The 57,671-nt window shown below is 59.6% G+C and carries 48 protein-coding genes and 1 pseudogene (2 of these 49 only partly in view); 25 read left to right on the forward strand and 24 right to left on the reverse strand.

What is annotated here, in order from left to right:
- From K6N12_RS21470 to K6N12_RS21490, 5 genes and pseudogenes are all read right to left on the reverse strand, one after another.
- Positions 1 to 610: the 5' portion of an ABC transporter permease gene (locus tag K6N12_RS21470; RefSeq protein WP_097627820.1), read on the reverse strand. The gene continues 395 nt to the left of window position 1, outside the view; the window shows 610 of its 1,005 coding nt (coding positions 1-610); the start codon lies at positions 608 to 610; its stop codon lies off the left edge, out of view.
- 2 nt (positions 611 to 612) lie between these two features.
- Positions 613 to 1,632 (reverse strand): ABC transporter permease, encoded by a 1,020-nt coding sequence (locus K6N12_RS21475; RefSeq protein WP_097627819.1) that lies wholly within the window; start codon positions 1,630 to 1,632, stop codon positions 613 to 615.
- Positions 1,622 to 3,172, reverse strand: a complete 1,551-nt coding sequence (locus K6N12_RS21480; protein ID WP_097627818.1) for a sugar ABC transporter ATP-binding protein — start codon at positions 3,170 to 3,172, stop codon at positions 1,622 to 1,624. The genes K6N12_RS21475 and K6N12_RS21480 overlap by 11 nt, the downstream gene beginning before the upstream one ends.
- Positions 3,173 to 3,234: 62 nt before the next feature.
- Positions 3,235 to 4,248 carry a sugar ABC transporter substrate-binding protein gene (locus tag K6N12_RS21485; protein WP_097627817.1) on the reverse strand — a complete coding sequence of 338 codons (1,014 nt, stop codon included), beginning with the start codon at positions 4,246 to 4,248 and terminating at the stop codon, positions 3,235 to 3,237.
- Positions 4,249 to 4,491: 243 nt separating this feature from the next.
- Positions 4,492 to 5,416 (reverse strand): annotated as a pseudogene (locus K6N12_RS21490) (alanine--tRNA ligase-related protein).
- A gap of 49 nt (positions 5,417 to 5,465) precedes the next feature.
- Between K6N12_RS21490 and K6N12_RS21495 the strand changes: the two are divergent.
- Both K6N12_RS21495 and K6N12_RS21500 read left to right on the forward strand, forming a co-directional pair.
- The gene (locus K6N12_RS21495; protein WP_097627816.1) at positions 5,466 to 5,897 is read left to right on the forward strand and encodes an antitoxin Xre-like helix-turn-helix domain-containing protein; all 432 of its coding nucleotides are present in this window, start codon (positions 5,466 to 5,468) and stop codon (positions 5,895 to 5,897) included.
- Complete coding sequence (locus K6N12_RS21500; protein WP_097627815.1) at positions 5,894 to 6,376, forward strand: RES family NAD+ phosphorylase; 483 nt, start codon at positions 5,894 to 5,896, stop codon at positions 6,374 to 6,376. Before K6N12_RS21495 ends, K6N12_RS21500 begins: the two co-directional genes overlap by 4 nt.
- A gap of 56 nt (positions 6,377 to 6,432) precedes the next feature.
- On the opposite strand, the gene pdxA is transcribed toward K6N12_RS21500, so the two are convergent.
- From pdxA to K6N12_RS21520, 4 genes are all read right to left on the reverse strand, one after another.
- The gene (pdxA, locus tag K6N12_RS21505) at positions 6,433 to 7,419 is read right to left on the reverse strand and encodes a 4-hydroxythreonine-4-phosphate dehydrogenase PdxA (protein WP_097627814.1); all 987 of its coding nucleotides are present in this window, start codon (positions 7,417 to 7,419) and stop codon (positions 6,433 to 6,435) included.
- A 14-nt stretch (positions 7,420 to 7,433) separates the two neighbouring features.
- On the reverse strand, positions 7,434 to 8,567 hold the full coding sequence (locus K6N12_RS21510) for an iron-containing alcohol dehydrogenase (protein ID WP_097627813.1): 1,134 nt from the start codon (positions 8,565 to 8,567) through the stop codon (positions 7,434 to 7,436).
- Between the two features lie 352 nt (positions 8,568 to 8,919).
- Positions 8,920 to 10,104, reverse strand: coding sequence for a sialidase family protein (locus tag K6N12_RS21515; protein WP_097627812.1), 1,185 nt, complete (start codon positions 10,102 to 10,104; stop codon positions 8,920 to 8,922).
- The gene (locus K6N12_RS21520; RefSeq protein ID WP_097627811.1) at positions 10,101 to 11,021 is read right to left on the reverse strand and encodes a dihydrodipicolinate synthase family protein; all 921 of its coding nucleotides are present in this window, start codon (positions 11,019 to 11,021) and stop codon (positions 10,101 to 10,103) included. Before K6N12_RS21520 ends, K6N12_RS21515 begins: the two co-directional genes overlap by 4 nt.
- Positions 11,022 to 11,345: 324 nt before the next feature.
- On the opposite strand from K6N12_RS21520, the gene K6N12_RS21525 reads away from it, so the two are divergent.
- From K6N12_RS21525 to K6N12_RS21555, 7 genes are all read left to right on the forward strand, one after another.
- Positions 11,346 to 12,983: an ABC transporter substrate-binding protein gene (locus K6N12_RS21525; RefSeq protein WP_097627810.1), complete on the forward strand. Its 1,638-nt coding sequence runs from the start codon at positions 11,346 to 11,348 to the stop codon at positions 12,981 to 12,983.
- A gap of 131 nt (positions 12,984 to 13,114) precedes the next feature.
- Positions 13,115 to 14,071 carry an ABC transporter permease gene (locus tag K6N12_RS21530; protein ID WP_097627809.1) on the forward strand — a complete coding sequence of 319 codons (957 nt, stop codon included), beginning with the start codon at positions 13,115 to 13,117 and terminating at the stop codon, positions 14,069 to 14,071.
- Between the two features lie 2 nt (positions 14,072 to 14,073).
- Entirely contained in the window at positions 14,074 to 15,033 is a 960-nt protein-coding gene (locus K6N12_RS21535) for an ABC transporter permease (RefSeq protein WP_054184967.1), read from the forward strand.
- Positions 15,030 to 16,037, forward strand: coding sequence for an ABC transporter ATP-binding protein (locus tag K6N12_RS21540; protein WP_097627808.1), 1,008 nt, complete (start codon positions 15,030 to 15,032; stop codon positions 16,035 to 16,037). The genes K6N12_RS21535 and K6N12_RS21540 overlap by 4 nt, the downstream gene beginning before the upstream one ends.
- Positions 16,037 to 17,029, forward strand: a complete 993-nt coding sequence (locus K6N12_RS21545; RefSeq protein WP_097627807.1) for an ABC transporter ATP-binding protein — start codon at positions 16,037 to 16,039, stop codon at positions 17,027 to 17,029. The genes K6N12_RS21540 and K6N12_RS21545 overlap by 1 nt, the downstream gene beginning before the upstream one ends.
- Positions 17,026 to 18,087, forward strand: coding sequence for a four-carbon acid sugar kinase family protein (locus K6N12_RS21550; RefSeq protein ID WP_222148968.1), 1,062 nt, complete (start codon positions 17,026 to 17,028; stop codon positions 18,085 to 18,087). The genes K6N12_RS21545 and K6N12_RS21550 overlap by 4 nt, the downstream gene beginning before the upstream one ends.
- A 21-nt stretch (positions 18,088 to 18,108) precedes the next feature.
- Positions 18,109 to 18,873: a FadR/GntR family transcriptional regulator gene (locus K6N12_RS21555; RefSeq protein WP_097627805.1), complete on the forward strand. Its 765-nt coding sequence runs from the start codon at positions 18,109 to 18,111 to the stop codon at positions 18,871 to 18,873.
- Between the two features lie 97 nt (positions 18,874 to 18,970).
- On the opposite strand, the gene K6N12_RS21560 is transcribed toward K6N12_RS21555, so the two are convergent.
- The 4 genes from K6N12_RS21560 to K6N12_RS21575 all read right to left on the reverse strand — a co-directional run bounded on the left by K6N12_RS21560 (position 18,971) and on the right by K6N12_RS21575 (position 22,760).
- Positions 18,971 to 20,098 (reverse strand): PAS domain-containing sensor histidine kinase, encoded by a 1,128-nt coding sequence (locus K6N12_RS21560; RefSeq protein ID WP_097627804.1) that lies wholly within the window; start codon positions 20,096 to 20,098, stop codon positions 18,971 to 18,973.
- Position 20,099: 1 nt separating this feature from the next.
- Positions 20,100 to 20,900 (reverse strand): alpha/beta fold hydrolase, encoded by an 801-nt coding sequence (locus K6N12_RS21565; RefSeq protein WP_097627957.1) that lies wholly within the window; start codon positions 20,898 to 20,900, stop codon positions 20,100 to 20,102.
- A gap of 167 nt (positions 20,901 to 21,067) precedes the next feature.
- Entirely contained in the window at positions 21,068 to 21,520 is a 453-nt protein-coding gene (locus K6N12_RS21570; RefSeq protein WP_097627803.1) for a DUF421 domain-containing protein, read from the reverse strand.
- A gap of 10 nt (positions 21,521 to 21,530) precedes the next feature.
- Entirely contained in the window at positions 21,531 to 22,760 is a 1,230-nt protein-coding gene (locus K6N12_RS21575) for a protein-L-isoaspartate(D-aspartate) O-methyltransferase (RefSeq protein ID WP_097627802.1), read from the reverse strand.
- A 266-nt stretch (positions 22,761 to 23,026) separates the two neighbouring features.
- Here K6N12_RS21575 and K6N12_RS21580 point away from each other — a divergent pair, with 266 nt between their 5' ends.
- Positions 23,027 to 23,293, forward strand: coding sequence for a DUF2277 domain-containing protein (locus K6N12_RS21580; RefSeq protein WP_012560057.1), 267 nt, complete (start codon positions 23,027 to 23,029; stop codon positions 23,291 to 23,293).
- A gap of 428 nt (positions 23,294 to 23,721) precedes the next feature.
- On the forward strand, positions 23,722 to 24,114 hold the full coding sequence (locus tag K6N12_RS21585; protein WP_097627956.1) for an SMI1/KNR4 family protein: 393 nt from the start codon (positions 23,722 to 23,724) through the stop codon (positions 24,112 to 24,114).
- A gap of 39 nt (positions 24,115 to 24,153) precedes the next feature.
- Here K6N12_RS21585 and K6N12_RS21590 read toward each other — a convergent pair whose 3' ends face one another.
- The 8 genes from K6N12_RS21590 to K6N12_RS21625 form a co-directional block, all read right to left on the reverse strand.
- The gene (locus K6N12_RS21590; RefSeq protein WP_097627800.1) at positions 24,154 to 25,452 is read right to left on the reverse strand and encodes a mechanosensitive ion channel family protein; all 1,299 of its coding nucleotides are present in this window, start codon (positions 25,450 to 25,452) and stop codon (positions 24,154 to 24,156) included.
- Between the two features lie 140 nt (positions 25,453 to 25,592).
- The gene (locus K6N12_RS21595; RefSeq protein WP_097627799.1) at positions 25,593 to 26,081 is read right to left on the reverse strand and encodes a cupin; all 489 of its coding nucleotides are present in this window, start codon (positions 26,079 to 26,081) and stop codon (positions 25,593 to 25,595) included.
- 434 nt (positions 26,082 to 26,515) lie between these two features.
- A complete protein-coding gene (gene fcl, locus K6N12_RS21600) occupies positions 26,516 to 27,553 on the reverse strand; it encodes a GDP-L-fucose synthase (RefSeq protein WP_097627797.1) in 1,038 nt (345 codons plus the stop codon).
- Positions 27,546 to 28,649 (reverse strand): GDP-mannose 4,6-dehydratase, encoded by a 1,104-nt coding sequence (gmd, locus tag K6N12_RS21605; RefSeq protein ID WP_097627796.1) that lies wholly within the window; start codon positions 28,647 to 28,649, stop codon positions 27,546 to 27,548. The genes fcl and gmd overlap by 8 nt, the downstream gene beginning before the upstream one ends.
- A 64-nt stretch (positions 28,650 to 28,713) precedes the next feature.
- On the reverse strand, positions 28,714 to 30,918 hold the full coding sequence (locus K6N12_RS21610) for a GumC family protein (RefSeq protein ID WP_097627795.1): 2,205 nt from the start codon (positions 30,916 to 30,918) through the stop codon (positions 28,714 to 28,716).
- Positions 30,915 to 32,057 (reverse strand): glycosyltransferase family 4 protein, encoded by a 1,143-nt coding sequence (locus K6N12_RS21615; RefSeq protein WP_097627794.1) that lies wholly within the window; start codon positions 32,055 to 32,057, stop codon positions 30,915 to 30,917. Before K6N12_RS21615 ends, K6N12_RS21610 begins: the two co-directional genes overlap by 4 nt.
- Complete coding sequence (locus tag K6N12_RS21620; RefSeq protein WP_097627793.1) at positions 32,051 to 33,151, reverse strand: glycosyltransferase family 4 protein; 1,101 nt, start codon at positions 33,149 to 33,151, stop codon at positions 32,051 to 32,053. The genes K6N12_RS21615 and K6N12_RS21620 overlap by 7 nt, the downstream gene beginning before the upstream one ends.
- Positions 33,148 to 34,098 (reverse strand): glycosyltransferase family 2 protein, encoded by a 951-nt coding sequence (locus K6N12_RS21625; protein WP_097627792.1) that lies wholly within the window; start codon positions 34,096 to 34,098, stop codon positions 33,148 to 33,150. The genes K6N12_RS21620 and K6N12_RS21625 overlap by 4 nt, the downstream gene beginning before the upstream one ends.
- A gap of 618 nt (positions 34,099 to 34,716) precedes the next feature.
- On the opposite strand from K6N12_RS21625, the gene K6N12_RS21630 reads away from it, so the two are divergent.
- From K6N12_RS21630 to K6N12_RS21660, 7 genes are all read left to right on the forward strand, one after another.
- Positions 34,717 to 36,036: an O-antigen ligase family protein gene (locus K6N12_RS21630; protein ID WP_097627790.1), complete on the forward strand. Its 1,320-nt coding sequence runs from the start codon at positions 34,717 to 34,719 to the stop codon at positions 36,034 to 36,036.
- Positions 36,033 to 38,159, forward strand: coding sequence for a right-handed parallel beta-helix repeat-containing protein (locus tag K6N12_RS21635; protein ID WP_097627789.1), 2,127 nt, complete (start codon positions 36,033 to 36,035; stop codon positions 38,157 to 38,159). The genes K6N12_RS21630 and K6N12_RS21635 overlap by 4 nt, the downstream gene beginning before the upstream one ends.
- Positions 38,160 to 38,700: 541 nt before the next feature.
- Positions 38,701 to 39,558, forward strand: a complete 858-nt coding sequence (locus K6N12_RS21640) for a WecB/TagA/CpsF family glycosyltransferase (RefSeq protein WP_097627955.1) — start codon at positions 38,701 to 38,703, stop codon at positions 39,556 to 39,558.
- Positions 39,559 to 39,571: 13 nt separating this feature from the next.
- Positions 39,572 to 41,065 carry a sugar transferase gene (locus tag K6N12_RS21645; RefSeq protein ID WP_097627787.1) on the forward strand — a complete coding sequence of 498 codons (1,494 nt, stop codon included), beginning with the start codon at positions 39,572 to 39,574 and terminating at the stop codon, positions 41,063 to 41,065.
- 39 nt (positions 41,066 to 41,104) lie between these two features.
- Positions 41,105 to 42,157, forward strand: coding sequence for a UDP-glucuronic acid decarboxylase family protein (locus K6N12_RS21650; protein ID WP_097627786.1), 1,053 nt, complete (start codon positions 41,105 to 41,107; stop codon positions 42,155 to 42,157).
- Between the two features lie 126 nt (positions 42,158 to 42,283).
- Entirely contained in the window at positions 42,284 to 43,099 is an 816-nt protein-coding gene (locus K6N12_RS21655; protein WP_097627785.1) for a glycosyltransferase, read from the forward strand.
- 207 nt (positions 43,100 to 43,306) lie between these two features.
- Entirely contained in the window at positions 43,307 to 44,299 is a 993-nt protein-coding gene (locus K6N12_RS21660) for a glycosyltransferase family 2 protein (RefSeq protein ID WP_097627784.1), read from the forward strand.
- Between the two features lie 200 nt (positions 44,300 to 44,499).
- On the opposite strand, the gene K6N12_RS21665 is transcribed toward K6N12_RS21660, so the two are convergent.
- Complete coding sequence (locus K6N12_RS21665; protein ID WP_097627783.1) at positions 44,500 to 45,255, reverse strand: response regulator transcription factor; 756 nt, start codon at positions 45,253 to 45,255, stop codon at positions 44,500 to 44,502.
- A 564-nt stretch (positions 45,256 to 45,819) separates the two neighbouring features.
- On the opposite strand from K6N12_RS21665, the gene K6N12_RS21670 reads away from it, so the two are divergent.
- From K6N12_RS21670 to K6N12_RS21695, 6 genes are read left to right on the forward strand one after another with little or no spacing between them, the layout of a single operon-like run.
- Positions 45,820 to 46,326: an acyltransferase gene (locus K6N12_RS21670; protein ID WP_097627782.1), complete on the forward strand. Its 507-nt coding sequence runs from the start codon at positions 45,820 to 45,822 to the stop codon at positions 46,324 to 46,326.
- On the forward strand, positions 46,323 to 47,360 hold the full coding sequence (locus tag K6N12_RS21675) for a Gfo/Idh/MocA family protein (RefSeq protein WP_097627781.1): 1,038 nt from the start codon (positions 46,323 to 46,325) through the stop codon (positions 47,358 to 47,360). Before K6N12_RS21670 ends, K6N12_RS21675 begins: the two co-directional genes overlap by 4 nt.
- Positions 47,357 to 48,460, forward strand: coding sequence for a DegT/DnrJ/EryC1/StrS family aminotransferase (locus K6N12_RS21680; RefSeq protein WP_097627780.1), 1,104 nt, complete (start codon positions 47,357 to 47,359; stop codon positions 48,458 to 48,460). Before K6N12_RS21675 ends, K6N12_RS21680 begins: the two co-directional genes overlap by 4 nt.
- Positions 48,450 to 49,169: an acyltransferase gene (locus K6N12_RS21685; RefSeq protein WP_097627779.1), complete on the forward strand. Its 720-nt coding sequence runs from the start codon at positions 48,450 to 48,452 to the stop codon at positions 49,167 to 49,169. The genes K6N12_RS21680 and K6N12_RS21685 overlap by 11 nt, the downstream gene beginning before the upstream one ends.
- Positions 49,166 to 50,137: an NAD-dependent epimerase/dehydratase family protein gene (locus K6N12_RS21690; protein WP_097627778.1), complete on the forward strand. Its 972-nt coding sequence runs from the start codon at positions 49,166 to 49,168 to the stop codon at positions 50,135 to 50,137. The genes K6N12_RS21685 and K6N12_RS21690 overlap by 4 nt, the downstream gene beginning before the upstream one ends.
- Complete coding sequence (locus tag K6N12_RS21695) at positions 50,134 to 51,363, forward strand: DegT/DnrJ/EryC1/StrS family aminotransferase (RefSeq protein WP_097627777.1); 1,230 nt, start codon at positions 50,134 to 50,136, stop codon at positions 51,361 to 51,363. The genes K6N12_RS21690 and K6N12_RS21695 overlap by 4 nt, the downstream gene beginning before the upstream one ends.
- Positions 51,364 to 51,414: 51 nt before the next feature.
- Here K6N12_RS21695 and K6N12_RS21700 read toward each other — a convergent pair whose 3' ends face one another.
- On the reverse strand, positions 51,415 to 52,923 hold the full coding sequence (locus K6N12_RS21700) for an O-antigen translocase (protein WP_097627776.1): 1,509 nt from the start codon (positions 52,921 to 52,923) through the stop codon (positions 51,415 to 51,417).
- A 79-nt stretch (positions 52,924 to 53,002) separates the two neighbouring features.
- Complete coding sequence (locus tag K6N12_RS21705; protein ID WP_179867145.1) at positions 53,003 to 54,316, reverse strand: polysaccharide biosynthesis/export family protein; 1,314 nt, start codon at positions 54,314 to 54,316, stop codon at positions 53,003 to 53,005.
- A 571-nt stretch (positions 54,317 to 54,887) separates the two neighbouring features.
- On the opposite strand from K6N12_RS21705, the gene K6N12_RS21710 reads away from it, so the two are divergent.
- Positions 54,888 to 57,671, forward strand: part of the annotated coding region (locus K6N12_RS21710) for a N,N-dimethylformamidase beta subunit family domain-containing protein (protein ID WP_222148969.1) (this coding region is incomplete at its 3' end). The annotated region continues 662 nt past the right edge of the window; 2,784 of its 3,446 annotated nt are in view.

Genomic DNA, 57,671 nt, shown 5'->3' on the forward strand with positions numbered 1-57,671 from the left:
GGCCAAACCGTGTACGGGCAAAAACGACCGCGACGGCCGCGATGACGACAATGGCAATGGCAAGCGGCGTGGGAAAGCCGCCGATCGCACCGTGGCCGAGGAAGCGGAAGGCTTCCGGCACGCCGTTCGGCGGCAGATAGACCGGATTGCCGCCATTGGTCAGCAATTGCTGGACGCTGCGGCCGATGAACAATGTGCCGAGCGTTGCCAGGAACGGCGACACGCCGATCCCGGAGATCAGAAATGCGTTGAAGGCGCCGACGAACGCTCCGGCCGCCAGCCCCGCGATCGCGGCGATCGCCACCGGCTGTCCGGCAAGCACGAGTGAGACGAAGGCGAAGCTCGCAAAATCCATCGCCGTGCCCACCGAAAGATCGATGCCGCCCGACGCGACCGCGAAGGTCATGGCAATCGAGACGATGACAAGCAGCGTAAAGTTATTGACCAGGATGCTTTGCAGGTTCGCAAGCGTCAGGAATGTCGGCGTTGCCGCGGAAAAGGCGGCAAAGACCGCAATCAGCGCGAGGATCAGCCCATAGCGCAACAGGCCGCCGGTGATAAGGCGCCGCAGGCCTGTCGTTGTGGCGGGGGTAGGGGTCTGGAGCGACATGGTCAGGTCTCCTGCCGGCGCAGCAGCGTGGTCGCGGAAACGACGATGAGAATGAGTACGCCCTGGACGCCGCTGACGAGCGTGCTCGATATGTTCAGCAGCTGGAAGCCGTTGGTGAGGAAGCCGACAAGCAACGCCGAAAGCAGCGTTCCTGTGACCGTCGGAACCAGTCGGCGCGAAAAAACCGCGCCGAGCAGGGCCGTCACGACGACAGGCAGCAGCATCTCGCCGGCACCGGTCGTGCTGCCGCTCAGATAGGCAGCGGACAGGATGCCGGCGATGCCGCCGCAAAGGCCGCTGGCGACGAAGGCGCCGGCGAGCAGGCGGCGAAGCGGCAGGCCGGCGGCACGCGCCGCATCAGGAAATTCACCGACGGCATAAAGATGCAGGCCAAGCGGCGTATATTGCACGATCGCCGCCGCAATGGCCGTGAAGCCGAGGAGCACATAGGCAAGAACCGGTATGCCGAAAGGATCCGAAGCCGAAAGCGCCGATAGGAAGGGCGTCGAGGCCGGCAGGACGGTATTGCCGGTCAGCACCAGTTCCAGGCCGGCGACGATATTCATGACGGCAAGCGTTGCGAGGAGCGGCACAATGCCAGCATAGACGACGGCAATGGCATTGACCGAGCCGATCAGCGCGCCGGTAAGGAGCGATGCCGCGATCGCTGTCGCATCGCCATAGCCAAGTTGCGTCAGGCTGGCATAAACGGCGGCGCTGAGGCCCATATTGGCCGCCAGCGACAGGTCGATGCCGCCGGTGACGACATTGGAGCCGCCGGCGATCAGCACGACCGTCAGTCCGATGGCAAGCACGCCCGAGATGGCCGACTGGCCAAGCACGTTGCCGATATTGCCGATGCTGAGGAAATAGGGCGCGGTCAACGAGAAGATCGCCAGGATGGCGGCAAAAGCGATGAGCGATCCGAAGCGCAAAGTCGCAGCCGCAAGATTGCCGGCCGGCCGGGCCGGCGGCTCAGCAGCGGCAAAACCGGAAGGCGCGAATTCAATTTCAGCCGACATGGCGCTGTCCCTTAGATGATCCGGTCGATTGCGCCAACACGGCATCCGCGCTGGTTTCCGACGAGATGAATTCGCGCGCCACGCGGCCGCGGAAGAGCACGAGGATGCGATCGGTGATGCCGACGAGTTCCGGCAGATCCGAAGACAGCACGATAACGCCGGCGCCGCGCGCCGCGAGTTCGCCAATCAGCCTGTAGATCTCGACCTTGGAGCCGATATCGACTCCAACAGTCGGCTCGTCGAGGAGATAGACCTCGGAGCGGCGGCTCAGCCATTTGGCGATGGCGATCTTCTGCTGGTTGCCGCCCGAGAGCGTTCGCAGCAAAGCATCGCGGCCATTGGTTTTCACCTGGAGCCGCCCAATCAGCGCCTCGACCTCGCTTTGCTCGCGTCTGCGATCGAGAAAGCCGAAACGCGTGAAGCGGGCAAGGCTGGAGAGGCTGATATTTTCCGCGACGCTGAGGTCGAGCGCGACGCCGTGGCGGCGGCGATCTTCCGGTACCAGCGCGATTTCGCGACCGGCTGCCTGCGTTGGATTGGCGAAACGGGCAGGCTTGCCGTTGATTTCGATGCGGCCGGAAACGGGTGTCTCCAGCCCGAAGAGGGTGCGAACCAGCTCCTTTGCGCCGGAGCCGAGCAGGCCGGTGAGGCCGAGCACCTCGCCGCGGCGAAGCGTGAAGCTTATGTCGCTGTATTTTCCCCGCGCCGACAGCTGCTCGACCTTGAGGATCTCCTCACCCGGCGTCACCTCAGGCTTCGGAAACATCTCCTCGATGTCGCGCTCGACCATAAGCCGGGCAATCGCTGCGGCCGACGTGTCCCTGATCGGCAAGGAGGCGACATCAAGCCCGTTGCGCAGCACGGTGACCTGGTCGCAGAGTTCTTCGATTTCGTTCAGATAGTGCGAGATATAGATGATGGTGACGCCTTCGTCGCGCAGCCGGCGGATCAGCCGGAAGAGGATATCGGCCTCGCGGGCCACCAAGGCGGCCGTCGGCTCGTCGAAGATCAGCACCTTCGGCTGATTGAGGAGAGCGCGGGTGATTTGCACGATCTGCTTTTCGGCGGTCGACAATTCGCCGATCAGGGTGCCGTTCGGCAGACGGAGACCGAAATATTCGTTGAGAATATCGGATGCGCGTCGTTGCATCAGACGCCGGTCGAGGAAGGGCGTGCCTGATATCCGCGGTTCCCGGCCGAGGAAGAGGGTTTCGCCGACGGTGAATGTCGGCACCAGCAGCCGGTCCTGGTGAATGAAGTGGATGCCGAGTTCTTCGGCAAGATGCGGCGTCAGCCTGTCGAATATCTGTCCTTCGATTTCGATCCGGCCGTCATCGGGCTGGTGAAGGCCGGCCAGCAGCTTGATCAGCGTCGATTTGCCGGCGCCGTTCTGGCCGACGAGACCGTGAATGGTGCCGCGCCTGACGATCAGCGACGCACCGGCCAGCGCCTGCGCGCCCCCGAATCGTTTGACGATGCCTTCGAAGCGGATGATGTCGTCGCTCGCCGTCACCGGCTGCTTCAAGGAAATGGCCGTCATACGATTTCTCCGGTCATCCTGCCGGGGCGATCCAGCGAGGCTGGATCGCCCATCAGACAAGCTCAGCCGATGCCGAGTTTCTTGGTGACTTCGCCGACATTGGCCTTGTTGGCGATGAGCGCCGGAACATAGGTCTCGCGCGGCAGGGTCTGGCCGGCGAGCAGCTTGGCGATGTTGCGGATGGCGGTGCGGCCGATTTCCGCCGGCTGCTGGGCGACATCGGCGCCGGCCGGCGAATTCGGATCGGCGACAAGCTGCAGAACCTCGGGGCTGCCATCGACGCCGTAGGTACGAATCTCGGTCCGCCCGGCCGCCGCCAAAGCCTGGGTTGCGCCAAGCTGCGGAATATCCCAGGCCGACCAAATCGCCTTGATCGAACCTTTTTCCGGATATTTGTTAAGGATTGCGGTGATCTGGGTGAAGGCGTCCTGCACGGTGTTCGGGATGACGTCGCGCAGTTCCGGCTGGAGGATTTTCACCTTCGGGAAATATTTGACGACATTGACCAGCTGGTCATAGCGGATCGCGCAGGGAGTGACGCCGTAGAAACCGTTGAAGACGACGATATTGCCTTCGCCGCCGATATCGGAGACGAGCTGCAGCGCCAGGTCCTTGCCGATGCCCCAGTTGTCGGAGGTGGTATTGTTGATCGAGTTGGTCGAGCCGACGTCGACGGTCAGAACCGGGATACCGGCGTCACGCGCCTTCTTCAGCCAGGGGTCGATAACGCTGAGCGTGCCGAGGATTTGAACGATCGCATCCGGCTTCTGGGCGATCAGCGTCTGCAACTGCGACACCAGCTTGCCGTCATTGCGCCCGGCATCGACGGCGATCGGCTCGCCGCCGAGGCGTTTTACCTCTTCGATCTGGGCATTATAGGCCTGCAGGTCGAAGAAATGATCGGTGCCGGTCGCGCTGATGGCGATGCGCTTGCCTTTCAGCGACAGCTCTTCGTCTGCTGCCAAAACCGCCTTCTGCCCGACCAGCGAAGCGCCGGCGACGGCGACCCCGGCCGCCGCGGACAGTTTCAACAGGTCTCGTCTTCCGAATCGGCTTCCGGACTTTTCAATGCTCATGACCACTCTCTCCGATTAAATAATTTCTATAAATTAAGTAGACTAATGGAAATGAGGAGAAAGGAATTTCCAAAAAGTCGCTCTCTAAGAAAAAGAGTGAGCGGACGGCATACTTTTCCTGGCCGGGTTTGCCGCAACGATTGATGGTGCGGGACATGGGATAATGGCGGCGACGAACGTCGCCGGAAAATGGACGCTTTCGCGTGAGGGAAGGCCTCCCGTGCCCGGACGGCCTTGTTCAAGCTATTCGTCAAGCGTCTCGCCGAGTTCGGAAAAGTCGATGCCGTGGGTGTCGAACCACCAGTCGGGACTCATCTCGGCGTGACGGTCACGCAGGCGCAGATATTTTGCGCGTAGCCGCTTCTGGCGTTCGACCTCTTCGGTGAGCGTGCCGCCGATCTTGTGGATGCGGCGGAGCAGCTTTCGCAGGACGTATCCCTGCTCCTTGTTGCCCGGCCGGTAGCCGCGTTGCACGATCGTGCATCGTCTTGCTGCGTCCCGTTGACGATCAAGTTGAGACGTTCGGCGCCAAAGCCGACGTCGATGCAGGTTCCGAGCGGATTGACGATGTCCGGTCTCGACGCCATGCTTGTAGAACTCGGTGCAGTATCCGCTGATGCTGCCATCGCTCCAGGTGCATTCCGGATCTGCAACTATGGCCACACCTCCGCGATAGAGCGGCGTCCATTCCATCAGGCGATCGGGATGGATCGTGACATGATCCGGCACGAGCCCCAGCGTTCCCAGAAATTCGAGCCAGAAATCGATGGCGTTGCCGACGGTCATTTCCCTGAAGGAGAAAAAGGCCGAGCATGGTGAAGTGCAGAAGATGCGTTCCATCGCCGATCTCGTCGAGGTCGCCCATGCGCAGGCAGGCCTGGCTGTTTGCGACAGTTCCAATGTAGGAAGGATCGGAGAAGAGGGGTTTATATTGCTGCATGCCGGCGCTGCAGAAGAGCGTGGTGTTACCATGCGGCCGTACGGATGCGATGCGTGTGAAATCGATGCCCTTGAAAAGGCAGAAGTCTCCATAGTGCTGGATCAGGCGTCCCGCGGTGACATAGGCAGCCTCCTTCGTCTTTCGTGTGCCTTCCGGGAAGATAGCGATCTCCCGCACGCGCGGCAATCCGTCTCCATCGGCAACTCGGCAAATCACGGTCTTGATCATTGGGCCACTTGAGACTAAATATAACCTCAAGTGAAAAGGAGCCATTGTCATGATGGGATTTGCTGCCGTTGCCGATGTTCTCGGGCTACCCTCCAGGGAGCCGGCGTCGCGCTCGGCCTTCGGCCTGCTCTCCAGCATCGAGGCGGGATTGCCGGTCAAGGCGCTAGACCGCATGGCGCTGCTTCTGGCGCCTGATGACACCCAGTTCAAATACAAGCTCGTTCCCAAGGCCACTTATGAGCGGCGCAAGTCCAAGCATCGGCTCTCCTCCGACGAGGGCATAAGGCTCGCCCGTCTCGCGCGGGTCTGGGGGCTGGCGCTCGATGTCTGGCAGACCGAGGCGGAGGCGCGGGATTTCCTGTTTCGCCCGCATGCGATGCTGGAGGACAGGCGGCCGATCGATGTCGTCATCCAGAGCGAGATCGGCGGCGAGCTCGTGCTCGATATCCTTGGAAGCCTGAAATACGGCAGCGCTGCGTGAGCGCACAGCTTCTTGACCGAACGCTGACATCCGTCCGCATCGGCGATCCCAACGGAACCTACCCTATCTTCGATGCCACCGGCTCGACTATCGCGCCGGGACGGTGGAACACCTCGGGCAGCCCGATCATCTATACGAGCGAGCACTATTCGACGGCGCTGCTCGAAAAGCTCGTCCATGGCAGCGGTAGGCTGCCGCCCAACCAGCACTATGTCACGATCACCATGCCGCGCGGGCTCAGCTACGAGGTCTTGTCAGAGCCGGCGCTGCCTGGCTGGGACAGTATGCCGGCTTCTGTCAGCAAGGCTTTCGGCGAAAAGTGGTGCCAGGAGAAGCGCAGCGCCATCCTGCTGGTGCCAAGCGTCGTCGCCCGCGTCGACCGGAACGTGCTGATCAATCCGGCCCACCCGGAATTCCGATCGATCACGGTCAGCCTCCACCAACCCGTTTTCTGGGATCGCCGTCTGTTCGGCATGTGATGGGGTGTCGGTCGCAATCGCGCCCTTCCGCGCCGTCACCCTTTACAATGTTGGGATCACACCGTCTGCCGCGGAGCGCGCGCCATTAGTCGGGCATAGGCGATGGCCGAGAGCATGTTGACGTGGTTGGCTTTTCCCGTGCCGGCGATGTCGAAGGCGGTGCCGTGATCGACCGAGACGCGATCGATTGGCAGGCCGAGCGAGACGTTGACCGCCGTCTCGAAGGCCACGAGCTTGATCGGGATGTGGCCCTGATCGTGATATTGGGCAATGACGAGATCGAAGGCGCCGTTATAGGCGCGGGCGAACACCGTATCGGCGGAGATCGGGCCGACGACGTCAATGCCTTTAGCCTGCGCCTGCTCGACGGCGGGTGCCAGGAATTCCATGTCTTCGGTGCCGAAGAGGCCGTTTTCGCCGCAATGCGGATTAAGGCCGGCAACGGCGATGCGCGCCTTCCTGCCGAGACGAAGGAAATGCCCGTGGCCGGCTTCGATGGTGGCGAGAACCCGTTCGGTCTTGGCGCGTTCAATTGCGCCTTTCAGCGAGATATGGGTCGACACATGGATGGTGTTCAGCCGTTCGGAGGCAAGCAGCATGAAGGAGCTCTTCGAACCGGTGAGATGGGCGAGAAGCCCGGTGTGGCCGTCATGGTGGTGGCCGGCCAGATTCATCGCCTCCTTGTTGATCGGGGCGGTGACGATGACATCGGCCTGACCTGACATGGCGAGATCGACGGCGCGGGTGATATAGCGCACCGAGGCGTCGCCGGCGACGGGGCTCACCTTGCCGATCTCCGGCAGGGCCGCGCCGAGCGCAACTTCATCGACGGCAATCCTGTCATTGCCGCCGGCATCTGCAGGCCGGAATGTCAGCCCGGTGCCGCTGACGCGGTTGGCGCGCTCCAGCGCTTCGACATTGCCGACGATGACGAAATCGCGGCGCTCTTGGCTCGGAAGGGCCGCCAAGGCCTTGACGATCACCTCGGGACCGACGCCGGCGGGATCGCCGAGCGTCACTGCGACTTTCGCATTCCTGTCCATCGTCAAAACCCCTTCTAGAACGCGGCTGTGTAAATCGAGCGAATGTCGGCGCGCGTGAGATCGCGCGGATTGTTGTCGAGCAGGCGGCGGATGGCAAAGGCATCGTCGGCCATGGCGTCGAGGTCGCTTTCCGGAACGCCGAGGGCGGAAAGTTTCATCTCGATGCCGAGCTCGGCGCAGAAAGCGTAGGCCGCATCGAAGACGGATGCGATGTTGTCAGAGGTCTGGCACCCAAGCGCCTCCATCACCGCTTTCGTCTTCTCAGGCGCAGACGGCGTGTTGAAGGCAAGCACATGCGGGAAGATCAGCGCATTCGCCGCGCCATGCGCCACATGCCAACGCGTGCCGAGTGGATAGGCGAGCGCATGGCCGCCGGCGGTGTTGACCGGGCCGAGACAGAAGCCGCCGTAAAGCGAGGCAAGCGACAAGCCGGCGCGCGCTTCGGCGTCGTTGCCATCCTTGACGGCGCGGGCGAGATATTTGCCGACCAGTCGCGTTCCCTCGATCGCATAGATATCGACCATCGGGTGGGCCTTGCGGTTGGTGAAGGCCTCGACGCAGTGAGCCATGGCATCGACGCCGGTGGCAGCCGTGGTGCGCGCCGGCACGGTAAAGGTCAAGGCGGGATCGATGACGGCGATGTCGGCCAGCATGTGCAGGCTTTCGACGGCAAGCTTCGCCATCGTCCTGGGATCGGTGACCAGCGCGCGGATGCCGGCCTCGCTGCCGGTGCCCGAAGTCGTCGGCACCTGGGCGAGCGCTACCTTTCGCGGCCCATGCACCTTGTTCGGGCCGACGACATCATGCAGCGTCTGCGCGGAGCCGGCAAGAACGGCGGCAAGTTTTGCCAGGTCCATGGCGCTGCCGCCGCCGAAGCCGACGATCAGCTCGGCATCGGCGCCGTTCGCCGCCGCGAGCACCTTTTCGAGATTGGCCGTATCCGGCTCGGGTGTCACTTCAGAGAAGACGGCGACTTGGCCCGTGAGTTCCAGCACGTCGATGCGTGAGGCGTTGAAAGCGTCGGAGATGACAAGCGTGCGCCTATAGCCTTTTTCGGCAGCCCATTTGCCGAGCTTGCCCGCCGTGCCGATGCCGAATTCGATCAGATGCGGCCGAACGATCGTGATCGGCGAATCCAAGCTGGCCATGAACCAGTCCTCCCTGCAAGATCTAGCGGCAACAATGTCGTCGCCCTCTTTATTGTAAAGTTGTAAGATCAATGTCAAGCTGGCATTCCAAGACGCGGAAATTTTTATCGTTAGGCATATGGTCGGCAAACGTTTTCAAGCGGCGTTACTGCGTCATAATATACAGTAATATCAGTTTGTTAAGTATGTCAGGCGATGGAAATACCTTTTTGAGCACGAAGGGCCGGACGGCCATTCGCGGGCGCACCTCTCTTGTCAATTTCCTGGCGCTGAGCCAGTCTCACGCCGGCGGCCCCGCATCCTTTCGCACGCGATCGGATGCAGGTTTACAATCTTCCCGCTGCCACGTGGTTCAGGGCAGCGATTGCGGAGCGAGACGCACATATTTGATGGCGCGCCGGTAGTAGGTGTAGGCGATATGCAGCGCGCCGTCGCTGCCTTGGATGACCGAGGGATAGGAGAATTCGCGGTTCAGCGAATCCTTCGAATTGTTGCTGAGGCAGAAACCGTCGCCGGTATCGAGATCGACGCGATGCGGAAAACTCTTGCCGCCATCCCTGGAGATCGCAAGGCTGAGCGGCGCCCGCGGAACGCCCCAGACCGCTTTGCGGCCTATATCGGCGACAACAGTGGCCTCTCCTGTCTCGCCGCCCTCGATTTCGTCATAGAGAGACTGGCGCCGAGCATCCGATGTGCTTGCATTCGAATGGTTATAAACCATTGCAATCGCTCCATCATTTAGGACCGTGGCCTGAATCGAGGAGTTGTTGTTCGGCAGTTCGGTCGGCTCGGGCGCGCTCCACGTTTCGCCGCCATCGGACGATCGGCTGGAAAGAATGCTCTCGGCGAAACGATTGCGGTAGAAGGCGATCATGTCGTCGCCGTCGAGCGGCAGAATGTTCATGTGCACGGCGCCAATGCTGTCTGCAATATCGCGCATCTGCCAACTCGCGCCGCCGTCCCGCGAGATCAGCACCGCTGCGGTGTCGGCATCGCCGCTCCAGCGCTGGCCGCTAAGGCCGACGCAGCGAAAGACCGGAAGCAGCCAGTCGCCCTTGCCATTGACGACGATCTGCTGGCGAACGAATGTGCCGGGGCTGTCGCAGAGGATCTTGACCGGGCCGAAGCTTTTGCCGCCGTCATCCGATAGGCGGCATTTGACAACGGAACCGTCCTGATTGCCCGAGGTTTGCGAGGTATAGAGCAGCCAAGTCTTGCCGTCCGGAGCATTGAAAATCAATGGGTTCTGCTCGGATTTCTCCGGATCGTCGCTCATCTTCTCAGGCTCCGACCAGCGCTCGGAGCCCGGGGCCAGCCGCGACATGTAAATCGAAATATCGCCCATGCCCTCCATCGTCCCGCCGAACCAGACGCAGCTCAGCGTGCCGTCGCGCAGAAAGGCGAGATTTGCCGCGTGGTTCTGGATGCAGGGCGAGGGCAGATAGGCATCGGCACGGCCCGCGACAGAGGGATGAGCGGTGATGACCCCGGTCATCAAATCGGGCACGGCTTCGGAAGGCAGGCCGGTAAAATTCATCGCGGATCTCCCCAAGGCAGCTTGGCATAGCTTTCGGCGAGTGCGGCGTAATCCGCCTCGCTCAGCGGCATCAGCGGCGCGCGGGTGCGCTTCCAGGCGGGATTGCCGGTCTTCAGCCCCACCATTGCCTTGATGGTCGGGATCTGGACGTAGGAATTAGAAAGCGTGCGATAGGCGTTGATGCGCGCCTGCGCCGCCTCGACATCGGCGGCGCGCGCCTCGTCACGGACATGGTCATAGACGGTGCGCAGCGAATCCGCCACCAGATTGGAGGTGGCGGTGATGCAGCCGGCGCCGCCGGCCTTCATCAGCGGCAGCAGCAGCGGATCGGCGCCCGCCAGCACCGAAAAGCTGGGATAGGCGGCGATAATGGCCTGCATGTTATTGAAATCGCCGGCAGATTCCTTGATGCCGACGACCGTTTCCGGAAAGGCCGCAATCAGCCGGCCGATCAGCGGAATGGTGAGCGGAACACCCGAAACCTGCGGGATATGATAGAGAATGACCTGCAGACGCGTGTCGGCGACTTTTTCCAGAACCTGTGAGTAGGCAGCGAAGAGGCCGTCGTCGGAGATGCCCTTGTAATAAAAGGGCGGCAGCATCACCACTTTGGTGACACCGAGCGACAACGCGTGCCGGGTCAGTTCCACGGTTTCCGGAATGGCGACGACGCCGGTGCCGGGCAAAAGCCTGTCTGCTGGAATGCCCGCCTTCACAGCCGCCTCCAATATGGCGCGGCGCTCCGCTCCGGAAAAGGAATTGGCCTCGCCCGTCGTGCCGAGCAGGGCCACGCCGTGACATCCCTCGGCCAGCAGTTGCCTGCAATGGTCGATGAAAAGCGCGAGATCCGGCGTATTGTCAGCCGTCAGCGGCGTTGCGGCCGCGCTGAATACGCCTGTGATCCTGTGATGGCTCATTTTCCCCTCCTTCGGCGTGTTCTATCTCGCCGATCCGTGTTCAACCCGTCCGGCTGCGCATCCGATTGTCATGCATCTGCGATGGAGTGCTAAGAACTTTTCCATTGCAGCACTTTTGTCAAGAAGACAAAATGCATTCATGCCGAATGCAAAAATTATCTCGCTGATATTGCAGTGATATTTTTCGAGTTAAATTTTATTGCAGCAAAAAATGCGATTTTTTGTTGACATATTTACAATAACGAGAGAACGATATGAGACGGATTGTGCTGCGCCTGGCAGGTGCAGGGAGAGCGCTGCCGAATTCACCTGGGAGGGAATGCCATGTCTTTTGATCCATCTGATAATACCAATCTATCGCGTCGCAACGCACTGAAGCTCGGTCTGGCGGCCGGCGTCGGCCTCACCGTATTCGGGATGAATGCGCGCATCGTGATGGCCGATGAAGGCCAGGTCCTGAAGGTCGCACATCCGGCCTTCGATCAGGACTGGTCGCCGCTGCGCGGCGGCGGCAGAACCTTCCGCTGGAATTCGATCTGGTGGGCGGCGCCGATGTATTTCGACAGCCAGGGCAATATAAAGCCTTACGTCTTCACCAGCTGGGAATCGGCCGACAATACGGTCTGGACCTTCAAAATCGACCCCAAGGCCGTCTTCTCCGACGGCAGCAAGATCACCGCGGCCGATGTCAAGGGATCGTGGGAAGTTGCCTCGATGCCGAACACCAAGAGCCAGCGCGCCGACCAGGTGCTGAGCAAGGTCAAGGGCTACGCTGAAATCGCCGCCGGCTCCGGCAAGGAGCTGACCGGTGTCGCAACACCTGACGAGGGAACGGTCGTCGTGACGCTGGCTGCGGCCGACCCGATCTTCTTCATGCGTCTGGCAAACCATATCGCGCCGATCACCAAGGCCTCGCAGTCGCGCGGCAGTGACGGCGAGGAGATCATCGACTGGTACAAGCCCGACAGCAAGCCGGTCTTCTCCGGCCCCTTCAAGCTGACGAGCATCGATATCGACGCCGGCAAATTGACCTTCGAGCCGAACGAGAATTTCTTCGGGCCGAAGCCGAAGCTTGCCCGTATCGAGGTCACCTCGATCGAAGACAATGTGACGGCGACATCGCTGATCAAATCCGGCGAGTTCAACGCCCATACCGAACTCGTCACCTCGACGATCATCCAGGATCTTGGCCCGGAATTCTCGGCCGGTCCGCTGATCCCGACCAGCCAGCACTTCTGGTTTAATATCTCGCGCGCACCGATGGACGATCCGAAGGTCCGCCAGGCACTGATCATGGCCGTCGACCGCGACGGCCTGTTCAAGGCGTCCTATCCGGATGGACCGCACAAGAAGGCCGACCAGATCCTCAACTCGGTCCCGGGCGCCGAAAATTCCGGCTTCGAGCCCTTTCCATACGATCCGGCAGCCGCCAAGAAACTGCTTGCCGAATCGAGCTATGGCGGGCCTGAGCGCCTGCCGAAGATCATGTTCGTCGGCGTCTCGGCGCCGGCCATTCAGGCCGCCGCCCAGTTCATCGCCGAGCAGTGGCGCCAGAACCTCGGTATCACTGCGGTCGACATGAAGCCGCAGCAGGACGCCTATGCCGGCCCCGACCAGAACTCGGTCCAGATCTTCCGCGATGACGTCGGCACCCGCGTTCCCGATGCCGTCTCCTACCTGGCGGGCTGCATTGCCTCGACCTCGTCGAACGCGCAGAACAAGCTCGGCGGATACAAGAACGACAAGGTCGACAGCGCCCTTGCCGAGGCGACGACCAAGGCCGCGGACGATCCGCAGCGCATCGCTCTCGCCCAGCAAGCCCAGAAGGCGTTCCGCGACGATTGGGCCTTCATCCCGTGGTATTCTCAGGCGATGTCGCGCTGGGCTACCAAGGAGGTCAAGGGTCTGGACAAGAACCTCGACTGGCAGATCGTCGAGCCGTGGAACATTTCGATCGGCTGAATCGGAACTATCGTTCCTGGCGATAAACGCGCGAAGGCCGCAAGGTCTTCGCGCAAATTTCAAGAAGAGATGCGATCTGTCGGGCGTCGGCCAAAGACGGGAACGCATTGAACAACAGGTGGGAGGTGGCCTTGCTGCGCTACGTGCTAACCCGTTTTGCCATCTGGATTCCATCCGTTCTGGTGGTGATGCTGGCCGTCTACGCGTTGGCCTTCTACGGCGCCGGCGACCCGATCAAGCTGATCTTCCTCCGCGCGCCGGGCGACGTCGCCTACAATCCGCAGCGCATCGAAGCCATCCGCGAAAGTGCGGGCCTCAACCGGCCCTTCATCGAGCAGTTCGGCCTCTACATCTGGAATCTGCTGCATGGTCAGTTCGGCAATTCGCTGACTTCGGGCCGCTCCGTCTGGGCAATGGTCTCGGCCGCAGCGCCAGTTTCGTTCCAGCTTGCCCTCTGTTCCGTCATCCTGACGACCGTGGTCGCCATTCCTCTCGGCATGATCGCGGCGCTGAACCAGAATTCGCGCCTCGATTACGCCATTCTGGGCTCGGCGCTTTTCCTCTGGGCGATCCCGGCCTATGTCGCAGGCCCCTTGCTGATGGTCGGCCTCATCGTGCTGCTGCCGGGTGCGAGCGTGCCCTATGGCTGGGGCGGCATTTTCGATGTGCGCATCCTGCTGCCCCTGCTGGTGCTGTCCTTCCAGCCGATCGCGCTGATCGTGCGCCAGACGCGCGCCGCCGTCATCGAGGTGCTGTCGGAGGATTTCGTCCGCACCGCCCGCGCCAAGGGCGTGCCCGAGATCGTCGTGGCGGTCCGCCACATCCTCCGGCCGGTGCTGACGCCTGTCGTGACGCAGCTCGGCCTGATCATGATCACCATCGTCAACGGCGCGATCTTCGTCGAGCTGGTCTTCGGCCTGCCGGGCCTCGGGCGCCTGACGGTGCAGGCGCTGATCAATTCCGATTATCCCGTCATTCTGGCGATCACGCTGATCGGGTCGTTCCTGGTGATGGTGTCGAACCTTTTGGTCGACGTGCTCTATCCGCTGCTCGATCCACGCGCCAATGATGCAAGAAGGAGCCGCTGACCATGTCCGCAATCCCTCTTTCCACCCCTGAAACCGTCGAGGAACAGCCGGTCAGCCTGTGGCGCGACGCCTGGTATCGGCTGAAGCGCAACAAGCTCGCCGTCTTCGGTCTCGTCATCGTGTTGATCCTCGCTTTCACGGCGATCTTCGGGCCTTACCTGACGCCCTATGACTATCTCGGCCAGGACCTCAACGCTCGCAACGCCCTGCCGTCGATGAGCCATCTCTTCGGAACCGACGATCTCGGCCGCGACGTCTTCAGCCGCGTGGTCTTTGGCACGCGGACCGCTTTCCTCGTCGCGGTCATCGTCACCTTCTTCGCGGTGCTGATCGGTCTCACGCTGGGTGCCGTAGCGGGTTTCTTCGGCAATCCCTTCGACCGCGTCATCATGTGGCTGACTGACGTGACGATGTCGGTTCCCAACCTGCTGCTCGTCGTTGTCATCAACGCCTCGCTGAAATCGCCGATCACCCGTTGGATGGAGGCGCGTTACCTCGAGACCCTCAATCCCTTCTACCGCCAGACGATCTGGGTGGATTTCATCCTCGTCTTCGGGTCGATGGCGCTGATCTCCTGGCCGCCTTACGCGCGCCTGGTGCGCGCCCAGGTGCTGTCGATCCGCAGCCGGCCCTATATCACCGCGGCCCAGGCGCTCGGCCTGTCGAATTGGGTCATCATCAAGCGTTATGTCGTGCCGAATGCGCTCGGGCCGCTGATCGTTTCGGTCAGCGCCGGTCTCGGCACGGCGATGGTGCTGGAAAGCGCCTTCAGCTTCCTCGGTGTCGGCGTCAACCCGCCGACGCCCAGCTGGGGCAATATGATCTCGGACGGCCTTCGCGTCTGGCAGCACTATCCGCATCTTCTCGCCGCTCCGGCGGCCGTGCTCGGCCTTGCCTCGGTTGCCTTCAGCTTCCTCGGCGACGGCCTCAACGACGCGCTCAATCCGCGGGGCAGCAAATGATGGACACGCAAAACAGAGAACGCCTGCTCGATGTCAGGAACCTCACCGTCGAGATCGACGGCCGCAATGGTCCGGCCGTCGTCGTCGACGGCATCGATCTCCATGTCGACAAGGGAGAGACGCTGGGTGTCGTCGGCGAATCCGGCTGCGGCAAGAGCCTCACCATGCTGAGCCTGATGCGGCTCCTGCCGAACAAGATCAAGGTCACCAATGGAACCGCGACCTTCGACGGCCGCGATCTGCAGACGATGTCGAATGGCGAGTTGCGCAAGGTGCGCGGCGGCGATATCGGCTTCGTCTTCCAAGATCCGATGACCTCGCTCAATCCCGTCATGCGCGTCGGCGACCAGATCTGCGAGCCGCTGATCTATCACTGCAAAATGAAAAAGGCTGAGGCCCGTGCCCGCGCTGTCGAGCTTCTACGCCTCGTCGGCATTCCTGGCCCAGAAGAACGGCTGCAGGCCTTTCCGCACGAACTCTCAGGCGGCATGCGCCAGCGCGTGATGATCGCCATCGGCCTTGCCTGCAATCCCAAACTGCTGATCGCCGATGAGCCGACGACGGCGCTCGACGTCACCATCCAAGCCCAGATCGTCGATCTGGTGAAGGATCTGCGCGCCAAGCTCGGCATGTCGGTCGTCTGGATCACCCACGATCTGGCATTGATTGCCGGCCTCGTCGATCGCGTTGCCGTGCTTTACGCTGGCACGGTCGTCGAGGACGCCCCCGTCGACGAGCTCTATGCCCGGCCAAGCCATCCCTATACGCGCGGCCTGCTCTCCTCGATCCCAAAACTGTCGGACCCGCCGGCAAGCCGGCTGAGCTCGATCGGCGGCACGCCGCCGGAGCCTGGCCGCCGGCCGAAGGGCTGCCCGTTTGCGCCGCGCTGCCCACTCGTCGAGGCGATCTGTCATGAGAAGGTGCCGCGGCTCGAACCCTTGAGCGGCAGTAGTAACCATCGCGCCGCCTGTTTCGTCGTCCAGAGAATGCAGGAGGCCGCGTAATGGCTGCGCAACCGCTGCTTAAGGTTGAAAACCTGGTCAAGCATTTCCACGTCAGGCTCGGCGCCTTCGGCGAACGCTCGGCAACCGTCTATGCGCTCGACAATGTCAACCTCGACATCATGGAGGGCGAGACGCTGAGCCTCGTCGGCGAATCCGGCTGCGGTAAATCGACGACCGGCTTCACCATCCTCAATCTTTACAAGGCGACCAGCGGCAGGGTCGTCTACAAGGGCCAGGATCTCGCGACGCTCGACGAGAAGCAGATGCGGCCGTTCCGCCGCGACCTGCAGATCGTCTTCCAGGATCCCTATTCGACGCTCAATCCGCGCATGACGGTGGGCGAGGCGATCGGCGAGCCGATCCTCTTCCATAAGCTTTGCACCAAGGCCGAGCTGAAGGAGAAGGTGGCGACGCTGCTGACCGATGTCGGCCTGCCCACGCGCTTTGCCCAGCGTTATCCGCACGAGCTTTCCGGCGGCCAGCGCCAGCGCGTCGTCATTGCCCGGGCGCTGGCCTGCCAGCCGAAATTCATCGTCTGCGACGAGGCGATCTCGGCGCTCGACGTATCGATCCAGGCGCAGATTATCAACCTGCTGCTCGATCTGCAGGAGAAGTACGGGCTGACCTATCTGTTCATCGCCCATGACCTTGCGGTGGTGCGCCATATCAGCACCCGCGTCGGCGTCATGTATCTCGGCCGGCTTGCCGAACTTGCGACCCGCGAGGAGCTCTTCGACAATCCACTGCACCCCTATACCAGGGCGCTGCTATCGGCCGTGCCGGAGACCGATCCCGAGCATGAACGTACCCGCCAGCGCCAGATTCTGCAGGGCGACGTGCCGAGCCCGCTCAACCCGCCGTCAGGCTGCCGTTTCCACACGCGCTGCCCGATCGCGATGGAGGTCTGCAGCAAGGTCATCCCTGTCTGGAAGGAAGCCAAGCCCGGCCATCTCGTCGCCTGTCACGCCGTCAATACGGAGCAGATTGCATGACGCTCAAGGCCGCGATCATTGCCGACGATCTGACGGGCGCGCTCGATACCGGCACGCCCTTTATCGCCGCCGGCCTTTCGGTGGCGGTCGCCGTCGATGTCGCGGCGGCCCGGGATGCGATTGCCACCGGCTGCGACGTCGTGGTCATCAACACCGCCTCTCGCGCCCTTGACGAGCGCGAGGCGGCCGAAAGGATCCGACTGGCTGTGGAGATGCTTGGCGGCGCGAAGCCCGGCATCGTCATGAAGAAGATCGATTCCCGGCTGAAGGGCAATGTCGCGGCGGAAAGCCTGACGCTGGCAGCTGCGCTCGGCCTGAAGAACATTCTTGTGGCGCCTGCCATTCCCGATCAGGAGCGCCTGACCTACCGCGGCTGCGTCGTTGGCCGCGGTGTCGACAGGCCGCTGCCGATTGCCGATCTGTTCGCGGGGGCTGACAATATTGTCGTTGCCGATGCCGAAGACGATACCGATCTCGATCAGATCGTCGAGGGTCATGTCTGGCTGACGACGCTTGGCGTCGGTGCGCGCGGCCTCGGTGCGGCGTTCGCCCGCCGGCTCGGCGAAATGGGGCGGCGGCCGGCGACGGAATTTACGGCGAGCCCGCGCACGCTGTTTGCCTTCGGCTCGCGCGATCCGATCACCTCAGCCCAGATGAACCGGCTCGAAGCCTCGGGCGCCTTATGCATGGTGGTGGATGCGCCGAAGGGGCAGATCGAATGCGGGGAGGGCCTGGCGCTGCCGGTGCTGCTGCGCTGCAGCGGCGAGATGGCGGCCGATGCGACGCTTGTCGCCGGTGACTTTGCCGCAGGCGTCAAAAGGGTGATCGACGATACCAGACCCGATATGCTGATGGTCGGCGGCGGTGATACGGCGCTGGCGGTTTTCCGTGCATTGGGGGTGCGGGTGCTTACGCCGAAGGGCGAGATCGAGGCCGGCATTCCCTGGTTCGATGTCACGGCCGCCGACGGCCGGTCTTTTCGGTGCGCCGTCAAGTCGGGGGGCTTCGGTAAGCCGGATAGTTTGTTAAAACTGGTTCTTCGGAATCAGGCGGCATAAGATACCGCCGGGGAGAATGACGTGGTTGAAGTGAATGGCGAATCGTTGAACGCGGAAGCCGGCCCGCCGGGCAAGCCCGAACGCGGCAAGGCCGTCAAGCTGGTCGACCGCGTCTTCGACCAACTGCTCGAGCGTATCCGCGGCGGGAACTATCCGCCGGATTCACGCTTGCCGGGTGAGCATGAACTTGCCTCGATCCTGGGTGTTTCCAGGCCGATCGTGCGCGATGCGCTGGCCCGCTTGCGCGATCAGGGCATGGTCTATGCCCGGCAGGGCGCCGGCACCTTCGTCAGCGCCCATGGCTCGCCGACAACGCAGCTCGCCTATTCGCCGGTCAAGACCATCGCCGACATTCAGCGCTGCTACGAATTCCGCCTGACCATCGAGCCGGCCGCCGCCTATTTCGCCGCCAAGCGCCGCAATGAGCAGGCGATCCAGAAGATCGCCAGCGCCCTTGCCGATCTGCGCGAGGCGACCAGCCACCAGCTCCACCGCACCGATGCCGATTTCATCTTCCACCGCGCGGTGACGGAGGCAGCCAACAATCACTATTACACCGCTTCGATCGATGCGCTGAAGGCCCATATCGCCGTCGGCATGCATCTCCACGGCCTTTCCCTCCTTGGCCCCCGCCAGGGGCTGGAACAGGTCTATGAAGAGCATAACGCCATCTACAAGGCGATCGCCGATGGGCGGGCCGACGACGCGCAAAGGCTGATGAAGGCCCATCTCGAAGGCTCCCGCGACCGTCTGTTCGAAGGCAGGGCGCTCGACCTGTCCTTCTGAACGCGCCCGGAGAGCGAAGCGCTTATCGTGGTCGGATCGGAGTATGATACCGATGACAGTCACTTCGCGACGATGCTTTCCGCTCCTGCCTTGAAGCTCACGTAGGGACTTCAAGGGTGAACACCGTCCGCGTGTCGTCGGATACCACCCGCAGCCGACCGCCATGCGCCTTGGCAATTTCGCTGGCGATATAGAGGCCAAGCCCGAGCCCTTGCTTGCCGCCATCCGCGACCCTGGTGAATGGCAGGAATAACCGCTCAACGGCATCGGCCTGTATCGGTTCTCCGGTGTTAGCGACCGAGAGCTCGAACCCCGCCGCCGTCGAACGGGCGGTGATTGTTATCGGGCCGTCCGGGGATCCGTGTGCGACGGCGTTGGCAAGGAGGTTCGACGTGAGCTGTGCGAGTTTCGGACCGTCGCACATGATCGGCAGTGAGAGTTCGACGTCCGCTTCGATCCTTCTGCCGGGACGGGCTCCGGAAATCTCGTTGACGACCTGATGCAGGACAGCAGACAAATCGGTCTCGCTCAGCCTTACCGGAATCCCGCCGCCAAGTCGCCCGCGGGCAAAATCCATGATGTCGTCAATGAGACCGCTCATCCTTTTGACCGTCGCCGCCACGAGCGACACGATCCTTTCCTGCTGTTCATTGAGGGGTGATCTGGCGATCGCGCGCATGCCGCCGTCGATCGCGGCGAGCGGGTTTCTGAGGTCGTGACCGAGGACGGCGATGAACTGCTCGCGAAGCGCCGCCGTCTCCCGTTCGTCGAGAAGCGTCCCCTCGACCGTTGCAAGGGCTTCGCGTGCCTGTTTGCCCGCCTTTCGCAGGTTCTGCTCGTAGGTCAGCCGGTTCGATGCCCGTATGATGGTCAGCCTGAGGAACAGGGGTTGCCCTGCAGCATCGCGTTGCTCGAAGCCATTCATCAGAACCGGAATCTTGCCCCCGTCGGAGTGTCGCATCTCAAGCATGATTTCTTCGAACTCGCCCTGCATCCTGAGCATGGGCGCGAGATGGGTCTCGAGATAGATGCTGCCGCCGACGCTCAGCAGGTCGGACAGGCGTTTGCCTGCCAAATCCTGCGCCGAGCGGCCGAGCCAGCTGGCAAGCCGACTGTTCGCTCGAAGGACGACGCCGCCAGGCGAGACGACGAGATTGCCCGCCATTGTATTTTCGAAGAGGTTCTCGAAGTCGTCCTGAAGGTTTTTCGGCGCGGCTTGATCCATCTTATGCGGCCTTGCCGAGGAAGTTTTCGATGGCGGAGATAGTCTCCTTGGGTGCGCTCAGATTGGGGCAGTGTCCGGTCGCCTTCATGATTACCAGGCTGCTGTTTGCAAGATGCCTGTGCACGTACTCGCCGACCTCGACAGGGGCAATCACGTCGCTCGAACATTGAAGGATCAGTGTCGGGATGTCGAAGCCCTGCAAGAGATCCCTGCAGTCTGACAGAAAGGTCGTCCGGGCGAAATGGCGCGCGATCTCTGGATCCGTCCTGCAGAAGCTCTCCGTCAGTTCCTCGGCGAGCGCTGGCCTGTCCGGATTGCCCATGATGGCCGGCGCCATCGCGCCGGACCATCCCAAGTGGTTGGAATCCAGGAACTCCATCAGCTCCTCGATCTGACCCTGTGAGAAGCCGCCGACATAGCCGTCGCTGTCGATATAGCACGGGGAAGGGCCGACCATGACCAGCGACTTGAAGAGATCAGGACGCTTCCTGGCCGCAATCAGTCCGACCATCGCACTGACCGAATGGCCGACAAAGACAACCTTCTTCAGCGATAGGGCATCAATGATCTCCACCGCGTCGTCCGCATAGCCATCGAGGGTGGCGTACTTCTCGAAGGAATAGGCCTTCAGGTCGGACTTGCCGGCACCGACATTGTCGAACAGGACGACGCGGTATTTGTCCTCGAAGGCCGGAGCCACGAGCCGCCACATGTTGCTGTCGCAGCCAAACCCGTGCGCGAAGACCATTGCTTCGTCGCCCGTGCCGCTGACGATTACGTTGTTTCTGTCGATGATGTCCATGAACATAACATAAACCAACGGCCCCAAAAAGATAGCTTGATATAACGCCGCAGAGCAAGCTTCGCTCAAGTTGTTCGGAACGATTTGGATGGATCAAGCGAGGTGAATGACAATCAAGGTACTGATAGTGGGGGACATCTAGGATAGGCCGAGATTTCCTCTTCTTGTCAGCCGGATTTCTGTTTCTTGATGATGCTGATGTTGCCGCTCACCTCGAGGATGGCAAATTTTATCTCCGCCACGCTTTCGATGCCCTCCTGGCTTCGAGCCGCTTGCATGACATCTTCCTTCTGCAGGCGGGCTCCTTTGAGCGCGCGTTCGTCGTAGACGCCATCCGTTACCAGAACGGTCGGAACCCCATCGATGATATGAGCTGCGCGCGGCCACCACCTCTTCACGTAGGAGAGGCCGATGTCTGTGGTAAACAGCGTCAGGATCAAGATAACGGCGTTGGTGATGGAGAAGTCGTCGCCCAGCATTGCCTGCTGCGTGGTTTCGGAGATAACGAGAACGATGACCAGGTCGAACGGCGTCATCTGGGCCAATGTCCGCCGTCCCGACAAGCGGATGATCACGAGCAGCGTGAAATAAATTGCCAGTCCGCGGAATACTGCATCCACCGTGCCGCCCTCAAGGAAAGATGAAAGTGGATTGGGTCCGGACCTCTTCGCCCAGGCCGATGGTGGCGCGGCGAGCGCCGGGTTGTTGTGTTTGCAGACGGAACACGATCTGTGTCGGCTCTGCCGGGTCGGCGGCGAACACGTAACCTATCCGGCCATCACGCGCGAAGGTCGCCTTCTGGGGCGGGTCGATGCCCTGAACCGAGAAGGTTCGAAGAAAGGCGGCATCGATCGTGAAGACCCTGTCTTCGGATGAGGCTAGGAAATTCACCGTCATATCCTCGGGAGCATTCCACCGGGAGATGACGGGAAAGTCCACGGACCCATCTGATAACATCAATGTTTGCCGCGAAAACGGGCCGCCTCTTCCAAGTAAACCGAGCAAGCAGATCGCCAGAAGAAGCGTGAACATGATCCAGGAAAGACGTTGAAGGGCCCAGAACCGTTGCTGGAATTCGGTATGATCGAGCACGCCTTCAGGCAGCGCCGGCAACCTGTATGTTGTTTCCATGCCCGCTCCCTGTACTCTTGGCTGAGAACCTGGGCCGGCCGCAAAAGTTCCCGGCGATGGCACCGTCGCCGTGTACATCGGATGTGCCGCAGTCCAGGCGTCTTCACCGATCAGGGGAACGAAGACCACCCCGCCGAGATCGTCTTCCTCGAACGCCGCGGGCCCGGTGCGCGTGACGCGTTTCAGGCGCTGCTCTTGACCGCGGCCGACCGGGATGATGAGCCGCCCTCCGAGGTTCAACTGTTCCTTCAAGGCGGACGGCACCTCGGGTGCTGCCGCAGAAACGACAATGGCGTCGAATGGGGCGGCGTCCGGCCAGCCCTTGCTGCCGTCACCCACGCGGACCTCAATATTGTGGTATCCGAGCGTCTCGAACCGGTCCCTGGCCTGAAGCGCCAGCCTTTCATGGCGCTCGATGGAATAGACCTGCCTTACGATCCGGCTCATCAGGGCTGAAGCGTAACCCGAGCCCGTGCCGACCTCGAGCGCCTTGTCGCCGGCTTTCAGACCGGCCTTTTCGAGCATCAGAGCCACAATGAACGGCTGCGAAATCGTCTGGCCGTCGCCGATCGACAGCGGCGCATCCTCATAGGCAAAATCCTCGAAGCCTGGAGCGACAAATTTTTCGCGGGGCACCGTGCGCATCGCCTCGATGACGCTTCGATCATCAATGCCACGTCGCGTCAGTTGGTGCTCCACCATGTGATCTCGGATGCGCGTCATATCCATGGATCAGTCTACCGTCGCCGTTAGCACCTTGGCTTCCGGGCCGGGCAGGATGGAAACAACGGGAGAGCCCGTGATTGCGATGCGTTGCTCGGTCCATTTGGGGAACTTAGTGTGAAGAGCAAAGTTCGACAGGCATATGCGAACCTGGAGGCATCAAATCAGTAGTCGCGGCTACACGGTACGTTGGTAAATCACGCTCCCGCGACTACTTTATGTGCGGTCATCCCTCCTCTCGGTGGAAGAGAGGAGAAGAACGGGAGCAGCTCATGTGCCGAAATATCAAACCACTGTTCAATTTCGATCCGCCAGCGACGGACGATGAGATCCATGACGCCGCGCTTCAGTTCGTGCGAAAGTTGAGCGGAACCACCAAGCCGTCGAAACGCAATGAGGCGGCGTTCGAGCAGGCGGTCATGTCGATCGCCAAGTGCGCTCACGAGCTGCTGAGTTCGCTTGAGACCTCCCAACCTCCTCGTGATCGAGAGGAAGTTGCCGCAAAGGCGCGGGCGAGAACGGCGATCCGCTTCGCGTAAGACAACTCTTCGGCTTACCTTGCCCCATGATCCGAGCAGATGCGCGCTGCTTGCGCTTCGACGTCTTTCGGATCCAAGGTCGCCGTACCGCCCTGGCGATAGATGTCCGTCGAAACGGTTTTCAGGCATCGATCGAAACCAGTCCGGCGAAGCAGAATGGCACCCGCAACGGTGCCGGCCGACAACAAGGCCACAATGGCCGGTAAAATAGGATTTCGCATCGGCGCCGTTCCTAAGATCTCGCTGGCACCCGGAAAGTGCCGACAGAATCCGGCGACATGTGGCCGACGTCAGCGTGCCGTCAAGACGCTTCGGCGACTTGCCCATCACTTCACGCTATCCCAGTGCGATAGTCGAGGCGGGTTGCCAAGCGCCTTGGATCGCTTACCTGATAGCGATGGATGTGCGGGTTCGATGGAGTAGGCTCCTTGTTCGAAAAATTGCGGCATGGATTTCAACCGCCCGGAGCCAGCTTGGCTGAAATAGAAGAATGCGAAACCGAACTCGGGATCATATTGCCTGACGACTATAAGGCATTCCTGCGTGTCTCAAATGGGTTCAATGACGAGATAGGTCGGGGCTACCTGGTTGTTTGGAGCATCCAGGAGCTTGCATTGGCTGCCGGGTACGACATGTTTGAGCTCCAGGAGCGTCGCTTTCTGATCGGTTCGAACGGCGGGCCAGCTGCCTATGGCATCATAGATGGAAACTACATCTCGATCCCGTTTGTGTTCGCCGGCCCATGGGAGGATGAGGTGAGAGTGCTCGGGGGCGGCTTCGAGGAGTTCATCATGGCGATCGAAAATGGAGAGGGTTGGTAACGGCCGCCCGTTTTGTGTTTGAACGAGAGCCTGATCTGCTTAGTCCTCGCGCGATTGCTTGATCTCGACAGGCGTCTTCATGATGATCTCCCGATGCGGGAACGGGATGGAGATGCCGGCTTGCTTGAACGCGTCCCAAAGCGCCATCAGCACCTGACCCCTGACATTCGTCAGGCCATTTGCGGGATCGGAGATCCAGAAGCGGAGCCGGAAGTCCAGCGACGAAGCACCAAAGCAGATGAGCCAGCATACCGGCGGCTTGTATTGATTGGCGACGCGGTCCAGCGTCGAGGCGGTTGCGATTGCGATGCTGACGACCTCATGCGGGTCGCTGTCATAAGCCGTGCCGAAGTCGACGTCGATCCTGACGTAGTCGCTGGAGAACGACCAGTTGACCACCTGTTGGGAGATAAAGTCCTCGTTGGGGATGAGGTATTCTTTACCGTCACGCGTGATGACCGAGACGAACCGCGAACGCAGATCGCGGATCGAACCGAAGGTATCGCCGAGCGTGATCGTGTCGCCCGGCTTGATGGATTTGTCGAGGAGGATGATGATGCCGGAGATGAAGTTCGATACGACCTTCTGAAGGCCGAAGCCTATGCCTACGCCAAGGGCACCGGAAAAAACGGTCAATGCGGTGAGGTCGATGCCGGTGGCTGATAAGGCGATTGCGCCGGCGATTATGATCAAGCCGATTTTTATGAATTTGCTGATTAGAACCTTGATCGATGGCGAAAGGTCGCCCGACCTCTGCACCCAATGGGAAAGGACATTGCCGACGAGAACCGCGACCCAGATGAGCGTGACGGCCAGGACGACGGCTTTGAGCACAAGAAGCAGTGAAAGGCGCACCGCGCCCAGATTGACAGCCAGCCCATCGAGCGCGGAGAGCACGGGATCGTCAAGCCGAAGTGCGTACAACGCGACGTAGCTCCAGCTGAAGATTGCGACGATACGCGACAATGTGGGATTGCGGATGATCTTGGTCAGGACGGAGATGATGAACCACGCCGCCGTCAGCGTCAGGGCGGTCGAGACCAGCCACCGTCGCGACGGCCAGGTCGTTTGTGTGAGAGCGACGTTTGCAAGCCATAGCCATACGGCCAGAAAGAGCCACTTCAAGCGGCGCATGAAAGCGATTATGACGCGCAACAGGTCCGGATTACCTTTGATGCGCCTCGCTTTCGATTCCAATGCAGGCTCGGTGCGCGATGCCAGAAAAGACGCAGCGAGGTAACCGACGGCGATGATCCCGAATTGGTAAAACGTCCATTCGCTCAACACGAACGTTCTGAGCCACTGTTCGACCGCGTCGATTGTCTGCCTGACGTCCATGGTCCTGGCCTTTAGCAAGCTTCAAGGCAGATAAGGCGTCGACACGAGTTTTGTTCAATTCACCCAAGGATGGCCGGTGCTCCCCGGCGAGGCCATTGATCGGGTCTACGACCGCGACATCGGTCGGGTTCCGCGAATGACTACCGCCATGTCTCGGTTAGAAATCCCGACGGGCCTTGAACGGGATCGCTGTGGGGTAGGGGAACGGACGAGATTTTCGCCAGCATTTCGCTTGAAGCAGCCGAAGTCTGGATGTCGGCATGCTGTCCCTTGGGATAGGCGCCGACGACCTGGAAGTCCGCTGTGCAACCGAGATTTTGGTGCCCCGTCCCGGCTGGAAGCACCAAACAGTCTCCCGCAGCGACCTTGAGTGCCTGACCGCCGGGACCGCCGATCAGCAGGGTAGCGCCACCAATTGCAATCCCAAGCACCTCATGGGCGCCGGAATGGTAATGCTGATAATTGAAGACGCCGTTTGTCCAGATGCCTGTCCAACCATTGGCTACGAAGCGATTTTCGAAATCAGCTGGTCCACCGTAGCCAAAAAGGCCTCGATAAATCAACACCGGAAGACGCGGATTGTTCGGAACCCAGTCGCTCGGCTCGAAAATTATCGTCTCGGCGTGCATGTTGAATACCTAAGATTGCCATTGATTGCCACGGAGCGTTCAGCTGTTCTTGCAGGTTTCGACGCATTCTCATTGAACGCATCTGTGCTGCCGCCTCAAAAAGCTAAACCGGGATGTTCGCCAAGGGTTCCTTGATAGGCTGTAGCTTCGGGAAGGATGGCTACCTCTCAGTGAAAGGTAATCTCGCCGAGACATCCGACGCGGACTATCTATGCAATAGAGCGACAAGCGACATCGGTATGTCGACCGCGAAAAAATCCATTGCCGTACCGATAATCACCGCCCACACGACTATGAGGAAAATGAGCGCTGCAATCCTGATTTCTACTGGTTGCATTATCTGCTCCATCCCAGCATATGCGTCCCCCCGGACAAAGCTTTTTATTCCCCGCGCTAATTCGCTATGCGCGAGGGTGAGCGACCGTAGCAAGCGTCTAAACGTGCAGCGCCGAAGTCTCGGCTCTCTCCAAACCGATGTCGCTTCCACCCATCACGCCCCCGGCCATAACTTCGCTGCTGCCGCGTTCGAGATAATGACCATCCAGGAAGGAGCGATAGGCGTCTTCGATGCCCTCCTTCAGACCTATCTTGGGTGACCAGCCGAGTGTGCGAAGCTTATCGACATTCAAGAGTTTTCGTGGCGTGCCGTCTGGCTTGGTGAGGTCGCGCCTGATCTTGCCTTTGAAGCCAACGACCTTGGAGACGAGATGCGCCAATTCGAGGATGGCAATGTCTTCGCCGGAACCGACGTTCACATGACTTTCGGCGGAATAGGTCTTCATGAGATGGACGCAGGCGTTGGCGCAATCGTCAACATGCAGGAATTCGCGCAGCGGTGTGCCAGTACCCCAGATGCATATCTCTTGCTGCCCGTTGATCTTGGCATCATGCGCCTTGCGTATTAGCGCCGGCATCACATGGCTGGATCCGAGGTCAAAATTGTCCTCTGGGCCGTAAAGATTGGTGGGCATGGCCGAGATGAAATCTCTGCCATGCTGTTTGCGATAGGCTTGGCAAAGCTTTAATCCGGCGATTTTGGCAATCGCATACCATTCGTTCGTAGGCTCAAGCGATCCAGTGAGAAGTGCCTCCTCGACGATCGGTTGGTCGGCGAGTTTCGGATAGATGCAGGACGAACCTAGAAACATCAGTTTTTCGACGTCGACTCGATGGGCCGCGTGGATGACATTGGCTTGGAGAACGAGGTTGTCATAAAGGAAGTCGGCCGGATAGGTCGCGTTTGCGAGAATGCCGCCGACCCTCGCAGCAGCGAGGAAGACAGCGTGGGGACGATTCTTGCTCATCCAAGCTTCCACCTCCTCCTGCCGTCTGAGGTCGACCTCGGCACGGGTCGCCGTCAAAATCTCGCAGCCCTCCGAAGCAAGACGCCGCACGATCGCAGAGCCCACCATGCCGCGGTGGCCCGCGACATAGACCCTTTTTCCAGCAAGGCTGTAGATCACCTCAGGCATAGGCAAAACCCTTGGTTACACCTGCCGACGGAACATTTCGTGCCATGACTTTGAGGTCCTCGCGAACCATCTCCGCAACCAGCTGATCAAGACTGGTCTCATGTTTCCAGCCAAGCTTCGTGTGCGCCTTCGTCGGGTCGCCGATCAGAAGATCAACTTCAGTCGGACGGAAATAAGCGGGATCGATCTCCACCACACACCGACCGGATGTCTTGTCGTATCCCTTTTCCTCAACGCCGTTCCCACGCCAATCAATTTGCATGCCCACCTTGGCAAAAGCCTTGTCGACAAAGGAACGAACCGAGTGCGTTTCGCCGGTTGCAAGGACATAGTCCTCCGGTTGGTCCTGTTGCAGCATCAGCCACATGCCGCGGACATATTCTCGTGCATGTCCCCAGTCGCGCTTGGCATCGAGATTGCCGAGATAGAGCCTGTCCTGCAGGCCAAGATGGATCGCCGCCGCCGCCCGGGTGATCTTGCGGGTCACGAATGTTTCGCCGCGGATCGGGCTTTCATGATTGAACAAGATGCCGTTCGAGGCGTGCATGCCATATGCCTCGCGATAATTGACCACAATCCAATAGGCGTAGAGCTTGGCGGCCGCGTAGGGTGATCGAGGGTAGAAAGGCGTCGTTTCGCTCTGCGGGACTTCCTGGACTTTGCCGTAGAGCTCGGAGGTGGACGCTTGATAGAAGCGGGTCTTCTTGGTCAGCCCCAGGAGGCGAATTGCTTCAAGTAACCGAAGGGTGCCGGTTCCATCCGCGTTCGCTGTGTATTCCGGCGTCTCGAAAGAGACTTGAACGTGGCTCTGTGCGGCGAGATTGTAGATCTCGTCCGGCTGCGTTTCCTGAACGACACGGATGAGATTCGTTGAATCGGTCATGTCCCCGAAATGCAGGATAAAGCGAGGATTCTCGATGTGGGGATCCTCGTAGAGATGCTCGATGCGACTGGTGTTGAAGGATGATGAGCGGCGCTTCAGGCCGTGAACGATATAGCCTTTCTCCAACAGCATTTCGGCCAGATACGCGCCGTCCTGACCGGTTATGCCGGTAATCAGCGCAACTTTTCGGTTCTCTCTCATTCCCGTATCCATGGTTCCTCCAACTCGATACCAATCCAGAAGCAAATTGAGCGTTTAAACACTGCGTGTGATGTATTCATGCTTTGAATTTGTAGTATTTCATCAGAGATTTCGAAAACAATTCCGAGTCGCTGAAATTATACAATGCGTGCTTTTCGGGGTTTACGTTGTTGATCGCGACGATGATTTCCGAATTTCGTGAGCTTTTCATTTGCTGCAGGCTGAACTCGACTGCGCGTCGGCTCGTCTTCCCCCATCTAACGATTGCCAGTGTTCTTTCCGCCAGGGAGGTCAAAAGCACGGTATCTGCCGAGGCGAGTACAGGCGCGCTGTCGAAGATGACAATCTGGCCGGCCGCGACCGCCATCTCGATGATTTCTGCCAGGCCGTTCGGACGGACCCGCCGCTGGAGACTGAATTTTCCAGATGGAATGAAATCGATGCCGCTTGGATGGTGGTAGACGATGTCGCGGAAATCGGCCTGACCGTTCAGGAATTCGTTCAGTCCGCACATGACCCCCGACCTGAAAAACGCATCGAGTTTTCCCCGTCGGAGGTCGCCATCGACCAGCAGGACCGGAATCGCGGCAGCGGCAAGTTCCATGGCCAGCGATCGCGCGACAAGCGACTTGCCATCTCCGCTGTGAGCCGAGGTAACGACAATACTGTTCGGCAATTTGCCGCCATTGGACTGCTTGAGTGAAAGCACCACGGTCCGGATTGCTTCGTCAAACATCGGGACCGGCATATGTGCGAACATCGTCTTCGAATTTTCACTCCGCGCCAGACGTGGGATAAGTCCAGCCGGTAAGGTGCGCGCCATTCCAGCTATTTGGTCGAAACTGCGAACCGTCCGGTCCCACATTTCGATCACGAAAGCAGCCGTTACGGCGGCAGAGATCGCAGCCAGGAGGGCGCCCACCAGATAGGAGAGCCGTCCACGTCCCGTTGACGTGAGCGGCACTGTAGCCGGTGTTAGAACTTCCAACTCCGCCCCCGGCAGCATGGCTTTCGCGGCGAGGTCACGGCGCTGGTTCTCAAGCTTGTCGAGTGCCGTTTGTTCCTTTTCGGCGATTTTCTGCAGTCGCAACAATTCCGTCTGCACCAGCGCATCGCGTATGCGTTTTTCATTAGCAACAACCAACCTGGATTGTACTGCTTCAGCTTCATGATCAAGTGCGACGAGCTTGGCGCGCATTGTCTGGAGATACTGTTTGGTCGCCAGTTCGAGACCGGCACGGGATTCTTGGATCTCTCCACGTAGCTCCACCACGGCCTCGGCATTGCCGTCATATGTCTCGAGAAGACGGGCGAGATCCTGCTCCTGTCCGCGAAGATCGCGTTGCTTTATGGCAATGCTGTCAGGGACGACGATATTCTGCGCAGCGACCGAAGCGTTATCCGCTGATTCCAGCGTCGAGATCACCGCCTCTACCTCAACCCGGCTTTCTTCGATTTTCCCTTCTCGGCCAGTGAGTTCCAGAAATGACTTGATCCGTTCCTCCTGAGCGTCCTCTTTCGAGACGACGTCCATCGATTCTTGATAGTTGCGGGCCGCGTCGCGAGACGTGTCAGCGCGAACCTGCTGTTCCGTGATGCGCTGTCGTATCCACTCTTCCGCTGCATCCAGGCGGCCACGCACGCTCTCCTTCCGCTCATCGAGGTAAATGCCGATGACCCGGTTCGGCACCACGGCTGCCAGTTCAGGATCAGTCGAATTGAAGCTGATCTGGATGACGTCACTCTTATCTTCATGCCACACGCCGAGCGCCCTATAATATTCTGGGATGATGGCGTTGATGTTGTCCCGTAAAGGCGAGGTGGGCTTTTTCGTGTCGAACAGGCCGCGCAGCTTCGTCCGGATCCTTTCGATGAGGGAAATCTCCCGCAGCGCCGGATTGAATTCCTCCCGCACGTTAAGCTGCAGTTCGCGGACAACTCGCTCTGCGATGCTTCTGGATAGAAGCCGCTCAGTCTCCGATTTCGCGTCAAGCAGATCACTGTGGCTGGAATCATCCGCATCAAGTGATGTTGCAAGGGGCTGGTGGACAATCAACCGGGCCCAGCCCTGGTAGGTGGGCTTCAGCCCAAAGATCATAATCGCCGCGGGCGCCATGAGCAGCATGGTTATCGTGATGATCATGATCATTCTTCGGCGGACGAGACGGTAAATCGATGCCAGATCGAAGTTGTCCGCCTTGGTCTCTACCTGAAAGCGCGGGTCATAGCGCATCGGCGAGATCGGAAGATTGCGGTCCGGCGGAAGAGTGGAAATCGTCATCGGGCGCCAACCACTGCTTGAGGTTTCGCGGAAACGGTTTCGTATAGTTGCTCGAGCGACCGCATATAGGCCTTCATGCTGAAATGGTTGAGGTAATGCATGCGCCCCTGGACCGAGAGGCGGATGCAGGTTTCCGGATCGGTCACCAGTTTCGCCAAGGCTGCAGCCAAGGCATTCGGATCTCCGATGGGCACGAAGATCCCGGTTTCACCGTCGGTAATAACTTCGTCGTGCGCTCCGACACGCGTCGTGACGACTGCGAGCCCGTGGGACAGCCCTTCGAGCACGGCCATTGCCAGACCTTCGGCGTGCGAAGGCAGGACCAGGATATCTGCACGCGCACACAGGGCTCGCGCCTCAGCTGCGTCGAGCCAGCCGGGCATCTCTACCAAATTGGAAAGCGACATGGCGTCGGCCTGACGGCGATAATCCTCGACGGGCCCGTCGCCTGCCAATACAGCCCTCCACTTGAGGTCTTTCATGACGGGGTGGCTGAGGGCCAGCAGAAGCTCCGTGACGCCCTTGCGTTCGCTCAACCGGCCAAGGAATATGATCAGCGGTGTCTGGCCGGCGCGAATATCGTGCGCCCCGGGATCGGGGACGCAATTATGGGCAACGACCGTGCGGCGCTCGTCAACGCCCAGAAGGGTCGTCAGCGTCATGCGGTCGCGCCGGCCCAGCGCCACAACGCAATCGGCATTCTGGAACATCCGACGGATGAGCCGTTGTTGGCGCGGCGAGCGTTGCGCAAAGTCGCCGGCATAGTCGTAGTCGTGCAGGTGCAACATGTGGCAGCATCCGAATAAACGGGCAGCCTCCGTCAGGATCAGTTTTCGCGAGGTGCTGCCGCGGCCGGCGAGATGGATATGGTGAATGCGGTCGGGTGCAACGATCCGGTCCTTCGCCATCGTCAGGATGGCGCCGATGAGGCGCGCCGGCGACGTCAATTTGGACCATCGCGCCCCTCTCGTATCGGTGACGAAATGTTTGGCGCCGGTCTCTTTCGCCGTCTCGGTTATATAGCCGACCAGCCTGCCAATGCCGCCGCCGTTTTCGCAGCCGCCTGGAACATAGTGGCGGACGCTAGCTGCGCTCCGTGCCGCCAGCCGACTTCTGTCCGTGAGCGCCTCCATCAGCATGACCCGACCACCTCTCGATAAACGGCCGCGGCCTGACCGCCGACCCGTTCCGGCGAATTCGGTCCTTTGGCCCATTGAAGCGCATTGGTGCCGAACTTGTTTCTAAGCTCGCCGCTGTCTGCCAATGTCCTCACCGCTGCCGCGAGCTCTTTGGCATCTCCGGGAGGGACCACCATTCCCAACCCGTTGGGCTGAACGGTGCCACCCAACTCGCCGACATCCGTAACGATGACCGGTTTGCCAAATGCGGCCGCAAGGTTGAGCACACCGCTTTGGGATGCTTCCGTGTAGGGAAGCACGACGATGTCGGTGTCGAGGAATAGCTGGGCGACCTCCGTATCCTCGATGAAACGATTGCGAATATCGTAACGGCCGGCATCGCCCATAAGCGCCTGGAATATCCGCGGGTCGTCGCCGCGGCCCGCGACCGTGATGCGCAGGTTGGGAAGCACATCCTTGAGTATCGCTTCGGCCCGGACCAGATGTTCCAGACCCTTGTAGGCAAAAATCCGCCCGAACAGCAGCACGCGTATAGTTCCATCGGCTTCGCGCGGCGTCATCTTCTGTCGCCGGGCGAGTTCCGCATAACGAAGGATGGAGGGATGCGACAGGACATGGACGTGATCGGCGGATTTCGCGTATCGATCGAGAACCAGTTGCTTCAGTCCCTCCCCGTGGACGACAAGATGTCCGGATTGCCTTACCATCAGTTCGGGAGCCCAGCCGGGCAGCGTGCGCGTCTCCATATCGCCGGGATGGATTTCCACGTCATGGATGGTCGTCACAAGCGGGATCGGGCGCCAGAACGGCACGGCGAGGTTCAGCCAAAGCGTCGAATTGCTAAGGAGATGAATAAGGTTCGGCTGCTCCCGCCGGATCAGGCGCGTGAGCTGGTACAGAAACCAGGGATTGGAGAGAGAACGGTGTCTCGGCCAGTCGAGAAGGTGCAGATCAACAGCCGGATCGAAGGAAGAGGCGAGATGCGCATAGCGCCGGCGCGGCACGGCAAGCACAACGTCCAGGTGTTGGGCAACGCCGCTGGCGAAGGAGATGGTATAATCTTCCAGTTCGGAAACCAATAACAGCGCCTTCATTTCGCTGCCTCCGACAATCCTACATCAAGACCGATCCGTGACAGGCCGCGCGCCGAGCGCAAACTATCGCGCGTCCGCCTGAGCAGGTTCGGTTCGCCGGCAAAGAAGAGGCCTTCGACCGCAAGCTTGAACCGGCTGAGAGCGTCGGCGCCCTGCAGCTTCGCCGAGGCAACGCGATAGGGATAGTGATCCGCCAGATGTAGTCTTGCCGGCAGGTCATGGGTTGAGAGAAACAGGTTCGTTACCTCAACGGTATGCCGCCAGTGCGTCATCCGCCGCCGTAGCGTGGTGGCGTCCTCGGTTGAGCGATGCCAGTTGTTATTGTGGATGCGGTAGAATCCAAGCGGATCCGGCATGGCAATCACGTCCCCCAGAAACGGATAGATGCCCACGAGCCAGGCGTCGGCTGATATGCGGAACTGTTCTGGAATGCTGCCCGCAGCATCCCATGCGCTTCGACGTACCGCGACGGCCGACGTCATCGGAAAAGGCCACCAACCAGCCGATCGTGTGAGTAGCGGCGACAAGGCGCCGGAACACAGCGTTCGAGGGATCGGCTTGGAAGTCGGCGTGCCATCGACAAGCGTCGGCTGCAGTCGATGATAGACGAGCGATGCCTGAGGGTTGGCGCGGAACGCTGCAGCCATCGCTGACAGCTTGCTCGGCGCCCACCAGTCGTCGGCATCCAGAAAACAGAGGATCTGGCCCACGCTTGATCTCACGGCGGTATTGATCGCGGCGGCCTGTCCGGCGTTCTCCTGAAAGATCACCTTTACTCGGCCGTCATACGCTTGCAGAACAGACCGCGACTGGTCGGTCGAGCCGTCATCGACGACGATGATCTCGACGTTGCACGCGTCTTGGTTCAATACGCTGTCTATGGCCCGTCCGACAAAGCGAGCGTAGTTGTAATTGTTGATGAGGACACTGAGGGCCGGCCGCTCCATGGCGCGCTCTCAGGCGGGCTGCCGCGATGCACCGCTGTGCAGCGCAACTTTGCTTAAGAGATAGCCCTTTGCGCAGCCATCGCGGTTTGGAATGGTGATATCCAAAATACCTCGTCGGCCAAACGGCATTTCGCGCCGAGCCGATGAGATCGCTGCTGACAATGCCACGACGAGTAGAGCGCCCGTCGTGTTGCATAGAGAACTAGGATCATGACGCAGAAACATAGCAATCCTAACCTTCCAGGCTTCGACTGCAGAGATAGACTCTGTCAGAATTGTTGCCTCATTGCAGTGGAACCGCGGCTTACCCACCACGCTTCATAAGACATTCATCGCCACGGTACCGGTGAACGGATAAGCGCAACATCTGCTCTTAAGGGCAATTCGCGGACATGAAGACCCGCCTTTTGGGTAAAGACCGGCTGAAAGCTTAGGCGCAACATCGCCTTTGGGTGGAGGCAGGGTGCATTAGGCGTAGCCGGCCCTTCACTAGGACAGGTTGACCGCGGATGTGGCTGGATGATTGCTTGAGAGCAGCGCGGCCACGAAGGCCGACAGCTGTTTTTGATCTGCCGCGATCGACAGTCGCTTGTCTGTTCAATTCAGTCGGGACGGATAATGAGAGTAGATAGACTTAGAACTGCCAGCGGACCAACCATCAGTTGGCGGGTCATAGAATGCTGGGGCGCCGGCATATCTCTATTTCTTCAGGCAGGCGCCTTTCTGCCGCTTGTCCTTTCAGATGCGGACGGAACGCTCAGTGAATCTGCCAAATCCATGCTGCGTCTTCCTTGCCTTCCTATATATGCATTTACAGCCGTGATCCTGCTACGCAATTTTCCGCAGTTTCTAACGGCGCTCAGGCGAAATCTGATTGTTCCCCTGATGCTTGCCTTGCCGTTTTTGTCTACCCTGTGGTCCATATCACCGCCAACGACCTTGAGGCGCGCAATCGGCCTTTTGTTTTGCGTGCTTCTTTCCTATGTCCTCGCGATACGTTTCACGCCAAGGCAGTTGCTGTTCCTGGTATTTGTAACGCTTGGAGCCTGTATCACCCTCAGTGTGGTTGTCGCCGTGGTGTCACCAAGCCTCGCCAGTATGCCGGATGGTGCCATGCGGGGCGTCTTCATTCACAAGAACGTGCTCGGCTGGTACGCGTCGTTGATGATCCTGGTGGCGACGGCCATGCTGATCGACGGGACGTTCCGCCTGCGGCGAACCGCATTCGTCTTGTTGGCGGCGGGTGTGATTTGCCTTGCAAGCTCCGGATCGATGACAGCGATTATTGCAACGTCAGTGGCGTTTTGCCTGATCGGCTTTTATTCCCTGCTGCAAAGAAGCAGCAGCATTGGCCGCGTCGTCATCGTCCTGTTTTTCGTTCAGCTGTCTCTCGGCATTCTGATTTCGCTGCACGAGTTCCTGGTTCCGGCCCTTGAAGCGCTCGGCAAGGATGCGACCTTGACGGGTCGGGTGCCACTGTGGGAGCTGGTTGATCGCGAAATATCCGATCGTTGGTTGCTTGGCTACGGCTACCAGGCTTTCTGGACAGTCGCGAACCCCGAAGCGACGCATATCTGGTTGAAGATCGGCTGGCCGGCGCCCCACGCGCATAATGGATACCGCGATATCTTGATGAGCTTTGGGATCATGGGAATGATTCCGTTTGTTCTGATGGTTCCCTATGCAATCCGCCAGGGTGGGTTTCTTCAATGTCATGATCCGCAGTACGGGTGGCTCTGGCTCAATGTCCTGACGATCATGATTTTGGTGATGAACCTGACAGAAAGTATTTTTTTCGTTCAGAATGACGCCATCTTCATCCTGTTTACCACAGCCATCATCATGTTTTCGCTGTACGCGCCCGTCGTTTCGGTCAGCCATTCGCCACCTTGGCAGGCGCCCGCGCGCGGCCTTACGAGCGGGTTGCAGACATCATGAACCGGCGTTTTGGACTGATCCTGAGCATTTTACCTGTCATGCTCTTTCCGCGGTCCAGCAATCCGGCTCCAGTCGAGACGGAGATAGATGCGCCAGAGCGCCTGCAGATGCTCGTCAGGGAGGCGACTTGTGCGGAAGCTTCCCCGACGATGTCAGCCAAGTTGAATGGGACTTCCTTAAGTGATGTATTGAGCAGCAGCACCGGGGGGCGAACGCTATTTTACGTTTCTCCCGATGGCAAAGACAGCTGGAGCGGTCTCCTTCCGACCGCAAATCAGCAGGGTGGCGACGGCCCTTTTGCCAGCATCGAAAGAGCTCGTGATGCTGCCCGTGAGAAGGGCGGCACCAACACCATCGCGCTCGCTAAAGGCGATTACTATCTTACGCAGCCGATCGTCTTTGACACTCGCGATGCGGGCTTGATCCTGACGGCAAGATGCGATGAAGCGCCGATTTTGCATGGGGGGCTGCGCGTTGACAACTTTGCGCAGCAGGCGGATGGCGGGTGGACGGCGCCACTGAAATTGCCACCGGATGAAGCGGTCGGTGACCTTTTCGTCGACGGGATACGCCAAACCAAGGCGCGATTCCCCAACGCCCCCGACGATGGCGATCCGCGCAAGGGATGGTTGTTTGCCGCAAAGTGCGAGCCTGCCATCGACGTGTCGGAAGCAAACACGCGCTTCTGTTTCCATGCCGGCGATCTTCCGGCAGTGGATGATACAAGTGGACTGGTCGCAGACATCGTTGGCGGGTATCGCCCCGGAAGCCAGTGGGGCAATGATACGCTTCCAGTTGTATCCATCAATGGCGCCAGCCGGACTGTCTATACGGAAGGCACAGGCTATTTCTTTACTGCAGAAGGGAGCCGCTATTTCCTTGCCGGAGCAAAGGCATTGCTCGATGCTCCCGGAGAGTGGTGGTACGACCTTGTCGCGGGCCAGCTTCATTATATCCCCGTCGATCAATCATTGCCCAATTCCATGGTTGTTGCTGGCATTCTGCCGACGTTCTTCAAGTTGGATGGGGCCAATGGGATGGTCGTATCAGGGCTAGAGTTTAGAGATGGAGCTCCTGCAGGCAGCGGCAAGTTCTATACGGAAACCAGAGGATTTGGCGCCATACGGATCGAACACTCTGACGGCGTCAGGATTCTCGGCAACAGCATCGAGAATGTCGGCGTCGGGGTGCATGTGACGGAAAGTAAGGATGCGTTGATTGCCGCCAATGTGATTGCAGATGTGGCTGGCAACGGGATCTACGTCGGCACCAATTATGGCACGTTCGGCAAGTCGAACGGCGCCAGGATCCTTTCAAACCACATTCATGATATTGGAACGGTATATATTGAAACCGCGGGAATATGGTTCCAGGCGGCTGATAATGTCAGGATCGCCGACAACCTGATCGAAAACACGGCGCAGTTCGGAATTGCCGGCGGATCGCTGTGGGGTTCCAATGACGCCGTCTATAACGCTGTCATCGAGCACAATGTGATCCATAATGCCAATCAGCAGACGGCAGATGGCGGCGCCATCAAGATGATGGGCGAGCAGGGCGATCCTCTGAACAGCACCATCCGCTCCAATCTCGTGACCGGGACCGGTCATCTCATGAACAGGGCCGATGGGACGTTCTGGCCTCCCGGATATGAGAACACCAGGGAATGGCCGTCTCCTATCAGCTGGGCGATCTATACGGATGGGAAGGCGAGCGGGCTGCGCATCGAGGGAAATACCCTCTCGGGCAATGTCGCGGCGATCGGTATCAACGGCGGTTGGAGCAACCTGGTAACGGGAAACGTCATCACGCACGGATCGGGAGCGGCTTTTCGGGTTGATGACGGTACCGGCAGGGGTTGGCGTCCGACATGGGCACGCCCTAATCGTATCGAGGAGAATGTTGTATCGGTTGATAGCGACAGCGGCATTGTCGCGTATGTCAACGCTCCCGATCTTGGGCTTGGATTTGTGCAATTCGCGCGCAACCGCTACAGCGGCAACTTGAACAGCCAGAGCTTCCGAATAGATCCGAGCATCATGCGTTCGGGAGAATTTGGCAGCCTCAGGGATCTTCAGAAGGCTGGGGCGGACATCGGAAGCGTGGTCGCGCCGGCGGAATGACAAAGGGCGCCGCGACGAGCGGTGTTCTGCGGCAACAGAGCCGGCAGAAGGCCGCCGATCCGTGGAACAATCGATCGCGTCAAGGTAAGCCGCAGTCAAATCCGCTCGCGAGCCTGCTAGGCTTCTGCGAACCAGCGTCGGCATTTGCCGGCATGTTCGATCTGCGCCACAAAAATTATGGCATTGCCAGCTCGTAGGCCCGGGTTCTTCTCTGGCATGCTCTTTACCAGGTCCTGCGATGAGCTTTCGGTCCAACCTTCAATTCGCGGGCGGGTCTTCATTCTGCTCATAAAGATAGAACGCGATCCTCCGCGGCTTTGTGTGCGCGAGGGCGACTATGCTGTGCGCCCCCTGCGGTCATCAAAAAGAGCAACATGGCAAGCCATGGGGTACATGGACTTACTTCGAATATCGTACGTCATCCCGGCGTAAGACGTAAAGATGAAGTCTCTTCTACGTCCAATAGCTGGAGCTGCAAGTATGGAGGCAATCGGCCTGCCGGGATATTCTGATGACAGTTTCAGTCGCGAAAGCGCAGGTCATGAGAAAACAAGCAGTAGGCAGCAGCCCAACTTCAGTTCTTCATCCGGAGGGATCTTTAGGATGGACGAATGTCCTTGGCGTTCGCGTTTCGGCAGTCAATCTCAAAAGCGCGACTGAGTTTATTCAAAAAGCGATCGAAGACGGCAGGAAGGAATATGTCTGCGTTCGTGACGCACACGGCATCGTCCGATGTCAGGATGATCCCGAGCTCCGGTCGATCCATAACCGGGCGTTCCTCGTAACCCCTGACGGCATGCCGCTTGTTTGGGCGCTGAGGAAGGCTGGGCATGCGGAAAGCGGCAGAGTCTATGGACCTGATCTCATGCTATCCGTTTTCGATGCCGGCAGCGCCAAGGGCTTGCGCCATTTCCTCTATGGCGCGACGGCCGAAACGCTCGAACAACTGCAGGCGCGCCTTCTCGCAAAATTTCCGCAAGCGCAGATCGTCGGCTCCTATGCGCCGCCTTTTCGCAAACTGTCGACGCAGGAGGAAGCAGATATTGCTGACAAGCTCAATCGGTCGGGCGCCGATATTATCTGGGTCGGGCTGAGCAGTCCCAAGCAGGAACTCTGGATGGCGCACATGCGCGACCGTCTGGAAGCATCGATGCTTATCGGTGTCGGAGCTGCGTTCGATTTCCATGCTGGCCTCAAGCGGCAGGCTCCGAGGTTCATTCAAAGAAGCGGCTTCGAATGGGCGTTTCGTCTTCTGTGCGAGCCGCGGCGGCTGTGGCGGCGCTATGCGCTCGTCGTGCCGACTTTCATCTCACTGTCAGCATTCCAGAGACTGGGACTTCGGCAGTTTCCGATTGAAGACGCCATTTCTGGATCGGGCGTGTCGGGACAAATGCAGTAGGGGGTAAAGCGTCATGTCCATATTTGTGCCGTCAGCGATGACACCGGGTCCGTCGAAGGCATCCACATCAAATGACATGACATCGCGGGCGATTCCGGCAGGGTCCGTGCCGCCCATAGCAGCCAAGACCGCCGATGCCTTTGTACCGGCAGGGCTGAATATGCCCGTCGCGCTACGGCGCCGGCTTCCACGGGTTGCAACGTCGTCCTTGCTGGTCGCCGGCGACACCGCCAGCTATTTGCTTGCCTATTTCCTTCTCCTGTCCTTTCTTCCCAGTGGTTCGGATGGCACGTTCGTGGAACGCGCGTTCACGGTCGCCGCACTGGCTGCGATTGTGCTTTACGCATCGGCCGGCCTCTATCCCGGATATCGGCTGCATGACCACGAACATCTGCGGCGACGCACTTTGGCTGCCGTCAAGGTGGCTGTCCTGGCGGCATTCGGAGCAATTATCCTGCCGGAAGGGGGACGGCTGCTGTTTGCCATTATTGTATTCCTCGGTCTCGGGTTGATTGTTCAGCCATTTCTGCATTGGCTTGCACGAGGTCTTTGCTGGAGACTTGGAATTTGGGGGGAGCGTGCGGTTGTCATAGGGGGGCGCAACCTCGCTCCCGCGCTCGTGGCACATTTCACCGACCACTGGCAGTATGGCATCAGGCCGGAGCCCTTTTTCCCCGATACTTTGGACGCAATGCCGGGTGGTGGGCCATCCATTGCTTTGATCGCGGGCGACAGGGGCTCGCTTGTGTCCGGCTTGCCGGCGCTGCGTGGGAAGTTCGCCGAAGTCCTTTTGCTGTCCGACACACCGAGCCTCAAGGTCAGTGGGTTGCGACCTGCCGATATCGGCGGAGAGATCGGCATTCGCCTCACCACCGGGGGGAGCTCGATCAACTCGGATCCAATTCGCCGGATCCTCGATCTCGCAATCGCCATCCCTGCAACGATCGTGGTCGCGCCGTTCATCGCGATTGCAGCGGCCGCAATCTACGCCATCGATCCAGGTCCTGTCTTCTTTCGGCATGCCAGGGAAGGACGGTCCGGCAGGCCGGTGCACGTCCTGAAATTACGGACCATGTACCAAGATGCAGAACAGCGCCTTGAAGCACTATTCCGAGACAACCCTGCCATGCGCGCCGAGTGGCTGAGCCATTTCAAGCTTAAGGACGATCCGCGCATCCTTCCGGTGATAGGACATATGCTGCGCTCATCGAGCATCGACGAGCTCCCGCAATTGGCGAACATCATTGCGGGCGAGATGGCCTTTGTCGGACCACGGCCGTTCCCGGAGTATCATCTTTCGGCGATGGACGGCGAATTTCGGGACAAGCGCCGTTCCGTCACGCCGGGGCTCACAGGCCTTTGGCAAATATCCGAACGAAGCGATGCGGATATCGAGCTGCAGCAGCAACTCGACGAGTTCTACATCGACAACCGGTCCCTCTGGTTCGACTGCCAAATTCTTCTCGGCACAATCCCCGCTGTCTTCAAGCGCAGGGGAGCCTGCTGACCACTTCCACGAGGCAAGCATCAACAACGGAGCACATCAATGCACGGACACAAGAGAATTATGGTTACCGGCGGCACCGGGTTTCTGGGATCATTCCTGTGCGAAAGGCTTTTGCGAGAGGGTAACGACGTCCTCTGCGTGGACAATTACTATACCGGTTCGCGCGACAACGTGCTGCACCTTCTCGACGATCCACGCTTTGAGATTCTTCGCCACGACATTACCTTCCCGCTTTATGTCGAGGTCGACGAGATCTACAACCTCGCCTGCCCGGCCTCTCCTGTCCACTATCAGCACGACCCCGTGCAGACGGTGAAGACCAATGTGCACGGCGCCATCAACATGCTCGGCTTGGCAAAACGCACCAAGGCGAAGATCTTCCAGGCCTCCACCAGCGAAGTTTATGGTGATCCGGCCGTCCACCCTCAACCCGAGGAGTATCGAGGCAGCGTCAATCCGATCGGCCCGCGGGCATGTTATGACGAAGGCAAGCGGTGCGCCGAAACATTGTTCTTCGACTATCATCGTCAATACGGTGTGGAAATCCGGGTGGCGCGGATCTTCAATACCTATGGGCCGCGCATGCAGACCAATGACGGCCGCGTCGTCTCGAACTTCATCGTTCAGGCTCTTCAAAACCAACCGATCACCATCTTCGGCAACGGCACACAGACGCGCTCCTTCTGCTATGTGGACGATCTGATCGAGGGCTTCATTCGCCTGATGGGTGCGCCGGCCGGCGTTACGGGTCCGATCAATCTCGGTAATCCGGGAGAATTCCAGGTCCGGGAACTGGCCGAAATGGTCATCGAGATGACGGGATCGAAATCAGGCATCGTTTACAATCCTCTGCCGATTGACGATCCGACGCAGCGCAAGCCCGACATCAGTCGCGCAAAGCAGGACCTGGGCTGGCAGCCGACGGTGAACCTGCGAGAGGGGCTCGAGAAAACGATCGCGTATTTCGAGTGGAAGCTTTCAGGCGGAGTCAAGAGCGTGCCTGGCGTCCGGTCTTCGCGAACGGCGAACACCTATCTACCTACCCCGGCCGTCGGACTTCCCGCTCCGCAAGCTGCGCCTCTCGGAACGTGAGAACGGCAAAGCCAAAATCAAGGCTCGGTTTCTTCAATGAACCGAGCCCCAAATCGCAGTTTGCAAAAAGAGCGGCGATCGCCGGACGTGCCGATCGCTGCAAAAACAACAATGAGGACATGAAGCATGCGCGTTGCCGTTATTACGCCATACTACAAGGAGCCGAACGAGCTCCTTGAGCAATGCCGGGCGAGCGTTCTCGACCAAACCGTTGCATGCGACCAGGTTTTTGTTGCCGACGGGTTTCCGAACGCTGTCGTCGGTGGCTGGCACGCAAAACATTTCATCCTGCCGAACGCTCACGGCGACGCGGGCAACATGGGTCGTGTGATCGGCAGCCTTAGCGCCTTTGTCCAGGGCTATGACGCGGTGGCCTTTCTCGATGCGGACAACTGGTACAGACCCGACCACATTCAGCGCCTGCTCGAACTTCACCGCCGGACTGGTGCTGCGGTTTGCACATCGAGACGTTCGATGCACCGCGCGGACGGCAGCTACATGTTCGACGACTCAAAGAGCGACGGCCGTACGCATGTGGATACGAACTGCTTATTTCTCACGCGACCGGCCCTGCCAATCATTGCGCGCTGGGCTCACATGCCGAGGGAACTCTATCCAGTCGGAGATTCCGTCTATTGGAGTTCGATCCGGAGTTCCCGGCTGTCGTGCTCTCATGAGCCGACCGCGACGGTATGCTACCGCACGACTTGGGAAACCGACTACAAGCGAATGGGGGAACCTGCCCCTGCGGGCAGCAAGACCCTCGCGTTCACCGACCAGCCGTACTACTGGTTCAAGTCTCTCCCGGCTCGGGACCGCTGGCGCATCTGGCAGGATTTCGGCTTTCCGCTCAGACGGCGCTCGGTAGCAAAGCTGGTCGGCCAATATGCGCTGTCAAGGCTTTCCCCCTACTCTTATCTCGGCCCAAAACATGAGTACTGAAAGTCTTGCCGGGGCCCAATCTCTTGTCTTCCTGCGCGGTCCGCCCTGTTGGGGACTGTCTGGTCGCGCACGAAATCAGCCAGGCGAAAGCGTCTCTCGACATCTGCGAGAATGAATCAGAAAACAGACAATGCATACACCGAAACGATGCCGCGTCCGGAAGATCTGTCAAACCAACGGTGACGCTGTGCGCACGGAGGAAGAAGTTTGCAACGTGTTGATGTAGTAATTCCCTGCTATAACTACGCCCATTTCTTACAGGAATGCGTTGAAAGCGTCCTTTCGCAGGCGGGCGTCGATGTGCGCGTGCTTATTCTCGATGATTGCTCGCCGGACAATACGCCGGAAGTCGGAATGGCCCTGGCAGCCCGTGACACGCGGGTCACTTATCGGCGGCACGCGGCAAACATGCGGCACATCGCCACCTACAATGAGGGGATCGATTGGGCAGGCGGTGACTTGTTCCTGCTTCTTTCTGCGGATGACTATCTTCTGCCAGGCGCGCTGCACCGTGCAGCGGAACTGATGCGCAATTATCCGGATGTGGGGTTGGTGTTCGGGAACGCGATCATAGCGGAGCCAGACGGGACCATGAGCAAACGCGCTGATCCTCTCGGCGAAAATTACGTGCACGCCATGCAGATCTTGTCCGGTCGGCAATTCATGCAGTTGAGTGGAGCACGCAATCTCGTTCCAACGGCGACCGCTGTCGTGAGGACGGCGCTGCAAAAGCAGGTCGGCGGGTACCTGAAGGAACTGCCGCATGCCGGCGATATGGAAATGTGGCTGCGGCTCGCATCACATGCCGGCGTAGGGTTCATCAATGCTGATCAAGCAGTATATCGCCAACATTCCTCGAATATGTCGCTGCAATACTATGGAGAAAATATTCTCTCCGACCTTGTGCAAAGAAAAAAGGCCTTTGATATGCTATTTAGCCAAGCGGCCGATAGCCTCAGAAAAGATGAGATATTACGACGCTTTCTTGCCAGAGATCTCGGAAAACAGGCGCTTCGACAGGCTGGCATCGCATTCAACAATTTCGACGTTGCGACGGCCGTGGCTATTCAGCGTTTTGCATTGGAGGTTTCCCCTGATGTGCGAAATTCGTTGCCCTGGATCAAATTGGTCTGCAAGCAAACGATCGGTCCAAAGTGCTGGTACGCCTTGAATTCGATGCGGCGAAGAGTTGCAGCATGAACAGGCAGACCGGGCCGGGTTAGTTCATCCGCAAGTGCCGAAACAGCCGCCCATGTCGAGCGCTCGATCGTTGCTCACGCCAAGATCGCAGGAAGCGTAATAGGGCGCCCTCAAAAAACCCGGTGACGCATTTGCGCCACCGGGTGATTTGAGCAAAGAAACGTGGTTCCAGGAATGCTCCGGCCAGCACGTATTCACGTTCATGCCGGAATAGTATTTTGGAACAAGTCGTTAAGCTTGAACACGACCTCCGTCCTGTTCGTTGCCTTGACCTTTTTCATGATGTTGCGAACATGAACCTTGACTGTGCTTTCTCGCAGGTTCAGTTCGTAGGCAATGATCTTATTCGCCTTCCCGCGGCGCAGTGCCGCGACGACTTCGGCCTGGCGATCCGTGAATATTCCGGCCAATGGATGCGCTGTCGGATTGTTCGACTGCATCAAGTGGCGCATGGCGAACAACGCGCTTGCGGGCACGAAAAGTCCTCCTGCGACCGATAGCGCAATCAGCTCCATGCAGACGCTAATGCTGACGGAGGCAGGTATGTATCCCTTTGCTCCGTAATCGATCGCCCTGACGATCTGGGCGAAGTCGTCGCTATCGGACAATATGATGACCGGTGTCGATACGAATTCCGACGAAAGAGCCTTGATCTGCTCCGAAACGACAGGGTCGTCGACCGTCTTGCCGCCGACGTTCAAGAGGATTGCCGAAAGCGGAGGATATTCTTCACGCTTTTGCTTCCACTCCTCAATCGATCCGAACGCCAGAATTACGAAATCCGCCGTGTGTGCGGCCATGCATTGCGCAAGGCAGTGCCGGTCAAGTTCCCTTTTATCGAGAATGACAAGCGAATGCTTTGACTTTGACGGTCCGGCAAGCGCTGTCGAACCATCGTCTATCTCCAACGGAAGAGATATGTTTTCCTGCCTGTGGCTTATATTTATTGTATCCAACGCCCTATCCTCCCAGCCTTTTTTACGCGGTACTTCAAAGTCGAATATCAAACCCCTCTGTAAATATGGGAGTTTAATAACCAGAAGTGCTAAACTATTAACACAGTTTCCAAGATGTTAAACTAATTAATAGTGGTTATCTCAACACATAAGTTCCACGCAAATATACAAATGGCTACATAGTTGAGAATGATCGATCTCGGCTAATTCATTTGTATGGCGGGGCGTCAGGTTGCTACATATATATATAGTCGAATGCGCTAAACCCATGTAAACCATGCCCGTCCTCGACGTGGAGGATCAGGATCGCTCGGCGCGTGACCTGTCGCCGCCGATGGTCGATGGTCATAGACGTTCGCATGCGCTCGTCATCCGATTTTCGTAAGCAGATACGCCTTTAGGTGAATGAGCTTCAACGTTTTGTTTCTTTACTCAGATGAAGAAAACAATTCTTTTTGAAGGGAAGGAAATATTTGCTCTGACGAAACGAAACCTTGGATGCATTCTTGCGATGGCCGGTTTCACCCACGTCAGGGCCTGTTGAAGCGTAGGGGGCGAGTTGGGATGATTGCATCGAACGTCAACCTGGGTGACGGCTGCGTTATCCACCATCGGGATCTTGTGAATCTCTACGGCTGTACGATAGGCGCGGGAACGCGCATCGGCACCTTCGTTGAAATCCAGAAAAACGTCCTCGTCGGAAAGGACTGCAAGATCTCCAGCCATTCCTTCCTTTGTGAAGGCGTGACGCTGGAGGACGGCGTTTTTATCGGCCACGGGGTCATGTTCACCAATGATACCTACCCGCGCGCCGTCAATTCGGACGGCAGTCTGCAGACGGAGGCTGATTGGGTCGTCATCCCCACTCTGGTCAAGCGCCACGCATCGATCGGCAGCAACGCCACCATTCTGCCCGGCGTGACCATCGGCGAGGCCGCACAGGTCGGCGCCGGCGCTGTCGTAACGAAGGATGTGCCTGCCGGCGCCATTGTTGCCGGCGTTCCGGCGAGAATCACCGGTCGCGTTCATGACCGGTCAGTTGACATGCAAGTGTTGGGAGGAATGCGATGATCGGCATTGCTGTAGTTGGGTATGGGTATTGGGGCCCGAACCTGGTTCGTAACATCTCTGAAGCGGCCGGCGCGCAGCTCCTTTCAGTTTGTGATCTCAACGTCGAACGGCTGGCGGCTGTGAAAAGCCGGTATCCGGCGGTGACGATCACCGACAATTTCGAGGAAGTTCTGCGCGATCCGAGAGTGGATGCAATCGCCATCGCAACCCCGGTCTCGACCCATTTCAAGCTCGCAATGCAAGCGATGATGGCCGGAAAGCATGTCTTCGTCGAAAAGCCGATGGCATCGACGACGGAGGAGGCCGCCCGGATGGTCGAGGAGGCCGCGCGCAGACGCCTCGTGCTGGCCGTGGATCATACCTTCGTTCACACCGGCGCCGTCCGCAAGATGCGCGAATTGGTCGAAAGCGGCTTGGGCGACTTGTATTACTACGACTCGGTTCGGGTCAATCTGGGGCTCTTCCAGCACGATGTCAGCGTTATCTGGGATCTCGCGGTGCACGACCTGTCCATCCTGGACCATGTTGTGCAGGAAAGGCCGGTGGCTGTGTCTGCGACGGGCATGAGCCACGTGCTCGGTGAGCCGGAGAACATCGCCTATCTGACGCTTTTCTTCGAAAGCAAGCTTATCGCCCACATCCACGTCAACTGGCTGGCGCCGGTCAAGGTGCGCCGCACGCTGATCGGCGGCAGCAACAAGATGGTCGTCTACGATGATCTGGAGCCCAGCGAAAAGATCAAGGTTTACGACAAGGGCATCACGCTGAACCCGAATTCCCAGGCCTACGGGGAGAAGGTGCATCAGATGATGGTCGGCTACCGCAGCGGCGACATGTGGGCGCCGAAGCTCGATATGACCGAAGCGTTGAAACGCGAGCTGGATCAGTTCGTCGATTGCATCGAGCAGAGCTCGCGGCCCATTACCGATGGCCAAGCCGGGCTGCGCGTTGTTCGCATCCTTGAATCCGCAAGCCGGTCGCTCGCCCAGCGCGGTCGCATCATTGAGCTCGAAGAGGCGAGGCGCATTGCATGATCCCGTTCCTGGACCTCAAAGCACAATATCAATCGATCAAGAGCGAAATCGACGCCGCCGTGCTCGGCGTGCTCGGCTCGGGACAATACATACTGGGCGAGGAGGTCGCCCGGCTCGAGCAGGAATTCGCGGATTATTGCAACGTCAAACATGCGATAGCCGTCAACACCGGGACGAGCGCCCTGCATCTGTCGCTGCTCGCGGCAGGTGTCGGCCCCGGCGATGAAGTCATCACCGTGCCGTTTACCTTCGTCGCGACCGTGTCGGCGATCTGTTACGCAGGTGCACGACCGGTGTTCGTCGATGTGGAGCCCGTGACGCTGACGATGGATCCGGCTCAGCTCGAGGCAAAGATCACTCCCCGAACCAAGGCCATTATTCCCGTCCATCTCTACGGTCAGATGGCCGATATGGACGCGATCAAAGCGATTGCCGACCACCACCGGATACCGGTCATCGAGGACGCCTGCCAGGCACATGGAGCGCAGTATAAAGGCGCGCGCGCCGGCAGCATCGGCGCATCCGGCTGCTTCAGCTTCTATCCCGGCAAGAACCTCGGCGCCTGCGGCGAGGGCGGTATCGTCGTCACGAACAGCGACGATCAGGCCAAGACGATGCGCATGCTGCGCGACTGGGGTCAGGAACAGCGTTATCACCATCTGCTGAAGGGCTTCAACTACCGCATGGATGCCATTCAAGGTGCGATCCTGCGCATCAAGCTCCGGCACCTCGAAGCCTGGACCGAAGCGCGGCGCTCCCATGGCCGCCGCTATTCGCTGCTGCTCGGCGGTTCGCCGAATTTGAGGACGCCTGTCGAAGTCGCCGACCGGCGTCACGTCTACCACGTCTATGCCATCAGAAGCCGCGATCGCGACGAGCTTCAGCGCGGGCTGAGCGCGGAGGGCATCCAGTCCGGGCTGCACTATCCGATTCCCGTTCACCTGCAGAAGGCCCATGCCGACCTTGGGTACCAAGCTGGCGATTTCCCAATCTCGGAAGCCGCCGCACGGGAGGTGCTCTCGCTGCCGATCTATCCCGAGATGCCGGCGTGGCACGTCGATCAGGTGGCCGCTGCGCTGGAGTACGCCTATGTCAGCTAGTCGTGCCGGCGAGGCCCGGGTCGTGCAGGCGGTCCATGGCCGTCATGAAAGGCCGGCGGACCCGGCCTACCAGGCTGGGTTGGCCGAAGAACTCAGGCAATCTTATGGGCGTGCCGGCCTGATTGAGCTCTACGGTCGATTCGCGGCCGGGGACGGTGTCATCGATACTCTGATGCGAAAAGCCATCTGGCAAGCGATCGCGCGAAGTTGCGGCGCAGGATTGCAGGTTGCAGGCGGTGCCGGTTTCAAGCATCCGGAAACATTCGAAATCGGCAATGGCGTGTTTATTGGCGCCCAGGCCTATATCCAGGGACGCTTCGACGGTACCTGCGTGATCGGCGACAATGTCTGGATCGGGCCGATGGCCTATTTCGACGCGCGCGATCTGGTGATCGAGGATTGTGTCGGCTGGGGACCTGGCGCCAAGGTGCTTGGCTCCAGCCACACGGCCCTGCCGGTCGATGTGCCGATCATCCGCACGGATCTCGAAATCAAGCCGGTCCGTATCGGCGCGTGGGCCGACATCGGAACCAACGCCACAATCCTTCCCGGAGTGACCGTCGGCAAAGGCGCGATCGTCGGTGCGGGCGCCGTTGTCGTCTCAGATGTCGAGCCGTTTTCAGTTGTCGCCGGCGTGCCGGCGAAGTTCATACGCTGGCGCACGGAGGCTGATCCTGTGCTGGATATATCGCATGGAGGAAGATCGTGAGAAATCAACGGGTGCTCATTACCGGCGGAGCCGGCCTGATCGGGTCGCATATTGCCGATCTCGTTGCATTGGAAAAACCGCGTGAGATCATCATTCTCGACAACTTCGTGCGCGGACGCCGGGATAATCTCAGTACGGCAATAGCCAGCGGGTGCGTTAATATCATCGAGGGAGATATCCGCGACAGAGCGCTTCTGGCAAAAGTCTTCGAAGGCGTCGATATCGTGTTCCATCAGGCCGCCATCCGCATCACGCAATGCGCGGAAGAGCCACGACTGGCTTTTGATGTCCTTGCGGAGGGCACGTTCAATGTTCTCGAAACTGCCGTCAAGGCCGGTGTTTCGAAGGTGGTCGCTGCTTCCTCGGCTTCCGTTTTGGGGCTGGCCGAGAGCTTTCCCACAACCGAAGAGCATCATCCCTACAACAACCGGACGATCTACGGCGCGGCGAAGGTATTCAACGAGGGGCTGATGCGCAGCTTCGCGGAAATGTACGGTCTGCGCTATGTCGCGCTCCGTTATTTCAACGTCTACGGGCCGCGCATGGACGTCTACGGCGCCTATACGGAGGTTCTGATCCGTTGGATGGAGCGTTTGGCGGCGGGAATGCCGCCCCTCGTCTACGGGGACGGCAGCCAGACGATGGACTTCGTCGATGCCCGCGACATCGCCCGCGCTAACATTTTGGCCGCGAAAAGCGATGTCACGGACGAAGTGTTCAACGTCGCGAGCGGCAGGGAAATAAGCCTGCTGCAACTCGCCAAGATGCTGAGCGACATTATGGGTTCGTCACTTGAGCCGGAGCATAAAGAAGCCCGCACGGTCAACGGCGTGACTCGTCGTCTTGCCGATATCAGCAAGGCGGAACGGCTCCTCGGCTTCAAGGCGGAGATCTCCATGGAGCAAGGACTTCGTGATCTCGTTGCCTGGTGGCAAATGCAGACCGACGCAGGGGGGCAGGCAGCATGAGTTCATCTCAATCTACAATACTGGCGACAATCCCGGTCGCCAAACCCGTCCTCGGGGAGGAAGAGGCTGAGGCTGCGCGCCGCGTTATTCTGTCGGGATGGGTGACGCAGGGGCCGGAGGTCGCGGCTTTCGAGCGTGAATTCGCTGCCTTTGTGGGCGCCGCGCATGCTTGCGCCATGTCCAACTGCACAACTGCGTTGCATCTGGCGCTGAAGGCGGTCGGCGTATCCGCCGGTGATGAAGTCGTGACGGTCAGCCATTCTTTCATCGCGACGGCAAATGCGGTTCGATACTGCGATGCGGTGCCCGTTTTCGTTGATATCGAAGACGATGGTTACAACATCGACGCCAGTCTGATCGAAAGGGCAATCACGCCCCGCACCAAGGCAATTCTCTGCGTGCATCAACTCGGCATGCCTTGCGATCTCCGCGCTGTCGTCGAGATCGGCAAGCGCCATCAGATACCGGTCATCGAGGATGCCGCCTGTGCGACGGGAAGCGAAATCCTGTGGGATGGGCGTTGGGAAAAGATCGGCAAAGCGCATGGCGACATTGCGTGCTTCTCCTTCCACCCCAGGAAGGTCGTCACCACGGGCGATGGCGGCATGCTGACCACGGCCAATCCCGAATATGACCGGAAGTTCCGGCTCTGGCGCCAGCACGGCATGAGCGTCACCGATGCCGTTCGTCACGGGTCGAAGCAGGTCATCTTCGAAGACTATGACGAGTTGGGTTTCAATTACCGGATGACCGATCTTCAGGCGGCCGTCGGACGCGAGCAATTGCGGCGGCTGCCGGGGTTGGTTGCCCAGCGCAGGCTGCTTGCCGAGCAATATTGCGAACGTCTGCAGACGATTACCGGGCTTTCCCTGCCGGCCGAGCCGCGCTGGGCTCGCAGCAACTGGCAGAGCTTCTGTGTGAGATTGCCCGATACGGTCGACCAGAGGGCCGTCATGCAGACGCTGCTCGATCAGGGTATCTCGACGCGGCGTGGTGTGATGAACATTCACCTGGAGGGAGCCTATTCATGTGAGAGCTCCTATCGCGCAGCCTCGAGCCTGATGCGAAGCGTATCTGCGCAGCAGCAAACCATCATCCTGCCGCTTTATGCCCAGATGACGGTGTCTGACATGGACCGGGTTGTCGAGGCACTTCGCGCCGCCGTTGCGGAAGCGACCGTCGGAGCGGCTGCCGTGCAACCTGCCAGGGATGTTGCTCTCGCCTGAACAATCGGCATAACGAACAATGCGCGCATCTTCGGATGCGCGCATTGTTCGTTATGCTGATTTCGTGATCCATCCGCGGATGATTGCCGGCACGGATTCCGGCGGAAGCAGGTCGATCAGCATGCGCAGCGAATAGAGCCCGCAGAGAACGACGGCGACGAAGCCGATCGCCGTCGCCGGCCATAGCGGCAAAATCGAGAACATCAGGAATACCAGTCCCGATGCAGGCAGGAACAGCAGCGCATGTCTGCGATTGGCGGCGGACCAGCGAAAACCGGTCAGCCTCCGCACGATCACATAGATCAGGATGCTGTGCCAGACATAGAGGCCAAAAAACGCCATGCCGGCGCCGCGCGTACCGAACAGCGATACGAAGAGCCAGGCAAGCCCGACATGCACGACTGCCGCCGCAACCTCCGTCCAGAAGAAGATCGCCTGGGTACGCTTCGCCACGACGATGAAACCCATCGGCCAAGCAATGATCCGCAGCATCATTCCGAGGCAGATCCAGCGCAGAAGCTCGACTGCCCCATGAAATTCAGCCGAATAGAACAGGCTCATCATCAGCGGCGCGAGCGTCAGCGTGCCGAGCAGGCCGGGGCCGGCGAGCAGCATGCTGATTTCCGCCTGTTCATTGACCAGCCGATTGCATTCGGCACTGTTGTCGATCGTTGCGGTCAGGCGCGGATAGAAATCCGTTCCCATGGCCTGCAGGATGAAACCGGCGTATAGACCGCCGAGGCCCCAGGCCGCCTGATACAGTCCGGCCGCCATGACGCCGCCCTCCTTCAGCACGATGAGGCGGATGGCATAGGCCGCACCGAAGGTCAGAAGTCCGCTTGCCATGAAGACGAAACCGAGCCGGAGCAGCGCCGACACCTCCCGGCTGAACTGGCGCGCCGGCATTGGGGATGGATGCGGGAAGATCCGCCGGCTGTACCACCAGGTCGGAAGGATCGAGGCAGCTGCAATGACCACGAGCGACGGTGCGATCGCCTGGACCCCGAACAGGTAGATCAGCGGGATACTCACGGCCGTACCGATGAGCCCGGCAAGCACGTTGATGCGGGCAAGATCGGCAATGCCGCGCAGGCCCTGAATCAATGCGCTCTGCCCCGCAGACACCAGCCGGAAGAAAACGGCGAGCGACAGCAGCACAATGCCGCCGACGTGCTGGAAATCACCGAAAGTGAAACTTGAGACAGGATATGCCAATGCGGCGAGAAGAACCGCCCCAAGCAGCGCCAGCACCACCGATATGCGTCTCAGCACGGTTGCCGACTGGGCAATCCTCGCTGAGTCGCCGGTGCCGGCTGCCTCAGCGACTTGGCGCACGCCACTGCCGCCGACGCCCAGACCCGCGATAGACTGCGCGATATCGACAATCGAGCTATAAAGGCCCATAAGCCCGATGCCCTCAGGCCCGAGCAGGACGGCCATCGCCTTGTTTCTGATAATGCTGAGTGCGACATTCACGAGCGAAGCGCCGCCCATCAGCATCGTCGACTTGAGGATCTCGGTGTAGGTCTGGCTGCCGGGTGGGGTAATGCGCAAAGTCATCGGAAGCCCCCAGCCGTGTGTCCTGTGCCGGCGTTCAATCCCCGCCGCAGGCTCGATTGCAGCACATGCTTTTCGCTTATCACCGGCTTACCTGACTGATATGCGCCTCGTTCTGAGCAGGTAGAGCTGCGGCGTCTTCGGACGGCGCATCGGCGATGCTGCGGCTCCGGGTTACCCTGATCACGTCGCCCGGCGCTAACTCGGTCGTTTCCAAGGCCTGGAATTGAGTGACCTGTCCATTGTCCCGCCGGTTCACGACGAACGTCAGGGGGAGTTCGTCAACGCGGTTATTCACGTTGGCGCCGTTCGCCAGGTCTTCGAGAAGAAGTTGTTGCGTGGTGTCGCGCTTCAATTTCAGCTGATCGAGATTGGCTCTTTCCGCCTGCACCTCGGACGCGATCTCGCTACGGCGAGTGTCGGAAAGTCCCTCGAGACTGCGCGTCGTCTCGTTGGTTGCCTGGCGGCCCCGCATGATGGCGGTGACGAGGTCGAGCCGGTCGGAGCGATAGGTGGTGAGCAACCGTTCCAGATCCATCTGGCGTGAGCTGATTGTCAGGCCCTTCTGGACCAGCGTCTTCACGCTCGTCAGTTGCTCCTCGACCGACTGGATATTGTCATCCGAGCCTTTCAGCTTTTCTTGCATTGTTTCGATTTCCGCCGTCAAGAGATTGCGCAATTCGACGAGCGCCACCGACTGTTTGTCCAGTGCGTTTGCACGGGCCTGAAAAATGACCCGCTCCTCCTCGTAGATACTCTCGGCATATTGCCGATCGGCAGCGGGCGGCGGATCGAAGGCGATCTCTTTCTTCCCGGCCATCTCCGCTTGCAGCCGCGCGAGTTTTGCCGAACCGCGCAGCAGCGAATGGTCGATCTCCCGCAAGTCGCCGGCAAGCCTGATCGTCTGCGATTGCTGCTGTGCCGCAGCCCGCAACGGGCCGCCGCTCATGGCCAGGGATTGCAGGACGCTGAGGCCAGAGCGAAACTTGTATTCTCCCGGCGCTACCACGTCTCCGACGACGTAAATGGAGGGATAGTCGAGGATATCGATGGTCACCGCAGGCGCCTGGGCCAAACCCATCTTCGCTTGAAGGCGCTTGGCAATTTCGCTGGTAAGGCCCGCATTATCCAGATTTCCAACCGACAGCGACCCCAGAAAGGGTAGGGAGACCGTACCTGCATCCGAAACCGTATAGTCGCCGCCAATCCCGTCCCATCGCTCAAACTGGCCTTTGGACTGGATCCATTGGACGATTGTCAGGCGGATTCTCGTTTGTGGCGCCAAGGGGGAGCTGTCGGCGACAGCAGACGGCACCGCTCCGGCGAGAAAGGCGAGTGTGCTGATGACAAACGTCGCGCGAAAGAACACGCGAGGGGCGCGGTGCGATAGATTCATATGCATGTCTCGCCTGCAAACATTCTTACACGGACGCTGATACGATTACCTTGAACTCTGCTCGAACGCCGGAACCAAATTCCGAAGCTGCATCGCCAGTGTGCAGTCTGGCGAAGCCTTGAGGAAGGTGGAGGTCGTTTGCTTTGCCACATCAATATTGATGAGGTGGGGAGGGTGCTTCAGCCTAAATTGAGTAGAAACATGTATCGTCGGTGCCGCACACAGGCGTTGTCGCGCAAAATCAACAGGTTCTGCACGCAGAAATAGGCGCGCTCGCTTCGGTGAAGCGCAACCCCTCGGCAGCGCCTGTATGCTCCGGATCGCCGATCTTACCGCACGATGACCCGCCGCTTCGCTCTCTTCGCGGCTGCGAGCCTTGCACAGGAAACCGCAATCTCCGCCATCACGCATCTGATCCATCGCGCGGGCGCGCAACACGGCCGCTTGCCAAAAGGATGCCGCCAGTAGAGCGAAAGGAGTAGGATATACTCTGCTAATTTTCGACTATACTTCAGAACTTCGCGTTTAAGCGATATAGATTCGACCCTGACAATCTCGCGAGGTACCTGCCATGTATCGCAACGCTCGCCGGTGGACTTCGCGCTCACTCCTGCTGGATTCGCTGGTCCCCCGATGGTTGACTGTCGGCGGAAAGGAAAGGCCGCGTAAGCCGGCCGGAAAGCAAGGGGATGATGCCCAACTCGCGGCAGGGGTGCAAACGGCGGATGGAAACAAGCAGGCTCCCCTTGTCGGCGATCCCCATAATGACGCGGCGCTCAACAAGCACGACGTTGGGCAGATCGCGGGCGTGGACGGTGACTCTGACGGTCGGGCCGACGACGGCGTTGTAGCGCCGCCCTTGCCCGACGCTTTCACAGTCAATCGCGAAATCGGAAAGCGAAGCGCTAATAGAGCCGCGTCCGTACTGTCAGTTCATATGCCGGATTTTGCCCCTTTCGAGGGGAACGCGCACGGACTTGCGTTCGGGTCGGCATCACCCCTTTACCGCACCTACGCTGGAATGAACCTCATAGGCGACGATCCTTTGGCGCCATATCTGCCGCAAAGCCCTTCACCGACCTCGTCGGGGCACGATTCTGCCGCCGTCGCCAGCGAGCGTGCGCACTCGGGCAAAGTCGTCATTCTCGAATCGACGCCGTCGGCGCAGTCGACCGTGCAGCATGCTGGTGCAAATGCGCTGGCGGTTGGCATGCCCTTTGGTGTGTGCGGGTGCGGCTACTATACGTCCCCCACACGGATTCTCGATTACGCCCATAGCGGCGCCCTGCTTCAGCAAGATGGTCAGTTGCCGGGATCAAAGCTGACCGACGGACCGGACTATGCGGAGGCGATCAAGAAGGCCATCGGAGCCTCGGTCAGCGACCCGCTTCTCGATCGTAGCCTGTCTCCTCTCTCAGGCTGGCGCGGAACCGCAACGTGGACAGAATCAACGGCCCTGAACGGATCGTTGCCAGGCGGCGGAGAGACCGGAAAGGGCACTACCACGAAGGGTGTCGGCACCCTTTCCGGCTCGGTGACGACGCCGTCTCCACCTTCTGCGCAGCGATCGTTGACGACGCAAAATCTGGCGGCCGCTGCGGCGGCGGCCAGCAACGCGATCGTCCTGGAAAACCAGAAGCAGGGCAACCCGGAGAGCGAGTGGGGTATCGACGGTGCCGGCAGCACCAACATCGAAGGTTTTGCGACCGACATCAGCGTCGACAACGGCAAGACGATCAACTTCAAGATCAACACGAATTCTACCAACTACCGGATCGATATCTATCGACTCGGCTACTATGGCGGCATGGGCGCGCGCAAGGTCGCGACAATGCAGCATACCGGATTGCAGACCCAGCCCAGTCCGTTGCGCAATGCAACGACCGGCACGGTCGATGCCGGCAACTGGGCGGTTTCGGCTTCGTGGACCGTACCTGATGATGCTGTCTCAGGCGTCTACATCGCCAAGCTTGTGCGCCAGGATGGCACCTCTGGCGAAAATCAAATCCCGTTCATCGTGCGCGACGATGCCAGCCACAGCGACATTGTCTTCCAGACCGCAGACGAGACCTGGCAAGCTTACAACGGCTGGGGTGGCGCAAACTTCTATGGCGGCAACGGCCCCGCGACGGGCCAGGGCGCTGGTCGCGCCTATGCCGTCAGCTACAACAGGCCGATTGCAACCCGCGGCGGGGTCGGCACCTATGCCGGCCCGCAGGACTATCTGTTCGGCGCCGAATATGCTGGCATCTACTGGCTGGAACAGAACGGTTATGACGTCTCCTATATGTCGGGTGTCGACGTCGACCGCTATGGCAGTCTCCTGCTTAATCACAAGACCTATATCGATGCCGGGCACGACGAATACTGGTCGGGACAGCAGCGGACCAATGTCGAAGCCGCGCGCGACGCGGGCGTCAACCTGATGTTCTGGAGCGGCAACGAAGTCTATTGGCGCACCCGTTGGGGCAACGCCTACAGCGCCGACGGCACGCCCTATCGCACACTTATCTCCTACAAGGAGACATGGGCGCCTGGCAGCAGCATCGACCCTTCCAACGAATGGACGGGCACCTTCCGTGATCCGCGTCTCAGCCCACCTGCCATCGGCGGCGGAAACCCGGAAAACTCGCTGACCGGGCAGTTGTTCAAGGTCGACGATGTCGGCAGCAATCTCGCCGCGATCACCGTCGGATACGACGACGCCAACCTGCGCTTCTGGCGCAATACGAGCGTCGCCAATCTTCAGCCTGGCCAGACGGCAACGCTCACCAAGAACTATCTTGGTTACGAGTGGGATGAAGCGACTGACAACGGCTTCGATCCGGCTGGTCTCGTCAAGCTCTCATCGACGACGCTTCCGGTCAGCACCTACCTGCTCGACTACGGAAACACGACCGGCAATGCGACTGCGACCCACAATCTGACGCTTTATCGGGCGCCCAGCGGTGCGCTGGTGTTCGGCGCCGGTACCGTCTACTGGACGTGGGGCCTGAGCGACAATCATGACAATCAGGCGACTGCGACCGATCCCCGCGTGCAGCAGGCTATGGTCAATCTGCTGGCCGATATGGGCATTCAGCCCGGGACGCTGCAATCCGGGCTCGTTGCGGCAACGGCTTCGGCGGATCATACTGCACCGACTTCGGTGATCACGGTGCCCGCCACGGCGGCCGTTGGATCCACCGTGACGATTACCGGCACAGCTACCGATTCAGGAGGCGGGGTTATCGCCGCGGTCGAGGTCTCGACCGACAACGGGGCGAGTTGGCATCCGGCGACCGGCGATGAGAACTGGACTTATAAGTGGTCGCCGCAGACCGCGGGCACCTACACCATCCGATCTCGCGCAGTG

The organism is Rhizobium redzepovicii, from assembly GCF_019793435.1.
In the GTDB taxonomy this organism is placed as follows: domain Bacteria; phylum Pseudomonadota; class Alphaproteobacteria; order Rhizobiales; family Rhizobiaceae; genus Rhizobium; species Rhizobium redzepovicii.

Excerpts from the sequence above, each read along its gene's own strand:
- K6N12_RS21610 (WP_097627795.1), bottom strand. The coding sequence starts at position 30,918 with ATGACGATTTCCACTCTTCCGCCGGACCGCAATCTTCCGATCTCGCCG.
- K6N12_RS21510 (WP_097627813.1), bottom strand. The coding sequence starts at position 8,567 with ATGGCCAGCTTGGATTCGCCGATCACGATCGTTCGGCCGCATCTGATC.
- K6N12_RS21575 (WP_097627802.1), bottom strand. The coding sequence starts at position 22,760 with ATGGATATGACGCGCATCCGAGATCACATGGTGGAGCACCAACTGACG.
- K6N12_RS21495 (WP_097627816.1), top strand. The coding sequence starts at position 5,466 with ATGATGGGATTTGCTGCCGTTGCCGATGTTCTCGGGCTACCCTCCAGG.
- K6N12_RS21640 (WP_097627955.1), top strand. The coding sequence starts at position 38,701 with ATGAGAAAACAAGCAGTAGGCAGCAGCCCAACTTCAGTTCTTCATCCG.
- K6N12_RS21535 (WP_054184967.1), top strand. The coding sequence starts at position 14,074 with ATGTCCGCAATCCCTCTTTCCACCCCTGAAACCGTCGAGGAACAGCCG.
- K6N12_RS21485 (WP_097627817.1), bottom strand. The coding sequence starts at position 4,248 with ATGAGCATTGAAAAGTCCGGAAGCCGATTCGGAAGACGAGACCTGTTG.
- K6N12_RS21695 (WP_097627777.1), top strand. The coding sequence starts at position 50,134 with ATGAGTTCATCTCAATCTACAATACTGGCGACAATCCCGGTCGCCAAA.
- K6N12_RS21590 (WP_097627800.1), bottom strand. The coding sequence starts at position 25,452 with ATGGACGTCAGGCAGACAATCGACGCGGTCGAACAGTGGCTCAGAACG.
- K6N12_RS21645 (WP_097627787.1), top strand. The coding sequence starts at position 39,572 with ATGTCCATATTTGTGCCGTCAGCGATGACACCGGGTCCGTCGAAGGCA.
- K6N12_RS21520 (WP_097627811.1), bottom strand. The coding sequence starts at position 11,021 with ATGAGCCATCACAGGATCACAGGCGTATTCAGCGCGGCCGCAACGCCG.
- K6N12_RS21580 (WP_012560057.1), top strand. The coding sequence starts at position 23,027 with ATGTGCCGAAATATCAAACCACTGTTCAATTTCGATCCGCCAGCGACG.
- K6N12_RS21515 (WP_097627812.1), bottom strand. The coding sequence starts at position 10,104 with ATGAATTTTACCGGCCTGCCTTCCGAAGCCGTGCCCGATTTGATGACC.
- K6N12_RS21680 (WP_097627780.1), top strand. The coding sequence starts at position 47,357 with ATGATCCCGTTCCTGGACCTCAAAGCACAATATCAATCGATCAAGAGC.
- K6N12_RS21620 (WP_097627793.1), bottom strand. The coding sequence starts at position 33,151 with ATGAAGGCGCTGTTATTGGTTTCCGAACTGGAAGATTATACCATCTCC.
- K6N12_RS21650 (WP_097627786.1), top strand. The coding sequence starts at position 41,105 with ATGCACGGACACAAGAGAATTATGGTTACCGGCGGCACCGGGTTTCTG.
- K6N12_RS21550 (WP_222148968.1), top strand. The coding sequence starts at position 17,026 with ATGACGCTCAAGGCCGCGATCATTGCCGACGATCTGACGGGCGCGCTC.
- K6N12_RS21525 (WP_097627810.1), top strand. The coding sequence starts at position 11,346 with ATGTCTTTTGATCCATCTGATAATACCAATCTATCGCGTCGCAACGCA.
- pdxA (WP_097627814.1), bottom strand. The coding sequence starts at position 7,419 with ATGGACAGGAATGCGAAAGTCGCAGTGACGCTCGGCGATCCCGCCGGC.
- K6N12_RS21670 (WP_097627782.1), top strand. The coding sequence starts at position 45,820 with ATGATTGCATCGAACGTCAACCTGGGTGACGGCTGCGTTATCCACCAT.
- fcl (WP_097627797.1), bottom strand. The coding sequence starts at position 27,553 with ATGCCTGAGGTGATCTACAGCCTTGCTGGAAAAAGGGTCTATGTCGCG.
- K6N12_RS21625 (WP_097627792.1), bottom strand. The coding sequence starts at position 34,098 with ATGGAGCGGCCGGCCCTCAGTGTCCTCATCAACAATTACAACTACGCT.
- K6N12_RS21475 (WP_097627819.1), bottom strand. The coding sequence starts at position 1,632 with ATGTCGGCTGAAATTGAATTCGCGCCTTCCGGTTTTGCCGCTGCTGAG.
- K6N12_RS21675 (WP_097627781.1), top strand. The coding sequence starts at position 46,323 with ATGATCGGCATTGCTGTAGTTGGGTATGGGTATTGGGGCCCGAACCTG.
- K6N12_RS21595 (WP_097627799.1), bottom strand. The coding sequence starts at position 26,081 with ATGCACGCCGAGACGATAATTTTCGAGCCGAGCGACTGGGTTCCGAAC.
- K6N12_RS21565 (WP_097627957.1), bottom strand. The coding sequence starts at position 20,900 with ATGGACATCATCGACAGAAACAACGTAATCGTCAGCGGCACGGGCGAC.
- K6N12_RS21655 (WP_097627785.1), top strand. The coding sequence starts at position 42,284 with ATGCGCGTTGCCGTTATTACGCCATACTACAAGGAGCCGAACGAGCTC.
- K6N12_RS21705 (WP_179867145.1), bottom strand. The coding sequence starts at position 54,316 with ATGAATCTATCGCACCGCGCCCCTCGCGTGTTCTTTCGCGCGACGTTT.
- K6N12_RS21615 (WP_097627794.1), bottom strand. The coding sequence starts at position 32,057 with ATGCTGATGGAGGCGCTCACGGACAGAAGTCGGCTGGCGGCACGGAGC.
- K6N12_RS21560 (WP_097627804.1), bottom strand. The coding sequence starts at position 20,098 with ATGGATCAAGCCGCGCCGAAAAACCTTCAGGACGACTTCGAGAACCTC.
- gmd (WP_097627796.1), bottom strand. The coding sequence starts at position 28,649 with ATGGATACGGGAATGAGAGAGAACCGAAAAGTTGCGCTGATTACCGGC.
- K6N12_RS21540 (WP_097627808.1), top strand. The coding sequence starts at position 15,030 with ATGATGGACACGCAAAACAGAGAACGCCTGCTCGATGTCAGGAACCTC.
- K6N12_RS21700 (WP_097627776.1), bottom strand. The coding sequence starts at position 52,923 with ATGACTTTGCGCATTACCCCACCCGGCAGCCAGACCTACACCGAGATC.
- K6N12_RS21545 (WP_097627807.1), top strand. The coding sequence starts at position 16,037 with ATGGCTGCGCAACCGCTGCTTAAGGTTGAAAACCTGGTCAAGCATTTC.
- K6N12_RS21635 (WP_097627789.1), top strand. The coding sequence starts at position 36,033 with ATGAACCGGCGTTTTGGACTGATCCTGAGCATTTTACCTGTCATGCTC.
- K6N12_RS21630 (WP_097627790.1), top strand. The coding sequence starts at position 34,717 with ATGAGAGTAGATAGACTTAGAACTGCCAGCGGACCAACCATCAGTTGG.
- K6N12_RS21685 (WP_097627779.1), top strand. The coding sequence starts at position 48,450 with ATGTCAGCTAGTCGTGCCGGCGAGGCCCGGGTCGTGCAGGCGGTCCAT.
- K6N12_RS21480 (WP_097627818.1), bottom strand. The coding sequence starts at position 3,172 with ATGACGGCCATTTCCTTGAAGCAGCCGGTGACGGCGAGCGACGACATC.